28 protein-coding genes and 1 pseudogene (1 of these 29 only partly in view) are annotated in these 40,626 nt (G+C 72.5%); 13 read left to right on the forward strand and 16 right to left on the reverse strand.

Annotated elements, in window-relative coordinates:
* On the reverse strand, positions 1-426 hold the 5' end (the start) of the coding sequence (locus E4U92_RS04335) for an SPFH domain-containing protein (RefSeq protein ID WP_137298893.1). Its footprint begins 540 nt before the window's first position; 426 of the gene's 966 nt are visible here — the first part of the coding sequence; it begins with the start codon at positions 424-426; its stop codon lies off the left edge, out of view.
* Between the two features lie 266 nt (positions 427-692).
* Here E4U92_RS04335 and E4U92_RS04340 point away from each other — a divergent pair, with 266 nt between their 5' ends.
* Positions 693-3,086 carry a transglycosylase domain-containing protein gene (locus tag E4U92_RS04340; RefSeq protein ID WP_137298894.1) on the forward strand — a complete coding sequence of 798 codons (2,394 nt, stop codon included), beginning with the start codon at positions 693-695 and terminating at the stop codon, positions 3,084-3,086.
* Between the two features lie 107 nt (positions 3,087-3,193).
* On the opposite strand, the gene E4U92_RS04345 is transcribed toward E4U92_RS04340, so the two are convergent.
* The 4 genes from E4U92_RS04345 to E4U92_RS04360 all read right to left on the reverse strand — a co-directional run bounded on the left by E4U92_RS04345 (position 3,194) and on the right by E4U92_RS04360 (position 9,588).
* On the reverse strand, positions 3,194-5,326 hold the full coding sequence (locus E4U92_RS04345; RefSeq protein ID WP_137298895.1) for an ATP-binding SpoIIE family protein phosphatase: 2,133 nt from the start codon (positions 5,324-5,326) through the stop codon (positions 3,194-3,196).
* Positions 5,327-5,600: 274 nt separating this feature from the next.
* Complete coding sequence (gene fomD / locus E4U92_RS04350) at positions 5,601-6,281, reverse strand: cytidylyl-2-hydroxypropylphosphonate hydrolase (RefSeq protein ID WP_137298935.1); 681 nt, start codon at positions 6,279-6,281, stop codon at positions 5,601-5,603.
* A gap of 119 nt (positions 6,282-6,400) precedes the next feature.
* Complete coding sequence (locus E4U92_RS04355; RefSeq protein ID WP_137298896.1) at positions 6,401-7,786, reverse strand: class II fumarate hydratase; 1,386 nt, start codon at positions 7,784-7,786, stop codon at positions 6,401-6,403.
* A gap of 131 nt (positions 7,787-7,917) precedes the next feature.
* Positions 7,918-9,588, reverse strand: a complete 1,671-nt coding sequence (locus E4U92_RS04360; RefSeq protein WP_137298897.1) for a fumarate hydratase — start codon at positions 9,586-9,588, stop codon at positions 7,918-7,920.
* Positions 9,589-9,733: 145 nt separating this feature from the next.
* Here E4U92_RS04360 and E4U92_RS04365 point away from each other — a divergent pair, with 145 nt between their 5' ends.
* The gene (locus E4U92_RS04365) at positions 9,734-10,414 is read left to right on the forward strand and encodes a DUF1707 SHOCT-like domain-containing protein (RefSeq protein WP_137298898.1); all 681 of its coding nucleotides are present in this window, start codon (positions 9,734-9,736) and stop codon (positions 10,412-10,414) included.
* A gap of 253 nt (positions 10,415-10,667) precedes the next feature.
* A complete protein-coding gene (locus tag E4U92_RS04370) occupies positions 10,668-11,045 on the forward strand; it encodes a WhiB family transcriptional regulator (RefSeq protein WP_137298899.1) in 378 nt (125 codons plus the stop codon).
* Between the two features lie 136 nt (positions 11,046-11,181).
* Here E4U92_RS04370 and glpX read toward each other — a convergent pair whose 3' ends face one another.
* Positions 11,182-12,216: a class II fructose-bisphosphatase gene (gene glpX, locus E4U92_RS04375; protein WP_137298900.1), complete on the reverse strand. Its 1,035-nt coding sequence runs from the start codon at positions 12,214-12,216 to the stop codon at positions 11,182-11,184.
* A gap of 128 nt (positions 12,217-12,344) precedes the next feature.
* Here glpX and E4U92_RS04380 point away from each other — a divergent pair, with 128 nt between their 5' ends.
* The gene (locus tag E4U92_RS04380) at positions 12,345-12,869 is read left to right on the forward strand and encodes a DUF4245 domain-containing protein (RefSeq protein WP_168725027.1); all 525 of its coding nucleotides are present in this window, start codon (positions 12,345-12,347) and stop codon (positions 12,867-12,869) included.
* An 86-nt stretch (positions 12,870-12,955) separates the two neighbouring features.
* On the opposite strand, the gene E4U92_RS04385 is transcribed toward E4U92_RS04380, so the two are convergent.
* Positions 12,956-13,546, reverse strand: a complete 591-nt coding sequence (locus E4U92_RS04385) for a malonic semialdehyde reductase (protein WP_137298902.1) — start codon at positions 13,544-13,546, stop codon at positions 12,956-12,958.
* Positions 13,547-13,730: 184 nt separating this feature from the next.
* Here E4U92_RS04385 and E4U92_RS37195 point away from each other — a divergent pair, with 184 nt between their 5' ends.
* The 3 genes from E4U92_RS37195 (at position 13,731) to E4U92_RS04400 (ending at position 18,109) form a co-directional block, all read left to right on the forward strand.
* Complete coding sequence (locus tag E4U92_RS37195; protein WP_373311653.1) at positions 13,731-14,351, forward strand: peptide-methionine (R)-S-oxide reductase; 621 nt, start codon at positions 13,731-13,733, stop codon at positions 14,349-14,351.
* Positions 14,269-14,946: a ScbR family autoregulator-binding transcription factor gene (locus tag E4U92_RS04395; RefSeq protein ID WP_137298903.1), complete on the forward strand. Its 678-nt coding sequence runs from the start codon at positions 14,269-14,271 to the stop codon at positions 14,944-14,946. The genes E4U92_RS37195 and E4U92_RS04395 overlap by 83 nt, the downstream gene beginning before the upstream one ends.
* 358 nt (positions 14,947-15,304) lie before the next feature.
* Positions 15,305-18,109, forward strand: a complete 2,805-nt coding sequence (locus tag E4U92_RS04400) for a helix-turn-helix transcriptional regulator (protein ID WP_168725028.1) — start codon at positions 15,305-15,307, stop codon at positions 18,107-18,109.
* 86 nt (positions 18,110-18,195) lie between these two features.
* Here E4U92_RS04400 and E4U92_RS04405 read toward each other — a convergent pair whose 3' ends face one another.
* From E4U92_RS04405 to E4U92_RS04415, 3 genes are all read right to left on the reverse strand, one after another.
* On the reverse strand, positions 18,196-18,945 hold the full coding sequence (locus E4U92_RS04405; protein ID WP_137298905.1) for a thioesterase II family protein: 750 nt from the start codon (positions 18,943-18,945) through the stop codon (positions 18,196-18,198).
* Positions 18,946-19,067: 122 nt separating this feature from the next.
* Complete coding sequence (locus E4U92_RS04410) at positions 19,068-20,543, reverse strand: MFS transporter (RefSeq protein ID WP_229863074.1); 1,476 nt, start codon at positions 20,541-20,543, stop codon at positions 19,068-19,070.
* 170 nt (positions 20,544-20,713) lie between these two features.
* Positions 20,714-22,225: a GMC family oxidoreductase gene (locus E4U92_RS04415; RefSeq protein WP_168725029.1), complete on the reverse strand. Its 1,512-nt coding sequence runs from the start codon at positions 22,223-22,225 to the stop codon at positions 20,714-20,716.
* A 278-nt stretch (positions 22,226-22,503) separates the two neighbouring features.
* On the opposite strand from E4U92_RS04415, the gene E4U92_RS04420 reads away from it, so the two are divergent.
* From E4U92_RS04420 to E4U92_RS04445, 6 genes are all read left to right on the forward strand, one after another.
* Positions 22,504-23,229 (forward strand): TetR/AcrR family transcriptional regulator, encoded by a 726-nt coding sequence (locus tag E4U92_RS04420; protein ID WP_137298907.1) that lies wholly within the window; start codon positions 22,504-22,506, stop codon positions 23,227-23,229.
* A 274-nt stretch (positions 23,230-23,503) separates the two neighbouring features.
* A complete protein-coding gene (locus E4U92_RS04425) occupies positions 23,504-23,848 on the forward strand; it encodes a nuclear transport factor 2 family protein (RefSeq protein ID WP_137298908.1) in 345 nt (114 codons plus the stop codon).
* A 177-nt stretch (positions 23,849-24,025) separates the two neighbouring features.
* Positions 24,026-25,726, forward strand: a complete 1,701-nt coding sequence (locus tag E4U92_RS04430) for an acyl-CoA dehydrogenase family protein (protein WP_137298909.1) — start codon at positions 24,026-24,028, stop codon at positions 25,724-25,726.
* 31 nt (positions 25,727-25,757) lie between these two features.
* Positions 25,758-27,032 carry a cytochrome P450 gene (locus E4U92_RS04435; RefSeq protein WP_137298910.1) on the forward strand — a complete coding sequence of 425 codons (1,275 nt, stop codon included), beginning with the start codon at positions 25,758-25,760 and terminating at the stop codon, positions 27,030-27,032.
* Positions 27,033-27,063: 31 nt separating this feature from the next.
* Positions 27,064-28,311 (forward strand): cytochrome P450, encoded by a 1,248-nt coding sequence (locus E4U92_RS04440; protein ID WP_137298911.1) that lies wholly within the window; start codon positions 27,064-27,066, stop codon positions 28,309-28,311.
* Between the two features lie 60 nt (positions 28,312-28,371).
* Positions 28,372-28,722 (forward strand): nuclear transport factor 2 family protein, encoded by a 351-nt coding sequence (locus tag E4U92_RS04445; protein ID WP_206666463.1) that lies wholly within the window; start codon positions 28,372-28,374, stop codon positions 28,720-28,722.
* Between the two features lie 102 nt (positions 28,723-28,824).
* Here the strand turns inward: E4U92_RS04445 and E4U92_RS36490 are convergent.
* From E4U92_RS36490 to E4U92_RS04475, 6 genes and pseudogenes are all read right to left on the reverse strand, one after another.
* Positions 28,825-29,034, reverse strand: a pseudogene (locus tag E4U92_RS36490) (acetyl-/propionyl-CoA carboxylase subunit alpha); the annotation flags it as partial.
* On the reverse strand, positions 29,030-29,224 hold the full coding sequence (locus E4U92_RS04455; RefSeq protein ID WP_137298912.1) for an acyl-CoA carboxylase subunit epsilon: 195 nt from the start codon (positions 29,222-29,224) through the stop codon (positions 29,030-29,032). The pseudogene E4U92_RS36490 and the gene E4U92_RS04455, both read right to left, overlap by 5 nt.
* 16 nt (positions 29,225-29,240) lie before the next feature.
* Complete coding sequence (locus E4U92_RS04460) at positions 29,241-30,791, reverse strand: acyl-CoA carboxylase subunit beta (protein WP_229863076.1); 1,551 nt, start codon at positions 30,789-30,791, stop codon at positions 29,241-29,243.
* Entirely contained in the window at positions 30,788-32,278 is a 1,491-nt protein-coding gene (locus E4U92_RS04465; RefSeq protein ID WP_206666464.1) for an FAD-dependent monooxygenase, read from the reverse strand. The genes E4U92_RS04460 and E4U92_RS04465 overlap by 4 nt, the downstream gene beginning before the upstream one ends.
* Positions 32,279-32,307: 29 nt before the next feature.
* The gene (locus tag E4U92_RS36995; RefSeq protein WP_137298915.1) at positions 32,308-37,833 is read right to left on the reverse strand and encodes a type I polyketide synthase; all 5,526 of its coding nucleotides are present in this window, start codon (positions 37,831-37,833) and stop codon (positions 32,308-32,310) included.
* A gap of 43 nt (positions 37,834-37,876) precedes the next feature.
* Positions 37,877-40,626, reverse strand: a 2,750-nt coding sequence (locus E4U92_RS04475; protein ID WP_137298916.1) for a type I polyketide synthase, incomplete at its 5' end; no start/stop codon positions are given.

A 40,626-nucleotide genomic window follows, 5' to 3' on the forward strand; every position in this document is an offset into this window, starting at 1 on the left:
CTTCAGCACGGCGGTCTCGTGGTTGCGGACCCGGGTCGAGATCTTGGTGCGGGAGGTGAAGGGGTTCACCCAGCGCAGCCCGTCCTCGCGGATCGTCCCGCGGTAGCGCCCGAAGAGCTGCACCACCCGCGCCTCGCCCGGCGCGACCATGTTCAGCCCGCACATGGCGAGGAACGCGGCGAGGCCGACCAGGATGCCGACCGTGATCAGCGCGGCCTTGACGGCGGTGGCCGTGGCGACCGCGCCGGCGGCGATCAGCGCGGCACCCGCCAGCAGCCCGAGCAGACCGAGCAGCAGCGCGAGACCGCCGCCGATGCTGTGCGCGGTGAACTCGTGCACCCGGGGAGCGGGCATCTCGGGCAGGTCGGCGGGTTCCGTCGTGCCGGCGGCGGGCGGGGCGGTGCGTGAGGGGTCGTGCGCGGACATGGGTGGGTCCCCCGTTTCCTGGACAAGCGCCATCGTTCTTCTAGCTAAGTGATATCACTTTTTCCGGCGATGGCAACCCTCGGTGTCTCCCGGACGTCGGTTCTGGCGGGGGAGTCCGGGTTCCCCGGGCGTGCGTGCTGATTGTCACGCCCGGAAAAGCCCGGATCGAGGGCCCTTTGTCATAGAGAGCGGTGTTAGCTTTCTGAGCTGGCCTGCCCCCCGGGCACGGCGGTGACGAACGAGCAGGAAGCGGAGCGAGCGGACTCATGGGACGAGCGGACGACAGACGAGCGCGGCAGCGTGGTGGCCGTCGCGCGGCGCCCCGCGACCGCTCGGCGCCGACGGGCGCGGCCACCTCGCCCGGGACCGGGTCCGCCGCCCCCGCGACGGGCGGCCGCGCGGCGGCCCGGCGCGCCGCCAAGCAGCGCGGCCGGGGCGGCACCAAGGACAAGGGCCTCATACGCAGGCTGTTCACCTGGAAGAAGATCCTCGGGACCTTCCTCGGTGTCTGCCTGCTGGGCATCGGCGCCTTCGTCGTGATGTACCTGCTGATCGACATCCCGAAGGGCAACGCCGACGCGCTCAAGCAGAGCAACGTCTACAAGTACAGCGACGGCAGCATCCTCACCCGCGACGGCGACCTCAACCGCGAGAACGTCGACCTCGCCCAGATACCCAAGCCCGTCCAGCACACCTTCGTCGCCGCCGAGAACAAGACCTTCTACCAGGACGCCGGCGTCGACCTGAAGGGCACCGCGCGCGGCATCCTCAACACCGTGGCCGGCAGGGGCGCGCAGGGCGGTTCGACGATCACCCAGCAGTACGTCAAGAACTACTACCTGACCCAGGAACAGACCGTCACGCGCAAGCTGAAGGAACTGGTCATCTCGCTGAAGCTGGACCGGGAGAAGTCCAAGGACTACATCCTGGCCGGCTACATCAACACCAGCTACTACGGCCGCGGCGCCTACGGCATCCAGGCCGCCGCCCAGGCCTACTACCGCGTCGACGCCGGCAAGCTCACCGTGGAGCAGGGCGCCTACCTGGCCGCGCTGCTCCAGGCGCCGAGCCAGTACGACTGGACCGCGGCCTCCGACACCGGCAAGCGGCTGGTGCGGGCCCGCTGGAACTACGTCCTCGACAACATGGTCGAGGAGGGCTGGCTGGACAAGACCAAGCGCGACGCGATGACGTTCCCGGTGCCCCAGGAGCCCAGGGAGGCGCCCGGCAAGGCCGGCCAGGTCGGCTACCTGGTGAACGCGGCCAAGGCCGAACTGGAGCGCCAGCTCGTCAAGCAGGGCAGGGCGGACTCCCTGGAGGACGCCGAGGACCTGGTCGGCCGCGGCGGCTGGACCATCACCCTCAACATCGACAAGAAGAAGCAGAAGGCGCTGGAGGCGTCCGTCAAGGAGCAGCTCACCAGCAAGCTGGACCCGAAGAAGCGCTCGGTGGACGCCGACGTCCAGGCCGGCGCCGCCTCGGTCGACCCGAAGACCGGCGCGGTCGTGGCCATGTACGGCGGGGTCGACTACCTCAAGCACTTCACGAACAACGCCACCCGCACCGACTACCAGCCCGCGTCCACCTTCAAGCCGGTGATCCTCGCCGCCGCCCTGGACAAGGGCGCCCACACCCAGGGCGGCAAGCCGATCTCCGCCGACACGGTCTACGACGGCACCAGCAAGCGCCCGGTCGTCGGCAGCGACATCGGTTTCGCCCCGGAGAACGAGGACGACGCCGACTACGGCGACATCACCGTCCAGACGGCGATGAACAAGTCGGTCAACTCCGTCTTCGCGCAGATGGGCGTCGACGTCGGCATGGACAACGTGCTGAAGGTCGCGAGCGACCTCGGCATGGACACCGCGGGCCTGAAGGCCGTGCCCGCGCAGACCCTGGGCACCATGGGCGCCAGCCCGCTGCAGATGGCCGGCGTCTACGCCACCCTCGACCACCACGGCCGCAAGGTCACCCCGGCCCTGATCAAGTCCGCGCAGAACAGCGCCCAGACGCTCCAGCTCACGGACCCGATCGGCGGCCAGGTCATCAGCCGCAAGGCCGCCGACACCGTGACCTCCGTGCTCACCGGCGTGATCGACGACGGCACGGCGCGCACCTCGGTGCAGGACAACCCCGGGCGCAAGGGCCAGAAGGTCGCGGGCAAGACCGGTACCTCCGACGACAACAAGTCGGCCTGGTTCACCGGCTACACGCCCGACCTGGTCACCTCGGTCGGCCTGTTCGGCGAGTCCGCCAAGCCGCCGCACCCCCAGGTCACCCTGACCGGCGCGACCGGCCGCATCCCGGGCAAGGGCCGGATCAACGGTGGCGGCTACCCCGCGCAGATCTGGGCGACGTACACCTTCGGCGTCTCCGCCGAGGTCAGCAGGTTCGACCTGGAGACCGACCAGGGCGCGGCGGTGCGGCCGACGGTCACGGCCGCTCCGAGCCCGACGCCGTCGCGGACGCCGGCCCAGGAGCCGACCACCCAGGCCCCGACCACGAAGGCGCCGTCGCAGACCCCGACGACCCAGGCCCCGCCGTCCCGGACGCCGTCGCAGACGCCGCCGACGACGCAGGCGCCCACGACCGAGCCGCCGACGAACGAAGTCAGCACCCCACCGCCGAACCCGCTCGACCCGCAGTTCGGGGAGCAGTAGGGACGCGTCAGGGGCGCCCGGTGACCACCACCGGGCGCCCCTGACGCGTCCGCGCCTCCCGGCCGGGAAGGCCCGCGGCGCCTTCCACGGCCGCCGCGCCCGGGCCGCTACGGCCGGACGAGTTCGAACCAGACGACCTTGCCGGCGCTCAGCCGCGTGGCGCCCCAGCGCCGGGTGAGCCGGTTGACGAGGTACAGCCCGCGGCCGCCCTCGTCCGTCGCCCGCGCCTGCCGCAGCCGCGGCAACTGGGGCACGTCGTCGCCCACCTCACAGCGCAGCACGTCGGTCCGCAGCAGCCGCAGCGTCACCGGCCGCGAGGCGTAGCGCACCGCGTTGGTCACCACCTCGCTGACCAGCAGCTCCACCGAGTCCGTCAGGTCCTCGAGACCCCACCGGGACAGCGCCCGCCGGGCCAGCCGCCGGGCCTCGCGGGGCGCGGAGTCCTCCGGCTCCAGCAGCCAGTACGCCACGTCGCTCGGCGCGATCCCGTCGAACCGGGCCGCGAGCAGCGCGATGTCGTCGTCCCGGTCGCCCGGTCCGAGCATGTCGAGCACCTCGTCGCACAGGGCCTCCAGCGGCGGCGGGTGGTCCGGACCGGTGAGCTGCGCGGTCGCGGCCAGCTTCTCGCGGAGCTGCTCTATGCCGCTGGCCACGTCCCGCAGCCGGGACTCCACCAGCCCGTCGGTGTACAGCAGCAGGGTCGCCCCGGCCGGCGCGTCCAGCTCGACGGCCTCGAAGTCGACGCCGCCCACACCGATGGGCGCGCCCGGCGGCACCCGCAGCACCTCGGCCCGCCCGCCCAGGTGCAGCAGGACGGGCGGCGGGTGGCCGGCGTTGGCGATGGTGATGCGGTGCGACACCGGGTCGTAGACGGCGTACAGGCAGGTCGCCATGCGGTCCGTGCCGAGCCGCTGCGCCTGCTCGTCGAGGTGGTGCAGCACCTCCTGCGGCGGCAGGTCCAGCCCGGCGAGCGTCTGGGCCGTCGTGCGGAGCTGGCCCATGATCGCGGCGGAGGTCATGGAGTGGCCCATGACGTCGCCCACCACGAGCGCCACCCGGCTGCCCGGCAGCGGGATCGCGTCGTACCAGTCGCCGCCCACCCGCGCGGTCTCGGCGGCGGGCAGGTACCGCGAGGCCAGCCGCACGCCCGTGGGGCGGGGCAGGGTCTCGGGCAGCATGGTGCGCTGCAGCTCGTCGGCGATGTACGCCTCGCGGTCGTACAGCACGGCCTTGTCGATGCCGAGGGCGCTGTGCGTGGCCAGTTGGGCGGCCACCAGCAGGTCGTCGCCCTCGAAGGTGATCCGCTCGGGCCCGCGGATGAACACCGCCGCGCCGATCACCCGGCGGCGGCCGCGCAGCGGCGCGAGGATCGCCCGCTGTCCGCACGGGACGACCGACTGGCCCTCGTCGCCGAGGAGTTCGGGCAGGGCCGCGCGGGCGGCGGGGGCGTCGGCGAACACCGGACGCACCCCGCGCAGCACCTCCGCGAGCGCCCCGCCGGGCCGCACCTCGCACAACTCGGCTATGACCGCCGACAGTTCGGACAGCTCGGGGGTCTCCGGCGGCGGCACGGCCTGGACGAAGCCGGGCTCGGAGTCGCGCTCCAGCGGGATGCGGTCGGTGCGGCGCAGCCGCAGCACCACGGGTCCCACGGGCCGTTCGTCGCCGACCGGCAGCGGGTCGCGCAGGTAGACGAGGATCGCGTCGGAGAAGGTCGGCACGGTCGCCCGGCACAGCCCCATGACAATCTCGTCGAGGTCCATGCCGCGGGCGATCCGCCGAGTGGCGGCGCCCACGAAGCGCAGCCGGTCGCCGTCCCGCCGCATCGGCGTGGGCCGGCCACCGGGTGGCGGGTTCTGGCCGCTGCGGCGGTCCCGGGCGGACACCGGACCGCGCTCCTCGGCCCCCGGCTGCACCGGGATGGACTCCGGCACGGGACGCGGCCGGTGGGTGCCGGGCTCGGCGGCGGCGGGCTGGGAGTGCTCGGGGTCCGACCCGGCCGCTCCCGGCCCGTGGCCGCCCGGCTGGCCGCCCGCGCCGTTGCCGGCGGGGCCGGGCGCGCCCGACGGTGTCGCGGTGCCCGGGGTCCCCTCGGCGCGGGCCTGGGCGGCGGCCGGCAGGGCGGCGGCACCCGCTCCCGGCACCGGGGTACGCAGGAGCGCCCCGCGGGGGTCCGTGGGGTCGACGCCCTGAGGGCGTTCGTAGGACGTGGGGTGCTCCGTCACGCGTGTCGAATCCATCCGTCCGGGGCTGCGCAGACGTGCGGTCGCGCCCGCCGAAGTGCCGATACCCGCAATACGTGCCCCAGGAACGGATTCGCGGCGTGCTCGGTGGTCGTTATCGGGCCACGGCTGCGGGCGCGGCCCGTACCGGTGGTGCCCTCGTACCCCTCGCTCACGTCCTGCCGCCCCTCGGTGACGTTCGGTCAGACTCGGCGCCGGTCCCCGCAGTTGGTGTCATGCGCCCTTGCGGAGGACGATCCTACGTTTCATGCCCGGGGGCGCATCAAGGGTCTCATGTGGACACGTGCGCGGGGGTGCGGTCCCAGTCGTCCGGCAGGACCGGGACGCTCCAGGACGGGTCCGGGCGCCAGTCCGGCCAGCCGTCCGAGAACGGCGGCCCCCAGGCGCGGATCACCTCGACCGCTCGCCGGCCCGCCCGGCGCACCTGTGCGGCGCCCTGGGCGTCCATCAGCCCGTCCCGCTGGGCCTGCGCGAACTCGTCCTCGTCGCGCCAGTGCCAACTGCGGTCAGGGTGGACGGAGATGTCCAGGAAGTGGTCCTCGGAGTCCACGCCGCCGTCCCAACGGGCCAACGGCTCCTCGAGGTTGACATACCAGTTCTTGAAGCGCCAGCCCGGTTCCCAGAACAGCCAGACCGACCAGGGTTCACCGGGCCGGGCGAGCTTGAGCACCCCGGTGCCGAACCAGCGGTCGGGCTGGACGGTCCGCGGCTTGGTGTAGCGGGTGGCCAGCGGCTCCTGGTGCAGGGGCGCGCCGTCCGCCAGCACCGGCCTGATGCACGCGGTGCCCGGCGCCAGCCACACGGCCAGCAGCTCCTCGTCGTCCCGGACGACCGTGACGGGCCGGGCGATGTGGATGCGCGCACCGCCGTTCTCCCGGTACCGCCACAGGATGTGGCTCCCGGGCTCCCAGAAGGCCGTCCCGTCCGTCCCGCCCGTTCCCGAGCGCTCCATCCGTCCCACCGCTCCACCGTCCGCCATGAACAGATACTAGGTGTCTGCGGCGTACGACGCGGTGGGATCGGGCACGGTTCCGGCCGCCCGGCACCGGAACCGGCCCGTCACGCCCCGGTTCAGGGGCGGGTCATCCGCAGCACGTCCAGCGCCTCGTCGAGCTGCTCCTCGGTGAGGTCGCCGCGCTCCACGTACCCGCCCTCCAGCACGACCTGACGGATCGTCTTCCGCTCGGCCAGCGCCTTCTTGGCCACCTTCGCGGCCTCCTCGTAGCCGATGTAGCGGTTGAGCGGGGTGACCACCGACGGCGACGACTCGGCGTACTCGCGGGCCCGTTCGCGGTGGGCGACGATGCCGTCCACGGTGCGGTCGGCCAGCAGGCGGGAGACGTTGGCGAGCAGCCGGACCGACTCCAGCACGTTCTTGGCGATGACCGGCAGCATCACGTTCAGCTCGAAGTTGCCGGCCGCGCCCGCCGTGGCCACGGTCGCGTCGTTGCCGACGACCTGCGCGGCGACCATCAGCACGGCCTCGGGGATCACCGGGTTGACCTTGCCGGGCATGATCGACGAACCCGGCTGCAGGTCGGGCAGCGCGATCTCGGCGAGGCCGGTGCGCGGCCCGGAGGCCATCCAGCGCAGGTCGTTGGAGATCTTGGTGAGGCCGACCGCGATCGTCCGCAGCTGCCCGCTGGTCTCGACGATGCCGTCCCGGGCCCCCTGGGCCTCGAAGTGGTCGCGCGCCTCGGTCAGCGGCAGCCCGGTGACGCGGGCCACCTCCTCGATGACGGCGGCCGAGAAGCCGCGCGGGGTGTTGATGCCGGTGCCCACGGCGGTGCCGCCCAGCGGCAGCTCGGCCAGCCGGGGCAGGGAGGCGTGCAGCCGCTCCACGCCGTAGCGGACCTGGGCCGCGTACCCGCCGAACTCCTGGCCCAGGGTCACGGGCGTGGCGTCCATCAGGTGCGTGCGCCCGGACTTGACGACGTCGGCGAACTCCCCGGCCTTGCGCTCCAGCGCGGCCGCGAGGTGCTCCAGGGCCGGGACCAGGTCGCGGGTGACGGCGGCGGTGGCGGCGATGTGGATCGACGACGGGAAGACGTCGTTGGACGACTGGGAGGCGTTGACGTGGTCGTTGGGGTGCACCGGGCGCCCGAGCCGCTCGGTGGCCAGGGTGGCGATCACCTCGTTGGTGTTCATGTTCGACGAGGTGCCCGAGCCGGTCTGGAAGACGTCCACCGGGAAGTGCTCGTCCCAGCGCCCCTCGGCGACCTCGGCGGCGGCCTCCTGGATCGCCCGCGCGACGTCCTCGTCGAGCACCCCGAGTTCGGCGTTCACCTTCGCGGCCGCGCCCTTGATCCGCGCGAGCGCCTCGATGTGGGCGCGCTCGATGCGCTGCCCGGAGATCGGGAAGTTCTCGACGGCCCGCTGGGTCTGGGCCCGCCACTTGGCCTCGGCGGGGACGCGCACCTCGCCCATGGAGTCGTGTTCGATCCGGTATTCGCTCATGACCGGTACAGCGATCGACGGGACCGGGATGTTCCGCCGGGGGCCCACCCGGGTGACGAGACGCTCACCGGCGGGCGTGCGGGCGGGCGCGGCCGGGGCCGCCCCCGCCCCGCGCCCGCCGCACGCGCGCGTCACGCCAGTCCGGGACCCCGGACCGGGATCGACGTGAACGTCGGCTGCGGGGCCGGGTCCTTGAAGAAGTCGTTGCCCTTGTCGTCGACGACGACGAACGCCGGGAAGTCCTCGACCTCGATCTTCCAGACCGCCTCCATGCCCAGCTCCTCGTACTCGAGGACCTCGACCTTCTTGATGCAGTCCTGCGCCAGGCGCGCGGCCGGCCCGCCGATGGAGCCGAGGTAGAACCCGCCGTGCGCCGCGCACGCGTCCGTGACCTGCTGCGAGCGGTTGCCCTTGGCCAGCATCACCTTGGAGCCGCCGGCCGCCTGGAACTGCTCGACGTAGGAGTCCATCCGGCCCGCCGTGGTCGGCCCGAAGGAACCGGACGCGTACCCCTCGGGGGTCTTGGCGGGACCGGCGTAGTACACCGGGTGGTCCTTGAGGTACTGCGGCATCCCCTCGCCCGCGTCCAGCCGCTCCTTGATCTTGGCGTGCGCGATGTCGCGTGCCACGACCAGCGGGCCGGTCAGCGACAGCCGCGTCTTGACCGGGTACTTGGTCAGCTCGGCCAGGATCCGGTCCATCGGCTGGTTCAGGTCGATCCTCACGACGTCGGACGAGTCGTCCAGGTGCTCGTCGGTGGTGTCCGGCAGGAAGCGCGCCGGGTCCGTCTCGAGCTGCTCCAGGAAGACGCCCTCCGCCGTGATCTTCGCGACGGCCTGGCGGTCGGCGGAGCAGGACACCGCGATGGCGACCGGGCAGGACGCGCCGTGCCGGGGCAGGCGCACCACGCGCACGTCGTGGCAGAAGTACTTGCCGCCGAACTGCGCGCCGATCCCGATCCTCTGGGTCAGCTCGAAGACCTTCTCCTCCAGCTCCTTGTCCCGGAAGCCGTGGCCGAGCGGCGAGCCCTCGGCCGGCAGGCCGTCCAGGTAGTGCGCGGAGGCGTACTTGGCGGTCTTCAGCGCGTACTCGGCGGACGTGCCGCCCACCACGATCGCCAGGTGGTACGGCGGGCAGGCGGCCGTGCCCAGCGAACGGATCTTCTCCTCCAGGAACTTCATCATGGAGGTCTCGTTCAGGACGGCCTTGGTCTCCTGGTACAGGAACGACTTGTTGGCCGAGCCGCCGCCCTTCGCCATGAACAGGAACTTGTAGGCGCCGCCGTCGGTGGCGTACAGCTCGATCTGCGCGGGGAGGTTGGAGCCGGTGTTCTTCTCCTCCCACATGGTGAGCGGGGCCATCTGCGAGTAGCGCAGGTTCAGCCGGGTGTAGGCGTCGTAGATGCCGCGGCTGAGGGCCTCCTCGTCGCGGCCCTCGGTCAGCACGTTCTGGCCTCGCTTGCCCATGACGATCGCCGTGCCGGTGTCCTGGCACATGGGCAGCACGCCCGCGGCCGCGATGTTGGCGTTCTTCAGCAGGTCCAGCGCGACGAACTTGTCGTTGGCGGAGGCCTCCGGGTCGTCGATGATGCGGCGGAGCTGGGCGAGGTGCGCGGGACGCAGGTAGTGCTGGATGTCGTGGATCGCCTCCTCGGCCAGCTTGCGCAGCGCCTCCGGCTCCACCTTGAGGAACGTCCGCCCGTCCGGCCCCTCGACGGTGGAGACACCCTCGGAGGTCACCAGCCGGTAGGGGGTGGTGTCCTCGCCCTGGGGGAGCAGATCGGTATAGGCGAACTCAGCCATCGCAGGCCATTCCTCACTAGACAGACGACGACCCGCCGACGTTGGCGGGCCTTCCCAGCCTAGAACCTGTCGAGGGCCCGGAACCTGTGAGGTAAGGCTCAGCCCGGGGGTGTCGCGATCTATCGTGTTTCGCTACGCTGCTGCCGTGGACCTTCAGAAGCAGACCGCTCCCGCTCCGGCTGCCGAACTGCGCGCCTCGGACGCCGACCGTGACCGTATCGCCGACATCCTGCGCGAGGCACTGGCCGAGGGCCGGCTCACCGCCGACGAGCACGCCGAGCGCGTCGAGGGCGTGCTCGGCGCCAAGACGGTCGGCGAGCTGGAGGCCTTCATCCGGGACCTCCCGGCCGCCCACGCGCGCCGGGTGACCGTCTCCGCCCCGAGCCGCCCCACCGCGGGCGCCCTCCCCGTCGACCCCGACGACAACGTCGTCGCCGTCTTCAGCAGCGCCGTCCGCAAGGGCCGTTGGCGCCCGGGCCGCCGCATCCACGCGTACGCGGTGTTCGGCAGCGTCGAGATCGACCTCAGCGAGGCCCTCTTCGAGTACCAGCAGGTCGTCATCAAGGCGGTCTCCGTCTTCGGCAGCGTCGAGGTCCGCGTCCCGGAGAACGTGTCGCTGCGCGGCACCGGCGGCGGCGTGCTCGGCTCCTTCGAGGTGGACACCCTCGACGCGGCCGAGCCCGACGCCCCGGTGGTCTACCTCGACGGCTGGGCGGTCCTCGGCAGCATCGAGGGCCGGCCGCGGCGTGGCCGGCTCGTCGCCGACATCCTCGACCGCGTGCACCGCAAGGTCGACCGCGCTGTGCACCGGCACCTGGAGCGTTGACGGGCGTGAACGGCGGCCCGGCGCGGCGGACTTGGCCGCGGGCGGGTGCCGGGTGGCGGGCGACGCGATCGAGCAGGACCGCGCGGGATCCAGCGGTTCACAACTCAGTGCATAGGCGCGCGCACAGCGGGTAGGGCTTGCTGCATCGTCTCTTGGAGGGTGCCGTGGGATCTCGCGGGCCCGGCACGCCGGCCGTCCCTGTGCACCCCCATCGGCACCTTCCAGCTCGCGAAGCCGTCGTCAGGAGTAGACCGTGCTGCAACCGCCGCATTCGTCCCTGCAGGTAGCTGCCGTTCCGGCCCAGCGGGTGCCAGCGCGGGACAGGGACCAGGACGCCCCCTGGCACACCGAGGCGGTGTGCCGGCGCGACGAGGCCGGCCTGTTCTTCGCCCCCTCCAAGGAGCCCACCGCCGCCCGGCTGTCCCGCGAGGAGGCGGCCAAGCGGGTCTGCGCGCGCTGTCCTGTGATGGTCGAGTGCCGTGAACACGCGCTGCTCCAGCCCGAGCCGTACGGCGTGTGGGGCGGCCTGACGGCGGCGGAGCGCCGCGTGGTGCTGGCCCGCCGCCGGCGCCGCGAGATGGAGCTGAAGAAGGCCGCGCGCGCGACGGGCCGCATAGCCGCGGCGGGCTGACCCGCCTGGCGCGGAGCACGCAGAAGGGGCGCCCCTCCGCACCGGGGCGCCCCTTCTCGAACGGCGTCAGCCGAACCGCGTCACGCGTACCGCGTCAGCCGACTCCCGTCAGCCGGCCCGCGTCACTTGGCCCGCGTCACTTGGCCCGGTCGAAGTCGATCGCGCTGTACGCCCGCAGCTTGCGCAGCCGGTGCTCGGAGTCGATCTTCCGTACCGTGCCCGACTTGGAGCGCATCACGATCGACTCGGTCAGCGCGGTCTCCGAGCGGTAGCGCACGCCCCGCAGCAGCTCGCCGTCGGTGATGCCGGTCGCGACGAAGAAGACGTTCTCCCCGGACACCAGGTCGTCGGTGGTGAGCACCCGGTCCAGGTCGTGCCCCGCGTCGATCGCCCGCTGCCGCTCCTCGTCGTCCTTGGGCCACAGCTTGCCCTGGATCGTGCCGCCCAGGCACTTCACGGCACAGGCCGAGATGATGCCCTCCGGGGTGCCGCCGATGCCGAGCAGCAGGTCGACGCCGGTGCCCTCGCGCAGCGCGTAGACCGACCCGGCGACGTCGCCGTCAGAGATCAGCTTGATGCGCGCGCCCGCGTCCCGGACCTCCTTGATCAGGCCCTCGTGCCGCGGCCGGTCCAGGATGACGACGGTGACGTCCTCGGGCGTGGAGCGCTTGGCCTTGGCGATGCGGCGGATGTTCACCGCGACCGGCGCGTCGATGTCGACGAAGTCGGCGGCCTCCGGGCCGGTGACCAGCTTGTCCATGTAGAAGACGGCGGACGGGTCGAACATCGCGCCGCGCTCGGCGGCGGCCAGCACCGCGATGGCGTTGGGCATGCCCTTCGCCGTCAGCGTGGTGCCGTCGATCGGGTCGACGGCGATGTCGACCTCGGGCCCGGTGCCGTCCCCGACGTGCTCGCCGTTGAACAGCATGGGCGCCTCGTCCTTCTCGCCCTCACCGATGACGACGACGCCGTTCATCGACACGGTGGAGACGAGGGTCCGCATGGCGCGCACCGCGGCACCGTCGGCGCCGTTCTTGTCGCCGCGCCCGACCCAGCGGCCGGCGGCCATGGCCGCGGCCTCGGTCACCCGGACGAGTTCCAGGGCGAGGTTGCGGTCCGGGGCCTCGGACGGAACGTCAAGCTCGGACGGCAGGTGATGATTCTCGGTCATCGGAGCGCACCTTTCTGATACGACGACGGCCGGATGAGGGTTTTCGCCCTTCGACTCTATCCCCAGTCCGACAAGATGAGCAGGGGACCCCACGGATGAGCGCGACCGGCACCTGCGACGATAGGGGCGTGGCAGGTTCGAAGGGCAAGCAGAAGACGGTCCGGGACATGGTCCTCTCCCTCGGGGTGATCATGATCGCGGCAGCGGTGATCTATGTGTTCCTCCCGCACGACGACAAGGAACCCGACATCAAGCGGGTCGACTACCGCGTCGAGCTGCTCACGGCGCGCCGCGCCGCCGCCTACCCGGTGGCCGCGCCGGAGGGGCTGCCGGCGAGCTGGAAGGCCACCTCGGTCCGCTTCGACGCCGCGGCGTCGGACGCCTGGCACCTCGGCTTCCGCGCCCCGGACGGGGAGTACGTGGCGGTCGAGCAGTCGACCCGCAAGCCCGGCGCGTTCATCCAGGAGGCGAGCCAGGGGGCGAAGGCGACCGAGGTCACCGAGGAGATCGCCGGGCGCACCTGGACCCGCTACACCGGCGGCCGCTACGACGCGCTCGTGCTCAAGGGCCCCGACGGCTCGACCACGGTGGTGGCGGGCACGGGGTCGTTCGCCCAGCTCAAGACGATGGTGGGCGCGCTCAGGATGGCGTGAGGCGTCCGGCCGGGCCTCCCGCCCGTGCCGTGCACGACGAAGGCCCCCGGCGTCTCGCCGGGGGCCTTCGCGGTGCCGGGTGGTGCTCAGACGGTCGTGACGACCTGCTCGTACGCCAGGCGCGGGGAGCGCGGGTAGGAGGCGTTCTCGCCGGGGCGGCCGATGTTGACCACCATCAGCGGGGTGTGGTCGTCGTCGAGGAACTCCTTGCGGACGCCCTCGAGGTCCACACCGGTCATCGGGCCGGCGGCGAGCCCGGCCGCCCGGACGCCGATGATGAAGTACGCGGCCTGCAGGGCGGCGTTCAGCGCGGCGGAGTTCTCGCGGACCACGCGCTCGCCGAAGAACGCGTCCTTGGCCTGCGGGAACGCCGGGAACAGGGTCGGCAGCTCCTCGTGGAACTCGTTGTCGGCCGAGAGGATCGCGACCAGCGGCGCGGTGGCCGTCTTGGCCCGGTTGCCCTCGGCCATGTGCGCGACCAGGCGCTCGCGGGCCTCGGCCGAGCGGACCAGGGTGATGCGCAGCGGGGTCTGGTTGAAGGCGGTGGGGCCGTACTTGACCAGGTCGTAGATCGCCTGCACCTGCTCGTCGGTCACCGGCTCGTCGGTGAAGGTGTTCGCGGTGCGGGCCTCGCGGAACAGCAGGTCCTGGGCGGCGGGGTCAAGAACGAGAGACATGCGTGCACTTTCCTCGGTGGCGCGTCCGGCCCGGGATCGCCGGACCGTTGGACGTCCGTGACGATACGCCGAAGGAAGTTCAAGGTTCAACTAAAACGGGGGTGTGGTGATCGGCTTCACAGCACCCGGAACGGCCACCCGCCCCGCCTGCGCACCCGCCGACAACGACGAGACGACCCGCACGATGCATTCCTCGGCCTCGCCCTCCGCCCGATCGCCCGCCGGTACGTCCGACGCCTTTGCCGGGAAGCCCGTGTTCACCGGCGGGTGCGCGGGCGCCAAGACCAGGGGCGTCTATTCCTGTCGGGTCCGTGGTGGGGAACTGCTCACTTACGAAAACAAGTTCGAGTGCCCCTGTGACTGGCCGTCCTTCTGCGCTCCGAAGGGCACCGGCACGGTGGAGCCTGGGACCGCTCCCACAGCATGGTCCGACGGGGGTCCACTGCGCCCGCTGCGGTTCCCGCCTCGGGCACGTCGTCGGCAGCGAGGGCTGTCCGACTCCCTGCTCACCTGCGCCGCCGCATCGACAGCATCTCCCTGCGCCTGGAGCCGGAAACGCACTGGCGACGGGAGGTTTTCCCGGACGCCTCGGAGTCCGGGGAGCGATTGCCGGGTATCTCCGTGCGGCGGATGGATTCCGGGTCCCCGCAGTGCCGGCTTCGGTTATTCTACTGCCGTTCCATGTATGCCGAAACTGCTCACCCGCCGGGAGAGATCGCATCATGTCGAGGAAGCTCCGCGCCGAGCGCACGCGCACCATAATCGTCAAGGCTGCTGCAGAGCTTTTCGACAAGTACGGTTATGAATCGTCGAGCCTGAATGACATCGTGGCGCGCGCGAACGTGACGAAGGGCGCCGTGTACTTCCACTTCGCGACGAAAGAAGACCTGGCCCAGGCGGTCCTCGACCTGAATCAAGGAATTTCCCGCCGATTGGTGGCCGAAAATGATCGGCCGGGCCGGTCCGCGCTGGAAGTCCTGGTCCGGGCCGCTTTCGAGATGGCGGAACGGGCCGCGCAGTGCTCCGTGGTGGGCGCCGGCATGCGTCTCGCCGTCGGCGGCGCGACGCCGGGCGGGCCGTCGAACGATCCCTTCGACGCGTGGGTACGGATCGCGGCCGACCGGCTCGCTGTGGCGGTCGCCGAAGGTGACGTCGCCGCCGAGGCCGACGTGGCCGCCGTTGCGCGCTCGCTCGTCTGGTTCCTCGTCGGCAGCCGGCTGGTCGGCTCCGTCCCGGGCGGCGCGACGGCGCGGGCCGGGGCAGTGGCCGACATGTGGCGCCTGCTGATCCCCGGGCTTGTGCCGGAAGCCCGGCGGCGGCATTACCGTGAACTGGTCGACATGCTCGCCCAGTCGGGCGGACGACCTCATTCCGATTGTGTCGTGCGACACGACTCGTGACACGTCGGGAATAGGTGATCTCCCACCGCTTCCCCGGTTCCGCCAATGACGCGGTGTGAATTTAATCCACACGTTAAAACCGCGCAATAAACGCGCTCGCCACCCCGATGTGTGACGCAGGTCACTTCAATTGAGGGAGTCGACGTCGGGGTCGGTTGCTGCAAAGGAAGATCAAATACCGTTGACAAGACCGATCGGCCGGTATTTCAATGGCAGGGTGATCTGGTAGGGCTGCTATGCCCCGAGATCGCCACTCGTCTCACAGGGGGAAGGAACGAGGATGGCCGTCGTCGGCATGTCCGAAAACAGTCCGGATGTTTTCGGACTGCGTGATCTCGCATACGAGCTTCCGGAGCGCGTGAGGCTGCTGGCCGCGCTCCGCACCATCTACGAGGAGAGCCGAAGAGGCGAGGGCAGGGTCGCCATCGTCCACGGCCCGGTCGGCTGCGGTAAGACGGAACTCCTGCACGACTTCGCCGATCATGTGGGCGCACAGGACGGCATCTACCTGAGCGCCACCGCCTCCCGGGACGAGCAGACGGTGCCTTTCGGCCTGCTGGCCCACCTGCTGCACGACGACCGGATCGCGCCGGAGCTGCGAGCCAAGGCCGCCTGGTGTGCGTCGGAGGGGCAGGCGGCCCCCCAGGAACCGGACCGCTCCGGCGAGTCCCCCGGCGACGTGGCACCGCAGATCTTCCACGAGATGTGCCTGGCCCTGCTCGACGTGGTCGAGCACGCGCCCGGCCCCGTCGTCCTCGGCATCGACGACATGCACTACGCGGACACGGCCTCCCTTCGCTGCCTGTCCTACGTCGTGCGCAGGCTGCGTTCCTCGCCCCTGCTCATCGTGCTGAACGAGGCGCCGCACTCCCGGCGGCTGGCCACACTGTCCGAGGCGGAATGGCCGGCCGAGCCGCTCGTGCGCCGTCTGAAGCTGCCCCTGTTGTCCCCGCAGGGACTGGAGGAGGTCATAGCCGGCCGGCTCGGACGGGCGGCGGCAGAAGCACTGGCCGCCGACGCCTATCGGGTCACCGGAGGCAACCCCGCCCTGCTGCGCGGGCTGATCGAGGACAACCGGGGCACCGTGGTGTCGTCCGCACCGGTCTTTCGCGTGGCCGACGGCTACGGCCAGGCCCTGACCAGCTGTCTCTTCCGGTGCGAACCCGAAGTACTGCACGTCGCCCGCCAGCTGGCCGTACTCGACGAGGCGCCCTCGGTCCCGGTGCTGGCCCAGCTGACCGGCATGGATCCGGACAGCGCCGCGCGCGCCCTCGAACTGCTGCGCGAGACCGGTCTGCTCTCCGGCGGGCTGCTGCGGCACGCCGGCGCCAACAGCGCGGTGCTCAGCGGCATGACTCCTGAACAGCGCGCCGACCTCCAGGTCAACACGGCCAACGTCCTGTTCAAGAACGGCTTCCCGACCGACACGGTGGCGCGTCACCTGCTCGCGGCCAGCCGCGTCGACAGCGACTGCGCGATCCCCGTCCTGCAGGAGGCCGCCCAGCAGGCGGTGGCGGACGGTGACCTGGACTTCGCGCTGGACTGCCTGCGCATGGCCCTCCAGTACGACACCGACGAGCAGCGCCGGGCGGCCACCACCGCGATGATCATGCAGGCGACGTGGCGCCGCGAGCCGTATGCGGCGTACCGGCGGGTCGAGGGGCTGGTGGAGGACTCCCGCGCGGGGCGCCTGACGGGCCAGCACGCGACCTCGGTCATCGACGCCCTGATGTGGTTCGGCCGCCCCAGCGAGGCGATCGACCTGCTGATGCGCGGGGCGCGGGCGGATCCGGGCGCGCACGACCTGGTCGGCGCCTCCCACCTGGAGGCGTGCCACGCCTGGCTGGACACGCTCTACCCGGGCCGCGGCGGTGGGCACGCGGCGCGGATCCCGCACGCCCACGAGATCACCGGGGGCGGCGTCGCCCCGGACGCCTGGGCCAAGAGCCGGGCGGCGCAGCTGTTCCGGTGGAACCTGACTACGCCACCGGACAACGGGCGGGTCCGCGAGGCGCAGCAGTCGCTCAGCCACTACACGCTCACGGACGGCACCGCGCCCCTGCTGCTGGTCGCTCTCGGAACCCTGCTCCAGGCGGAGCGGTTACAGGAGGCCGGCGCACGGTCCGAAGAACTGGCCCGCCTGGCCGGACAGGCCTCGTTCACCGTGTGGGAGGCGCTGTTCCGTTCCATGCGGGCGGAGGTGTTCCTGCGGCAGGGCGAGCCGGTCGCCGCCGAACGGGAGGCCGACCAGGCCGTCGCCCTGTTGCCCGTACGCAACTGGGGCATCCTGCTGGGGCTTCCGCTCGCCACGGCACTACAGGCCAACGCGTTGACCGGGCACACCGCCGCCTGGGCGACCGAGGCGCAGACGGTGCTGCCCCAGGCGATCTTCGAAACGCCCTACGGTGTACGTCTGCTGCACGCTCGCGGCCACCGCCACCTGGCCGGTGGTCAGGTCTCCGCGGCACTCGGCGACTTCCAGGGTGCGGGTGAGCTGGCCGAGCGGCTGGGTCTGGACCACCCGGTGGTCCTGCCCTGGCGGACGAGCGCGGCTCAGGCTCTCATCCGCCTGGGCGACCGCAAGCAGGCCCGAACGCTGCTCGGCGAACAGCTGCGCGCGTGCGGGCCGGATCAGCCGCGGATCTACGCCGAGGCGCTGCGCGCGCTGGCCGCGGCGAGCCCGCTCCAGGAGCGGCACAAACTGCTCAACCAGGCCTCGGAGCACCTCCAGACGTGCGAGGCACCTCTGGAGCTGGCGTTCGCTCTGCACGACCTCGGGTGGGCCTGGCAGGAACAGGGGCAGTACACCAAGGGGCGGCAGATCGTGCGCCGGGCCGCGCTGATGGCCGAGCGGCGAGGCGTGCGCATTCCGGCGCCCGCCACCCACCGGCTGAACCACGACGAGCAGGACCGGCCGGCCACGCCGACGGCGCGACCGGTCCGCGCGGCGGAGGTGCTCAGCGACGCCGAGATGAGGGTCGCTCAGCTGGCGGTGGGCGGGTACAGCAACCGGCAGATCGCGAGCCGGCTGTTCGTGACAGTGAGTACGGTCGAGCAGCACCTCACGCGGATCTATCGCAAGCTCGACATCAGGCGGCGGACGGACCTCGTCGGCGCCTTGCAGAGGGCCGAGCCGGTGGAGCGGGACCAACTGGCCAGCTGAGCAGGCCGTGCCGTTCCTGTGTGACGGGGTCGGCGGCGCGGACGAGAGCCCTGGAGGTGCCTTCCTCTTCAGGGCCCCGCGTCGCGTCACATGACGTCGAGGAGGGCCCGGGCGACGGCACCGGGGTCGTCGTCCAGGTAGAAGTGGCCGCCCGGGAAGGCGCGGACATCGGTGTGGGAGACGGTGTGGGCGTCCCATGCGCGCACCTCGGGCAGGGGGGCGACCGGGTCGTCCTTCCCGGCGAAGACCGAGATGGGACAGGTCACCTGGGCCGATTCCGGGTGCGGACGGTAGGTCTCCACCGCTCGGTAGTCGGCCCGCACGACGGGGAGCACCAGGGCGCGCATATCGGCGTCGGCGAGCAGCGCGGACGCGGTGCCGCCCAGCCGGTCCAGCTCCCTGATCAGGCCGGCGTCATCGCGCTGGTGGACCCGCTCGTCGCGCACGATCGAGGGGGCGCGCCGGGCCGAGACGATCAGCCGGCCGGGCCCCTGAGCGGTCAACTGCTCGAAACGGCGCGCCACTTCGAAGGCGACGACGGCACCGAGGCTGTGGCCGAAGAAGGCGAACGGCCCGTCGAGTTCGTGCCGCAGGGCGGCGAAGGCGGCGTCCGCGAGCGCGGGGACGCTGTCGAGGAAGGGTTCGTGGCGCCGGTCCTGACGACCCGGATACTGCACGCACCACGCCTCCGCCTTCGGGGCGAGCGCCTGCGCGAGCGGTCGGAAGGAGGCCGCCGACCCGCCCGCGTGCGGGAAGCAGACCAGGCGGGGCACACCCTGCGGCACCTCGACGAAGCGGCGCGTCCAGGAGCGCAGGCTGTCCTTGCTGACCCTCATGTCGACCTCGCTGTCGGGCGGGGACGGCGGCGCCGGAGGGCGCCGGGACGGATGGCGGGTCCGTGGCCGGTCGGGGGATGCCCGGTCACGGACCCGCGTTCGGGGATGGTGCCGCGCTTCGCTCAGTGCGAGACGGCGCCGAGCTCGTCCACCTGCCCGGCGGGCTCCCCGGCCGCCGCCCCGGGGGCCGGGGCACCGGGCTTCTTGAGGGTGAAGGCGAGCAGACCGCCGATCACGGCGGCGGCGCCGCCGATCCAGGTGGCCGTGCGCAGACCGTCGGCCACGGCCGAGACGGCGGGGTGGGCGTCGGCGCTCACGTCGAGGCCGGCGTTGGCGATGGCGACCAGGGCGGCGAGGCCGGCCGCGCCGCCGATCTGCTGGGAGGCGTTGGCGAGCGCGGAGGCGATGCCGGCCTCGCTCGGGGCCACACCGGAGGCGGCGCACACGAACATCGCGGGGAAGGTGACGCCGCCGCCGACACCCCAGACGATCAGGCCGACGAGCAGCTGCCAGAAGGAGGCGTGGGTGGTCATCGCGAGCGCGAGGACGATCATGCCGATGCCGTTGATCAGCATGCCGAGGAACAGCGTGGTGCGCGGGCCCCACTTGCCGAGCAGGACGCCGGTGAGCCGCAGCGAGGCCAGCATCGAGACCACGGTGAGCGGCAGGAAGGCCAGGCCGGCTTCGAGGGCGTTGTAGCCGAGCACGACCTGCAGGTAGTTGGTGAACAGGTAGTAGGAGCCGGACAGCGCGCTCTGGAAGACCAGGATGATCAGGATCGCGGTCACCAGGCTGCGGTTGCGGAACAGCCGCATCGGTGCGAGCGGGGCGCGCGTCTTGGACTCCACCAGGGCGAACACGGCGAGGAGCACCACGCCGGCGGCGATGGAACCGGCGCCGCGCAGCGAGCCCCAGCCCGCCTCGGGGCCGCTCACCAGGCCGAGCACCAGCAGGGACGAGCCCGCGGTGGCCAGAAGCGCGCCGGGCAGGTCGAAGCTCGCGTCACTGGAGGAGCGCTCGTCGGGCGGCAGCACGGAGGGCGCGGCGACGGCGGCCAGCAGGGCCATCGGCACCAGGATGAACAGCACCCACTCCCAGCCCCAGGCGTTGGTGAGCAGACCGCCGAGCAGGGCACCGGCCGCGAGACCGCCGCTGCCGCAGGCGCCCCAGACGGCCAGCGCGCGGTTGCGCTCGGCACCTTCCTCGAAACGGGTGTTGACCAGCATCAGGGTGGCCGGCGAGAGCAGCGCGGCGCCGATGCCCTGCACGGCGCGGGCGGCGATCAGCACACCGGGGTCCGTGGCCAGACCGCCCGCGAGGCAGGCCAGGCCGAAGACGGTGGCGCCGAGCAGGAAGATGCGGCGGCCGCCGAGGCGGTCCACCAGACGGCCGCCGAAGAGCAGGAGTCCGCCGAATGCCACGGCGTAGGCGCTGACCACCCACTGCAGGGACTGGGCGGTGAATCCGAGCGCTTTTCCGATGTCCGGCAGCGCGACGTACACGATGTTGTAGTCGGCGGCAACGATGAACTGGGCAAAGGCGAGCAGCGCGAGCATGAGCCCGGGCCGGTGCCTGGTGTTGGGGACGGTGTCAACCACGACTGGGCTTCTTTCTGTCACATGGGCCGGTGCATGAGAGCGGAACCGGGGGAGCGACGAGCAATCAGTACACGGTGTTCAGTAACAACACGGCGAAGTCTGACTCAACGGCGCTCCCCTGTCAAACGGTGTTGTGGTCACGCGAGTCGGGGTGATCCCACGGGGTTCGGTCAGCCGTGCGAGGCCTTGATCCGGTCCGCCATCCGCTCGGCCAGCATCAGCACCGTGAGCAGCGGGTTTCCGCGGATGACCTCGGGCATCACGGACTGGTCGATCACGCGCAGGCCCTCGACGCCGAGGACACGGCAGTCCGGGTCGACCACGGTGGTGGCGTCGTCGGGCGAGCCCATGCGGGCCGTGGTCGCCACGTGGTGGCTGGCGAAGGTGACCCGCGGCAGTTCCTCGGCGGAGGGCAGCTCGGGCTTGCCCGCGAGGAGGGACCGGAAGGCCGGCTGATGGACCAGCTCCCCGACGCGTTCGAGCGCGTCCTTGGCACGCAGCGCGTCGCTCTGGTCGGTGAGCATGTGCATCTCCACGAACGGGCCGGCGAGCGGATCGCGCGAGGTGAACACCAGGCGGCCGCGGCTGACCGCGTGCATCTGCCAGATGCAGACACCGGGAGTGTTCAGCCAGCCGTTGTTCGGAATGATCATCATGTCGTTGAAGCCCGTGTCCCCGAGCCCGGAGGAGTACCGCCAGGTGACGTTCACGGTCCTGCCGAAGGGACTCGCGGCCCGGTCCGACGGGATGGGCAGGGCCAGCACGATGAAGGGGTGCTCGGTGAGCTCCTGTCCGACCGGAAGCTCCACCACCTGCTCGACGCCGAGTCGGCGCAGGTCGGGGGAGGTGCCGATGCCGGAGCGCACCAGCACGGCCGGGGACAGGGTGCCGCCCGCGGCGAGGATCACCTCGCCGCCCGGGGCGAGGGGGACCGTCTCGCCGTCGGCCAGCTGCACTCCCGTGACCGTGCTGCGGTCGGGCGCGAAGGTGACGCTGTCCACCAGGGCTTCGCCGCGGACGGTCAGATTGCCGCGCCCGCGTGCGGGCTCGAGGTACCCGTCGTTGGCCGCCACCCGCTTGCCGTCGCGCAGGTGCATGGGGAAGGGGGACAGCCCGGTCGAGTCCGGGGCATTGGCGTCGTCGTGCCAGGCGATGCCCATCCCGAGTGCGGCGTCCCGGAAGGCGAGGTCGACGCCGCCCCAGTCCTTCTGCGGCTCGCGGTAGACCGGCAGTGGTCCGCCCCGGCCGTGGTAGGGGGCGTCCGGGAAGTCGTGGTCGTCCTCCAGTTTCCGGTAGTACGGCAGGACCTCGTCGAAGGACCAGCCGGCGGCGCCGCGTGCCACCCACCGGTCGAAGTCGTCCCGCACCCCGCGAATGGAGAACAGTCCGTTCACCTGGGAAGTGCCGCCCACGCCGCGGCCCGCCTGGAAGGGGACCGGGTCCAGACCCGGGTGGATCCTGGTCTCCAGGCCGTGCCACCAGAAGTCGGGCTGCGCCGCCATGTCCAGGTCGAAGGTGCGGCCGGCGAAATTTTGTGGTCGGTCCGCCGGGCGGATGTCCTTTCCGGCCTCCAGGAGCAGGACCCGGGCCGCCGAATTCTCGGAGATTCTGGCCGCCAGCGCGGAACCGGCGGCGCCACCGCCGACGACGATGTAATCCCAATCGGTGGAGGGGGTGACCATTTTTCGACCTTTCACCGGACGGTATTCCATTGCTCGGTATTTCTCGTGTCCGCGAGCGACCGTAAAGGGACCGCCACCCCTATCGACAACCCCTAGATCGCATCGCGGGTGCCTCGGCGTGCGCGCATGTGCCCAGGGGTCGTCCCGGCGAACGCCGAGCGGCACAGGACTGCAGGGGACCGCACGCTCCGGGGGCGGCGCTGCACACCCCCGATGAACTACACACTGATCACAAACTGCCCCATAGGCACTGAACTCTACGCTGTTACGATGGCGTCATGGCAGACCCGAAACCGAGCAGGCGAGAACGCCTCCGCGCTGAGGCCGCGCAGGAGATCAAGACGATTGCGCTGAAGCACATGGCGGAGAACGGCACGGCGGCCGTGTCCCTGCGCGCGATCGCTCGTGAGATGGGGATGACCGCCGGCGCCATCTACAGCTACTACGACACGCGCGACGATCTGATCACCGCACTGGTCGCCGATGTCTACAACTCGCTGGCCCAGGCGCTCGAGGAAGCCGTCGCCGCCGCGCCCGAAGGCCCCGTCGCCCAGGTGGTGGCGTACGGCCAGGCCTACCGGAACTGGGCGGTGGCCAACCCGCAGGAGTTCCGGCTCGTCTACGGCGACCCCGCGCCGGGGTACCGGGTGCCCCCGTGCAGCGCCGCCGCCGAGGCCGAGCATCGTGCCTGCACGGCGCTGACGGGAGTGGTGGTCGCGGCCTGGCCCTGGGCGCAGCGGCTGCACGCCGACAGCGGCTACGACTGGGACGACTACGACCCGGAGTTCGTCAAGACCGTGCGGTCCGCCTTTCCCGACCTGCACCCGGCTGCCGTGGCGGTCGCCCTGCGGCTGTGGGGTCGCCTGCACGGACTCGTGTCACTGGAGATCTACGGCCATCTGCGCCCCCAGGTGCAGGACCCGGCCAAGTTGTACCACGCCGAGCTGGTCGACCTCACCCACCTGCTGGGACTCACCGCCCCGGTGTCCGCCGGCCGGGACTGATCCGAGCCGGGGCCCTCTCGAGAAGGCGCCGGGACCGCACCTGACGTGCGGTCCCGGCGCCTTTTGCGTACCGCCGCCCCCGTCGGCCTCCGTGCGAAGGGGTCGCTTGACAGTGAACGGCGTTGCGATAGCGTTAGCCGTAGCGCAGCTGAACGGCGTGTACTTCCTGGCCGGTGCCGGACCTGGTGCGGGCCGCGTCTGACGCCCAGCGCCCGCGTCGGCGGCCTGTCCCCGCGGATCTCTCACCTCTATGAATTCGGAAGGACCCTTCCTCATGAGCGACGTCAACCAGATCGTCGAGACCTACTTCAAGGCCTGGAACGACTTCGACGCCGACAGTCGCAAGGCCACCCTTGAGTCGATCTTCGGCAAGAAGGCCCGGATCATCGACCCCGACTGGGTCGCCGAGGGTGTGGACGCCATCGTCGAGGCCATCGGCGCCGCCCGGGGCAAGCTCGGTGACCTGCCGCTCGACCTGACCACGGTCATCAGCTCCCACAACGACGCCGTCCTGTACACCTGGCATCTCGGCCCCGCGGCCGAGCCGATCGCCAAGGGCTACGGCGTGCTGCAGCTGGAGAACGGCGTCATCGAGCTGGCGTACAACTTCTTCGGCTGATCCCGCCGGTTTCCGTGGTTCCAGTGTGGGCCGGACGCGTTCGCGCGTCCGGCCCTTTTCGCTTTCGACCCCGGAAATAGGGGTCGCGGGCGGCTCAGAACTGGGGTTGGCGATAGGGGGAGCGCGTCACTAGTTTTCCCAGTGCCGCGCGTCGACCGCCCGAAAGAGGAATCGCAGATGACCGCCGCACCACTCGCGCGGGAAACCGCCCCGCACTCCTTTCTCACGGATCTGCTCACCGGGCACCTCGACTGGCCCCGCTGGCGCGGATTCCCCCGGCCGGACCGGGCCGAACAGGAACGCGGCGACCGGCTGGTCGCCGACGCACGGGAGTACTTCGCGGCACGGGTCGACGCCGACGGGGCCGACGACACCCGCACCCTGCCCGACGGCCTGCTCGACGATCTCCGACGGCGCGGCTACTTCCGGCTCGTGGTCCCGGAGGAACTCGGCGGCCTCGGACTCACCCCCTACACCGCCTTCCGCGTCATCGCCCAGGCCTGCGCGCACTCCGTGGCCGTCGGACAGGTCGTGGCCATCCAGAACGGCGTCGGCGCGGCGGCCATGCTGCCCGCCCTGCCTCCCGGCCCGCTGCGCGACTTCGTCGGCGGACGGCTCGCCGCCGGCACCCTGTCCGGGTTCGGCGACACCGACCGCTCGGGCCAGAACAACGCCCGGCCGACCCTCACCGCCACCCCCGTGGACGGCGGTTACCGCCTCCGCGGCGAGAAACTGTTCACCGGCAACGGGCCCGTCGCCGACCTGATCGGGGTCTCCGCCACCGTGCCCGGCGAGAAGGGCCCCAAGGTCGGCGCCTTCTTCCTGGACACGGCCACTCCCGGCTTCTCGGTCGGCTCCCGGGTGGAGTTCATGGGCAGCCGGGGCCTGCCCAACGCCTCCCTCGTCTTCGACGACGTCTTCGTACCGGCCGGACAGGCCCTCCTCGACCCCGACGGCGACCAGCTCCCACCCGACGTGGGCCTCGTGGCGCTGCTCGGCCGGATCCACTTCACCGGCGCCCCCGCCATGGCCGTCGCCCGCAACTGCCTCGCCTGGTCTCGCGACTTCATCGCCCGCCGCACCATCGACGGCCGCCCGCTCGGCGCGTACGACGAGATCCAGCGGACCGCGACCGCCACCCTCGGCCAGGTGTACGCCATGGAGTCGGCAGTGCGCTGGAGCCTGCTCGCCGACGGACTCGCCGACCGCTGGTTCGAACGGTTCGCCACCAAGAACCTCCTGGTCCGCGGGGCTTGGCGGATCGTCGACCGGACGGTGTCCCTGCACGGCGGCGAAGGCTTCGAGACGGCAGCCAGCAAGCGCCGCCGCGGCGCCGTCCCGGTCCCGCTGGAGCGCGCCTTCCGGGACGCCCGCGGCCTGCGCATCGCCGGCAACGTCGACTTCCAGCTGGACAACCAGCTGGGCCGGATGCTGCTGGCCCACTTCCGCGCCGCCGCACGGCCGGACGCGCTGCCCCGGGCGGACATCCGGGCCACCGCGCTCGCACCGGCCAACCAGGAGCACCTGCGCGCGCTCGCCGAGCTGGTGCGCCTGCTGCACGAGCTCGTCGCCGGCCTCCTGCGCAGGCATCCCGACCCCGACCGGATGTACGCCGAGGAGCGCACCGTCGTCCTCCTCGGCCGCATCGCCGCGGAACTCTTCAACGCCGTCGCGGTCCTCGCCCGCGCCGGTGCCGCGGACCCCGCCGAAGCGCCCGACCCGTGGGAGGAGCAGGAACTGGCCGACCTGTACCTCGTCGAGGCCCGCCACCGGCTCGCCGGGTTCCTCGCCCGTCTGCGCGAGGAGTCCGGGCCCGACCACGCCAAGATCAGCCGCCGGTGGCTGGCCGGCTCGCACGACCGGCTCGTCCGTCACTGAACGGCCAGCACCGGCCGACCGAGAGGACCACATGACGACCGACCACGAACTGCCCGACGTGCTGGGCGGCTTCGACCTGTCGGACCAGACCCGCTTCGCCGACGGAGTCCCCTACGACCTGTTCGCCCGGCTGCGCGAGGAGGCGCCCGTCCTCTTCCACCCCGGCGCGCGCACCGCCGACGGTGACGGATTCTGGGTCCTCACCGGTCACGCCGACATCGTGGCCGCCGCCGCCTCCCCCGACTTCTCCGCGCAGGGCGGCGGTGGCCGCGCCGGCGGCGGCTCGCATCTGGACGACCTGCCGGTCGGCGTCCATGCCGGGGTGCTCTTCGCCATGATGGACAACCCGCGCCACGACCTGATCCGCCGGCTGCTGCGTCCCGCCGTCACCGGGGAGGTGGCACAGGGCCTGGCCGCCCCGCTCCGCGAGATCGCGGCGGACCTGCTCCATGACGCCCTCGCCGACGGCGGCCGCGTCGACTTCATGAAGGACCTCAGCGAACCCTACGCGTTGCGCGCGGTGTCCCTGCTGCTGGGCGCGCCCCGCGCGGACTGGGACCGGCTCGCCGACTGGGGGCGCCGCAACCTGGGGTTCACCAACCGGCTCACCGGCACGCCCGACGCCGGCTCGGCCGAGACCTTCCAGGCCATGTCCGCGTACTTCAAGGAGCTGCTGGACCACAAACGGGACACCCCCGCACAGGACCTGGCCTCCGTCCTCGCCCTCGGCGCCCTCGAGGAAGGGCACGGTGAGGCACCGATGACCGATCAGGAACGCGACGCCAACGCCACTCTCATCCTGATCACCGGCTTCGAACAGCCCCGCAACACCATCGCAGGCGGTGTGCTCGCGCTCGCCCAGCACCCCGACCAGTGGCAGGCGCTGCGCAAGGACCGCTCCCTGCTGCCCCGGGCGATCGAGGAGATCCTGCGCTGGGTGCCGCCCAACCCCTACAACCGGCGCACGGCCACCCGCGACGTCGAACTGCACGGCCACCACATCAAGGCCGGCGACAAGGTGACCTTCTGGTGGCCGTCCGCCAACCGGGACGAGGAGGCTTTCGACCACGCCTCGGTCTTCGACATCAGCCGCAGCCACAATCCGCACCTCTCCTTCGGCACGGGCACCCACTTCTGCCTGGGCGAGCAGGTGGCACGGCTGGAGATCCAGCTCTTCCTGGAGGCCCTGCTCGACACGGTCGCCGAGGTCCGGCTGACCGGGCCGGTCGTTCACGCCCCCAACAACAAGCACACCGTGATCCTCGACATGCCGGTGGAACTGGTGCCCACCTCGCCCACCGGCTGACACCCACCCCACTGCAGACGGGATACCCGACATGACCGAGACCGTCGAGACACGCGCGACCGACGACCTCCCCGAAGTCCTGCCCTACGACCCGTTCGACCCCGCCTTCCACTCCGACCCCTATGCCACCTACACCCGGCTGCGCGCCACCGGTGGCTCGGTCATCCCCACCGGCGCCGGCGTGGCGGTCCTCGGCTACCAGGACGTCCACGCCGTCCTGCGCAACCCCCACCTCGGGCGCGGCGAGGGCGCCGGCTACCAGGACACCCTGATACCGACGCCGGACGGTCTGCGGCCGGCGGTGATGTTCATGGACCCGCCGGACCACACCCGTATCCGGGCCCTGGTCAACAAGGCGTTCACCCCGCGCGCCATCGAACGGCTGCGGCAGCCCGCCGAGGAGCTCGCCGCCAGGCTGGTCGCCGAGGCCGCCGAGGAGACCGCCGCGCACGGCTCGGTCGACCTGACCTCCACCCTGTTCCGCCCGCTGGGCGCGGGGGTGCTGAACATCCTGGTGGGTGTGCCGGAGAAGTACCTCGCCCAGTGCATCGAGTACGCCAACGACGCCGGCCGCGGTCTCGACCCCGCCTACACTCTCTCGGCCGACGCGCTCGCCGACCGGCTCAAGGCCCGCGACGGCTATGTGGAGATCGCCCAGGAACTGATCGCCGAGCGCCGCGCGCAGCCGGTCGACGACCTGATGAGCGAACTGGTGCTGGCGGAGCAGGACGGCGAACGGCTCAACGAGATCGAGCTGCTCACCACGGTGGCCAACATCTTCCTCGCCGGCTTCAGCGCCCCGCAGGCCGCGATGGGCCTCGCGGCGCTCTCCCTGCTGAGCCACCCCGACCAGCTCGCGTGGTACCGCGCCCACCCCGAGGAGGCGGCCGGCTCCGTCGAGGAACTGATGCGCTACGACTCGGCCGTCCAGCTGATCAACCGCACCGCCCTGGCGGACACCGAGGTCGGCGGCGTACCGGTGCGGGCGGGTGACGAGGTCTTCATGCTGCTCGGCGCCGCCAACCGGGACCCCGAGGCCTACGAGGACGCCGACCGCCTGGACCTGACCCGGCGCGGCACCAGGAACCTCGGCTTCGGACACGGTATCCACTACTGCGTGGCGGCGCCGATCGCCAAGCTCGTCATCGAGGTCGTCCTCGACGCCCTCGTGCGGTACGACGTCGAGCTGGTGACGCAGAACCCGCCGACCAACGGCGCCCTCGCCATCCGCAGCCTCGCCGAGCTGCCCGTCAGGGTCCGGCCGCGCACCGGCGCCTGAGCCCGCCCCGGCATCCCGACCCCGCACCGCACCCCTGGAAGAACAAGGAGAACCCAGCACGTGAGCAGTGACATCAACACCGTGGTGAAGAAGTACATCGAGACCTGGAACATCCTCGACGGGGCCGAACGCCGCGCCGCCATCGACGCGTTGTTCACCGAGAACGTCGAGTACGCCGACCCCAACGTGCACATCACCGGACGGGACGCCCTGGACGCGTACATCGCGCAGACGCAGGCGCAGATCCCCGGCGGGGTCTTCGCGCTGGCGAGCGAGGTGAGCAGCCACCACGATCTCGGCCGTTTCACCTGGCAGGTCGGCCCGGCCGGCGGAGCCCCGTTCGCCGTGGGGTACGACTTCATCGCGGTGGAGGACGGACGGGTGCGGCGGCTGTACGGCTTCTTCTCGTGACGCGTGAGACATAGGGCGGCGCCGATCGGCACGGGCGAAGGACCGCCGGACCCTCTGGTCCGGCGGTCCTTCGCCCTTGTCCCGGGGCGGCTGCCTCAGTCGGTCGGCCGGGGCGGTGCAGGGCTTGATGTCGTTGACGAACTCGGTCCCGATCGACCGGGTGTGCACTGTGAACGGGTCCTAGGTGCCGGTCAGTTCCGGCGCGGACGCCGGGTCGCGCACCACCGTGCGGTGGAACGGTGTGGCGGTGGTCATGCCCTCGACCGGTAGGCGACGAGCACCTTGGACAGCCCGCCGGAGGACGCGCTCACGAGGGGAATCTCCAGGAGCCCGCCGGGGCGGGGTAGGCGCGGCCGCCCCGGCTCCAGCTCGCCTCCCGCAGAGCCGGGCGCGAGTCGTGCGCGCCCGGTGCGGGGAGCTGCCCGACCGACAGCAGCACCGTGAGCACCGCGGCCAGCTCCTCCTGACTGGGGTTGCCGTGCAGGACCTTCACAGGGTTCATCGTCTCGCCTCCGCTCTCACGCCGGGGCGTTGCCGTGCTTGCGCGACGGCAGGTCGGCGTGCTTGGTCCGGAGCATGGCCAGGGACCGGATCAGCACCTGCCGGGTCTCGCGCGGGTCGATCACGTCGTCGACGAGACCGCGCTCCGCCGCGTAATAGGGGTGCATGAGCTCGGTCCGGTACTCGTCGATCTTCCGCCGGCGCACCGCGTCGGGGTCGCCGGCCCCGGTGATCTCCCGGCGGAAGATCACGTTGGCCGCCCCCTCGGCACCCATCACGGCGATCTCGTTGGACGGCCAGGCCAGCGCCACGTCGGTGCCGATGGACCGGGAGTCCATGACGATGTAGGCGCCGCCGTAGGCCTTGCGCACCACGAGGGAGACCCGGGGGACCGTGGCGTTGCAGTACGCGTACAGCAGTTTCGCGCCGTGCCGGATGATGCCGCCGTGCTCCTGGTCCACACCGGGCAGGAAGCCCGGTACGTCCACGAGCGAGACCAGGGGGATGTTGAAGGCGTCGCAGGTGGAGACGAACCGGGCCGCCTTCTCGCTGGCGTGGATGTCGAGCACCCCGGCCAGTGAGGCCGGCTGGTTGGCCACGATGCCGACGACGTGCCCGTCCAGACGTGCCAGGGCGCACAGGATGTTCGTCGCCCAGGCCGCGTGGACCTCGAAGAAGTCACCGTCGTCGACGATCTCCTCGATCACGGCCCGCATGTCGTACGCCTTGTTCGGGTCGGCCGGGACGAGGTCCAGCAGTGCGTCGTTGCGGCGGTCGGCGGGGTCCGACGCGGGTTGCGCCGGGGGCAGTTCACGGTTGTTCGCCGGAAGCAACGACAGCAGGTAGCGGACCTCCTCCAGGCAGCTCTCCTCGTCGTCGTAGGCGAACTGCGCGACGCCGGAGACCGCGGCGTGCACATCGGCACCGCCCAGGCCGTCCATGCTGACCGACTCACCGGTCACGGCCTGGACCACGTCGGGGCCGGTGATGAACATCTGCGCCGTGGCGCGGACCATGAAGACGAAGTCGGTGAGAGCAGGAGAGTAGGCGGCGCCCCCCGCGCACGGCCCCAGCATCACGCTGATCTGCGGGATCACGCCGGAGTTGCGGGTGTTGCGGCGGAAGATGCCGCCGTACCCGGCCAATGCGGTGACACCCTCCTGGATACGGGCGCCCGCCCCGTCGTTGAGGCTGACCAGCGGTGCGCCCGACGCCGCCGCGAGATCCATCAGCTTGTGGATCTTGGCGGCGTGCGCCTCGCCCAGGGCGCCGCCGAACACGCGGAAGTCATGGGCGTAGACGAACACGGTCCGGCCGTGCACGGTGCCCCAGCCGGTGACCACGCCGTCGGACGGGTAACGTCTGTCCTCGAGGCCGAAGCCGGAGGCGCGGTGCCGGCGCAGGGCCTCGACCTCCGTGAAGGAGCCCTTGTCCAGCAGGAGTTCCACGCGCTCGTGGGCGGTCAGTTTGCCGCGGGCGTGCTGTCGTTCGGTGGCCTTGGGGTCAGGTCCCCGCCGGGCCGCATGCTTCAGGGAGCGCAGTTCGTCGAGACGTTCCTCAGGTGTCACAGCGTGTTCCTCCACAGCAGGGGGGCCGTCGTGCCGGCACCGCGGGACGGGTCGGGGTCAGCCGCGCTCGCGGCGACGAGGCGTTCGGCGTGCGCCCAGTGCGCGGGGGTGGTCCCGCTGGCCGCCACATAGCCGTCGGGCCGCAGCAGCACGAAGCCGGGGCCGCCCCGGCCGACATGCGCGTGACGCACCAGAGCCGGCCGCAGCGCGGCGAAGGCCACACCGCGCAGCCGCAGCGACCGGCCGCCGAACGTCACCAGGCGGTAGCGGTCGTCGGGCAGCGGGGCCGCCGTCCAGTGCGGTGAGCGGGTGCCCGGCCGGGGCAGGCCGCGCCCGGCAGGCCCCTCGGTGGCGTAGCGCACCCGCCAGCCCGCGAGCAGCGGGGCGAACCAGCGGCGCAGCAGCCCCAGCGACTCCAGCGCGGACCAGGCCGTGTTGCGCACCTGCGCGGCCGCCGGCGGGAGCGTGAAGACCCGCAGGAATCGGTGCGTATTGTGCACGATCTGTCCGGCGGCCTGCCGACGCTCGGTGTCGTAACTGTCCAGCAGCCCCGGTGCGAACCGGCCGTCGATGACGCCGGCCAGTTTCCAGGCCAGGTTGTGCACGTCCTGGATGCCGAGGTTGAGGCCCTGGCCGCCGATCGGGGAGTGGGTGTGCGCGGCGTCGCCCGCCAGCAGGACACGCCCCTCGCGCAACCGTTCGGCGATCCGCTCCTGGCTGTGGAAGCCGTTCACCCTGTCAAGCGAGGCCACCCGCAGCCCGCCCGGACCCCGCTCGTCGAGGAGCCGCTGCACGCCCCCCTCGGTGAGCGGGTGGTCCGGGGACACGGCGCCGGAGACACGCACCCGGCCGGCCGGCAGCGACGCGAAGACCACCGAGCCCGCCAGACCGAGGAAGTAGTGCACCGCGTCGTCGGCCGGCCGGCCCTCGACGCGTCCCTCGGCGATCAGGAAGTCGACCGGGACAGGGGTGCCGGTGAAGCCGATGCCCAACTGCTCGCGAATCGGGCTGCGCACGCCGTCGGCCGCGATCACCCAGTCCGCCTCGATACGGGCCGCACCGGCCGGGCCCTCGGCGTCTACGGTGACCTGGTCGTCGTGGGTGCGGACCTCGGTGACCGTCACGCCGCGCTCCACCCGGCCGCCGAGCTGTTCCAGGCGTCGCTCCAGCAGGTCGCAGGTGTCCTCCTGGGGGAGCATCAACGGCTCGTTGTCCACACCCAGTTCGATCCGCAGGGTGCGCCCGCCCGCCAGGTGGTACTCGTTGGCGTGGATCCTCAGCCCGCGCTTCTCCGCCTCGGCGAGTATCCCGAGTTCCCGGAACACCCGCAGCGTCGGCGCGTGCAGCTGGACGGCGCGGGATCCGCGCTGCGGAGTCAGCTGGGCCTCCAGCAGACGGGCCCGTACACCCCGATGCCACAGCGCGCACGCCGCGGCCAGGCCCACCGGGCCCGCACCCACGACGACCACGTCCGTCCGGTCCGTCACGTTCGCCTCCTGTGCTCGTCCGGGGGACATCACGCCGGCTCCCGGCTGGTGAGAGCGGCGAGCCGGCCGGTGAGGGCCGCGGCCGTGGCCGGCGCGTGCTCCTCGATCATCGAGAAGTGGTCACCGGGCACCTCGGCCACGTCGTGCTGTGACGACCAGGACGGGCGCGGTCCGTCCACGACGGGAGCGCCGGGCAGGGGCCCGTCCGGCCGGACCAGCAGCGTCGGCGTCCTCACCGGCGTGGGCCGCCAGTCGTCCAGCAGCCGCAGGTACCCGCCCATCGCCACGAGCGCGTCGTCCTCCACCGCCCCGAGCTCGCCGAGCCGCCGGGCCATGCCGGCCAGCAGCGACGGGGTGGCGGCCCGCAGCGCCGGATCGTCGGGCGCGTAGGTGTCCAGCAGGACCAGCGCCTCCGGGAACAGTCCCGACGCCTCCAGCAGCCGTACCGCCTCGTGGGCGACGATGCCGCCGGAGGAGTAGCCGACCATCGCGAACGGCTCGCCGTCCGCCTCCCGGACCAGCGCCTGAGCCGTCGCCTCCGCCAGCGCCGCGAGCGTTGCGGGCAGCCTCTCCCCGGGCCGGAACCCGGGCAGCGACAGCGCGATCACGTCCCGTTCGCCGGCGAAGGGCGCCGCCAGCCGCGCGTACTGGTGCGGACCCGAGGTGGCCAGCACGGTCGGCACGCACAGCAGCCTCGGCGCCGCCGGACCGGTGGCGAGCCGGGTCGCGTGCGGCAGGTCGGTCGGCTCCGGCGTGCCGAAGACGGGCCGCTGACGCGCCGCGTCGGCCAGCCGGGCCAGGACCGCTGTGGCGTCACCGTCGGCGAGAGCGGCGACTGCCTCGGCCGCGAGCGTGCCGGTCGCCGGCGCGTTCGCCGGCCCACCGGACAACTCGTCCGCCAGATACCGGGCCAGAGCCTCGGGAGAGCGCCGGTCGAGGATCACGCGGGCCGACAGCTCCAGTCCGGTCGCCGCGTTCAGGCGTCCCCGCAGCGCGACCGCGGTGACCGAGTCCATGCCCAGCTCCAGGAACTCGCGCTGGGCCGGCACCGCGGCGGCGTCGGTGTGCCCGAGCACCGCGGCGACCTCGGCGCGGACCAGGTCCAGCAGCACCTCGCGGCGTCGCGCCGTCGCCAGCCCTGCCAGCCGTGCGGACAGGTCCGGGGCGCCGCCCGCAGCCGGTGCCGCTTCGCTGCGGGCCCGGCGTACCTGTGGGATCTCGGAGATCAGCGGGCTCGGGCGGGCGCCGTCGAAGACGCGGGTGAAGCGGCCCCAGTCCACGTCGGCGAGCACCACGCCCGGCGCGGAGAAGTCCAGCGCCCGTTCGAAGGCCGCGACCGCGGGCTGCGGACGCAGCAGCGGCAGTCCCCGGCGGCCCAACCGCTCCCGGCGGGACTCCTCCAGAGCCCGGGCCGCCTCGTCCGCGGGCTCCTCCCGCCACACACCCCAGGCCTGCGCCAGCGCGGGCAGACCGAGAGAGCGGCGGTGCGCCGCCAGCGCGTCCAGGTGGGCGTTGGCGGCCGCGTGCGCGGCGAGCCCCAGGCCGCCGCCGAGGACGCCGGTCACCGACGAGAACAGCACGAAGGAGGAGAGGTCATGACTGATCGTCAGCTCGTGCAGATGTCGCGCGCCGAGCACCTTGGCGCGCAGCAGCCGCTCCAGACCGGTCGCGGTCAGCGACTCCAGCGGGCTGTCCTCCAGCAGGCCCGCCGTGTGCACGACTCCGGTCAGCGGGGCGTCGTCGTCCACACCCGCGAGCACCGCGGCCAGGGCGTCCCGGTCGGCCACGTCGCACAGCGTGACCGTCGCAGTCACCCCGAGCGCGTGCAGTTCCGCCTCGGCAGCGGCGATCAGCCCCGCATCCGTCTCCGGCTGCGCCGTCAGCAACAGCCGGGCCACGCCCTTCTCCGCGAGCAGCCTGGCCACGTGCCGGCCCGGACCCGTGACGCCGTCGGTGATGAGCCAGGTCCCGTCCGTGCCGGGCAGCGGCCCACCCGTCGGTGACGGCGCGGGCACGAGCCGGCGCACGAACACCCCGGCGCCGCGCACGGCGGCCTGCCGCTCGCCGCCGGGCGCGGTCAGCAGGGCCGTCAGCCGCGCCAGCGCGCGGTCGTCCGCGTCCTCGGGCAGGTCCACCAGACCGCCCCACGACTGCGGCAGTTCCAGCGCCGCGACCTGACCGAGCCCCCACACCTGCGCCCGCTCCGGCGCCGTGACGGGCTCACCCGGCCCGGTCTGCACCGCGCCGCCGGTCACCGTCCACACCGGAGCGGCGAGAGCCACGTCCGACACCGCCTGCAGCAGGACGACCGTGCGCTCCAGCCCGGCGGAGACGCCGGTGAACGCGCCCTCGTCGGGCGCGAGCGGCAGCAGGGAGATCACCCCGCCGACGGCGTCGCCGTCCAGTGCCGCCACCGACGTCGCGAGCTTCTCGGCGACCTCCTCCCGGCTCTCGTGCGCACCGACCGCCACGGTGGCGGGGCGCGCACCGGCGGCGCGCAGCAGTGCGGTGAGCCGGGAGACCAGGTCGTCGGTCCCGGCGTGCGCGGGACGCACCACCAGCCAGGCCCCGCTCAGGGCGGCCGGAGCGGGCTCCGCCGCCTGCCGCCACACCACCTGGTAGCGCCAGGAGTCCACGGCGCCGAGTTCCTTGCTGTCGCGCCGCCACGAGGCCAGCGCGGGCAGCAGCTCCGCGAGCGCGGAGGTGTCGGTCAGCCGCAGCGACGCGGCCAGGCCCCGAAGGTCACCGCGCTCCACGGCACCCCAGAACGCCGTGTCCGCCGCTTCGTCGGCCACGGCCGGCTCGGCGGCCTCGACCCAGAAGCGGCGCCGTTGGAAGGCATAGGTGGGCAGCTCCACCGTGGCCCGTCCGGCGCCGAGCACCGCGTCCCAGTCGACGGCCAGCCCCCGCACGTACGCCTCCGCCAGGGAGGTCAGGAACCGGTGCGGGCCGCCGCTGCCGCGGCGCAGCGTGCCCACGACGAGCGCGTCGGCGCCGACCGCCTCGACGGTCTCGTCCACCCCGAGGACCAGCACCGGATGGGCGCTGGACTCGATGAACACGTCGTGGCCGTCCTCGAGCAGCCGCCGTACGACGGGCTCGAAGTCAACCGGTCGGCGGCAGTTCTCGAACCAGTAGTCCGCCGTCAGCTCGGGGCCGTGCAGCACTTCACCGGTGACGGTCGAGTACAGCGGCACGCTGCCCGTGCGGGGACGTACGAAGGACAGCAGCTCGGTGACACGGCCGCGCAGCCGGTCCACCTGCGGGGAGTGCGAGGCGACCGTCGCGGGAACGACCCGCGCCCGGATCCCCCGCTCGGTGAGCGCCGCGACCAGCCTCTGAAGCGGCTCGGGCGCCCCCGCCACGGTCACCAGCCGCGGGCTGTTGACGCCCGCGACGGCGAGCTGCCCCCCGTACGGGGCGATCCACTCCTCGGCCTCGCGCCGCGACAGCGCGAGCGAGGCCACCGCGCCGCGCCCCACCAGTTCGTCGGCGAACAGCTGGGAGCGCAGCACCACGATCCGCGCCGCGTCCTCCAACGTGAGCGCGCCGGCGACACAGGCCGCCGCGATCTCGCCCTGCGAGTGCCCCACCACCGCGTCCGGTTCCACGCCGTGCCGCCGCCACAGCTCGGCCAGGGACACCATCACCGAGAACAGCACCGGCTGCACGACCTCGATGCGCTCCAGTGACGGGGCGCCCGGGCGCTCGCGCAGCACGTCCTCCACCGACCAGTACACCTGGGCCCGGACCGCGGCGTCGCACTCGCGCAGCCGCTCGGCGAACGCCGGGGCGGAGTCCAGCAGTTCCACCGCCATCCCGGCCCACTGCGAGCCCTGGCCCGGGAAGACGAACACAGTCTTCCCGCGCTCCTTGGCCACCCCGGTGGTCAGCCGGGCACTCGTCTCACCCCGGGACAACCCCTCGAGACCGGCGGACAGCTCCGCCGCGTCCGCACCCAGGACGACGGCACGGTGGTCGTGGGCCGTGCGGGTCGCCACCAGGGAGTGAGCCACGTCCGCGGGCGCCAGCTCCGGGCGGGCCGTCACATGGGCACGCAGCCGAGCGGCCTGCGCACGCAGCGCGGCATCGCCGCGCGCCGACAGCGCGTACGGCACGACCCGCGGCGCCGGCGCGGCGGGCTCCGCGGCCGTCTCGGGGACGGCCTGCCCCTGCTCCAGCACCACGTGCGCGTTCGTGCCGCTCATGCCGAACGCGGAGACTCCCGCCCGGCGCGGCCGTCCGGTCCGCGGCCACTCCCGCGCCTCGGTGAGCAGCTCCACCGCGCCGCGCTGCCAGTCCACGAACGGCGTCGGCTCGTCGGCGTGCAGGGTGCGCGGCAGCACACCGCGCTCCATCGCCTCGACCATCTTGATGACGCCGACCACACCGGCCGCGGCCAGGGTGTGCCCCACGTTCGACTTCACCGAGCCGAGCAGCAGCGGCCCCTGGGCCTCCCGGCCCTGCCCGTACGTCGCGATGAGCGCCTGAGCCTCGATCGGGTCACCGAGCCGGGTGCCCGTGCCGTGCGCCTCGACGGCGTCCACGTCGGCGACGGTGAGGCCCGCCGAGTCCAGCGCGGCGCGGATCACCCGTTCCTGGGACGGTCCGCTGGGCGCGGTCAGCCCATTGCTGGCACCGTCCTGGTTGACCGCGCTGCCCCGCACCACCGCCAGCACACGGTGCCCGTTGCGGCGCGCGTCCGACAGCCGCTCCACCACCAGCACACCGACGCCCTCGGCGAAACCGGTGCCGTCCGCACCGGCGCCGAAGGCCTTGCACCGGCCGTCCGGGGAGAACCCGCGCTGCCGGCTGAAGTCCACGAACCCGGTCGGCGTGGCCATCACCGTCACTCCGCCGACCAGGGCCAGCGAGCACTCCTCCCGCCGCAGCGCCTGCGCCGCCAGGTGCAGCGCCACCAGCGAGGAGGAGCACGCGGAGTCGACGGTGACCGCCGGCCCCTCCAGCCCGAACAGGTACGCCACCCGGCCCGACAGCACACTGGGCGCCGATCCCGTCATGCGGTACGCCTCGATCTCCTGCGGCGCGGAGGTCAGCAGCACCTGGTAGTCGGAGGTCACACAGCCCGCGTAGACGCCGGTGGAGCTGCCGCGCAGCGAGACCGGGTCGATGCCGGCGCGCTCCAGCGCCTCCCAGGAGCTCTCCAGGAACAGCCGCTGCTGCGGGTCCATGGCGAGCGCCTCCCGCGGGGAGATGCCGAAGAACTCGGCGTCGAACTCGGCCGCGTCGTACAGGAACCCGCCCTGCCGGGTGTACGACTTGCCCGGCCGGTCCGGTTCCGGGTCGTACAGGCCGTCGACGTCCCAGCCGCGGTCGGCGGGGAACTCGGAGATGGCGTCGCCACCTTCCGCCACGAGGCGCCACAGGTCCTCGGGCGAGCGCACCCCGCCCGGGAGCCGGCAGCTCATGCCGACGATCGCGATCGGCTCCTGCCACGACTCCTCGGCCCGCTTCAGCCGCTGCCGGGACTCGCGCAGCTCGACCGTCACCCGCTTCAGATACTCCCGCAGTTTCTTCTCGTCGGACTCAGACATCGCGTTCCTCGCTGGGTTCAGGGGTCGGTGGGTGTCGGCGGGGTCAGGACGCGTCGAGTTCGGAGTCGATGAGGTCGAAAAGGTCGTCACCGTCCGCGTCGTCGAGCCGCTCCGCGAGATCTCCGGCGGCGTCCGCGGCCGGCGCCGGCAGCTCGGTCAGCAGCTGTCGCAGCCGCGCCGCGGCCCGCTCCCGTTCGCCGTCGTCGGCACCGGCCAGGGCCGCGCCGATGCGGTCGAGTGCGCCGTGCAGGTCGGCCACCGGCTCCGGCGGGGCCAGTTCGGCCGTGATCCGGCCCGCCAGGGCCACCGGTGTCGGGTGGTCGAACGCCAGCGTCGCGGGCAGCGTCAGACCCGTCGCCGCCACCAGTCGGTTGCGCAGGTTCACCGCGGCCAGGGAGTCGAACCCCAGCTCCTTCAGCGGGCGCCGCGGCTGCACCTCGTCGCCACCGGGCAACTGCAGCACCTCGGCGATCTCGGTACGCACCAGCTCCAGGACCCGGCGCTCCCGGTCGGCGGGGGCGAGGGCGGCGAGGGCCGCCAAGAGACCGCCGGCCGCCTCCTGAGCGCCGTGCGCATCCTGCGTCTGCTGGGGGTCCCGCGGGGCCGGAGCCGACGCCCCCGGCTCGGGCGTCGCCGCGGCGTGCCGGCGCCGCCAGGCCGACAGGGCCGGCAGCACCTCGCCGAGCGCCTCCCGCTCCGCGCCCAGGGCCGTCGCGAGCGAGGACAGGTCCTCCTGCTCGACGGCCTCCCAGAACCGGGCCTCGGCCGAACCGGCCGGGGCCGCGTGCGCCTCTTCGGCCTGCAGCCAGTAGCGCCGGCGCTGGAAGGGGTAGGTGGGCAGCGCCACCGTGCGACTCCCGGAACCGGCGTACAGCGCACGCCAGTCGACGTCCGCGCCGCGCACATGGGCCGTGGCCACGGCGACGGTGAACGTCTCGGTCTGCGGACGCCCGCGGCGCAGCGCCGGCACCACGGCGGCCGCCTCCGAGCGGTCCGTGAGCGCCTCCTGGGCCAGCGCGGTGAGCACCGCGTCCGGGCCGAGTTCGACGAAGGTCGACACACCCGCCTCGACCAGCGTGGTGATCCCGTCGTGGAAGCGGACGGCCTCCCGGACGTGGCGCACCCAGTACTCCGGCGAGCGCAGCTCGTCACCGGTGGCCACCCGGCCGTACAGGTTCGACACCACCGGGATCTGCGGTTCGCGCAGCGACAGCCCGGCCACCACCGCCCGGAACTCCTCCAGCATCGGTTCCATGAGGGGGGAGTGGAAGGCGTGGCTGACCCGCAGCCGCCGGGCTTTCACCCCGCGGGCGGCCAGCTCGTCGGCCAGGGCGTCGACGGCGTCCTCGGTACCGGAGACCACGGTGGAGGCGGGGCCGTTGACGGCGGCCACGCCCACCTCGTGCGCACGGCCGGACAGCAGCGGCGCGACCTCCTCCTCGGCGGCGAGGACGGAGAGCATGGCCCCCCCGGGCGGCAGGGCTTGCATCAGCCGGCCGCGGGCGGCCACCAGGGTGCAGGCGTCGGCCAGGGACAGCACTCCCGCGACATGAGCGGCCACCAGCTCGCCGACCGAGTGCCCCAGCAGATGCCCGGGGCGCAGCCCCCACGACTCGGCGAGCCGGTACAGCGCGACCTCGAGGGCGAACAGCGCGGTCTGGGTGTAGCGCGTCTCGTCGAGCAGCGCGGCCTCGGGCGAGCCCTCCGCGGCGAAGATCAGCTCCCGCAGCGGCCGGTCCAGGTGCCGGTCGAGGACCGCGCACACGGTGTCCAGCGTCTCGGCGAACACCGGGAACGCCTCGTACAGTTCGCGGCCCATGCCGGGGCGCTGGCTGCCCTGCCCGGTGAACAGGAACGCCGGAGCACCGCCCGGCCGGGTCTCCCCGGCGGGGGCGCGCACCAGGGTGGGGGCCGATCCGCCGTCCGTCAGGGCCAGGAGCCCCTGACGCAGCCCTTCCTCGTCCGCCGCCGCGACCACCGCGCGCACATCGAGGTGGGCCCGCGTGGTCGCCAGCGAGAACCCGAGGTCGCGGGCCGGCTCCTGGCCGAGCAGACCGGACACCCGCGCGGCCTGTGCGGCCAGCGCCGCCGGCGTCCGCGCCGACAGCGGCAGCACCGTCACCGGCAGCGGCTTCACCGCTCCGGGGGTCTCGGTGTGGGTCTCTTCTGGGGTGGTGGGGGTGGGGGGTGCTTGTTCGAGGATGATGTGGGCGTTGGTGCCGCTGATGCCGAAGGAGGAGACGGCGGCGCGGCGGGGGTGTGTGGTGGGGGGCCAGGGGCGGGTGTGGGTGAGGAGTTGGACGGTGCCGGTGTTCCAGTCGATGAGGGGGGAGGGGGTGTCGGCGTGGAGGGTGGCAGGGAGTGTGTTGTGTTGTATGGCCTGGATCATTTTGATGATGCCGCCGACGCCGGCTGCGGCTTGGGTGTGGCCGATGTTGGATTTGAGGGAGCCGAGGTAGAGGGGGTGGTCGGGGGTGTGGGCTTGTCCGTAGGTGTTGATGAGGGCTTGGGCTTCGATGGGGTCGCCGAGGCGGGTTCCGGTGCCGTGGGCTTCGACGGCGTCGATGTCGGCGGGGGTGAGGCCGGCGTTGGTGAGGGCGGTGTGGATGACGCGTTGTTGTGAGGGGCCGTTGGGGGCGGTGAGGCCGTTGCTGGCGCCGTCCTGGTTGACGGCGCTGCCGCGGATGACGGCGAGGACGGTGTGGTTGTTGCGGTGGGCGTCGGAGAGTTTTTCCAGGACGAGGATGCCGACGCCTTCGGACCAGCCGGTGCCGTCGGCGTCGGCGCTGAAGG

This window comes from Streptomyces galbus (genome assembly GCF_005280195.1).
GTDB lineage: Bacteria > Actinomycetota > Actinomycetes > Streptomycetales > Streptomycetaceae > Streptomyces > Streptomyces galbus.

Bases quoted from the DNA above. Each gene is read 5' to 3' on its own strand.
- E4U92_RS04340 (WP_137298894.1), top strand. From the start codon at position 693: ATGGGACGAGCGGACGACAGACGAGCGCGGCAGCGTGGTGGCCGTCGC.
- E4U92_RS04345 (WP_137298895.1), bottom strand. From the start codon at position 5,326: ATGGATTCGACACGCGTGACGGAGCACCCCACGTCCTACGAACGCCCT.
- fomD (WP_137298935.1), bottom strand. From the start codon at position 6,281: ATGGAGCGCTCGGGAACGGGCGGGACGGACGGGACGGCCTTCTGGGAG.
- E4U92_RS04355 (WP_137298896.1), bottom strand. From the start codon at position 7,786: ATGAGCGAATACCGGATCGAACACGACTCCATGGGCGAGGTGCGCGTC.
- E4U92_RS04360 (WP_137298897.1), bottom strand. From the start codon at position 9,588: ATGGCTGAGTTCGCCTATACCGATCTGCTCCCCCAGGGCGAGGACACC.
- glpX (WP_137298900.1), bottom strand. From the start codon at position 12,216: ATGACCGAGAATCATCACCTGCCGTCCGAGCTTGACGTTCCGTCCGAG.
- E4U92_RS04385 (WP_137298902.1), bottom strand. From the start codon at position 13,546: ATGTCTCTCGTTCTTGACCCCGCCGCCCAGGACCTGCTGTTCCGCGAG.
- E4U92_RS37195 (WP_373311653.1), top strand. From the start codon at position 13,731: ATGCATTCCTCGGCCTCGCCCTCCGCCCGATCGCCCGCCGGTACGTCC.
- E4U92_RS04395 (WP_137298903.1), top strand. From the start codon at position 14,269: ATGTCGAGGAAGCTCCGCGCCGAGCGCACGCGCACCATAATCGTCAAG.
- E4U92_RS04405 (WP_137298905.1), bottom strand. From the start codon at position 18,945: ATGAGGGTCAGCAAGGACAGCCTGCGCTCCTGGACGCGCCGCTTCGTC.
- E4U92_RS04415 (WP_168725029.1), bottom strand. From the start codon at position 22,225: ATGGTCACCCCCTCCACCGATTGGGATTACATCGTCGTCGGCGGTGGC.
- E4U92_RS04420 (WP_137298907.1), top strand. From the start codon at position 22,504: ATGGCAGACCCGAAACCGAGCAGGCGAGAACGCCTCCGCGCTGAGGCC.
- E4U92_RS04425 (WP_137298908.1), top strand. From the start codon at position 23,504: ATGAGCGACGTCAACCAGATCGTCGAGACCTACTTCAAGGCCTGGAAC.
- E4U92_RS04430 (WP_137298909.1), top strand. From the start codon at position 24,026: ATGACCGCCGCACCACTCGCGCGGGAAACCGCCCCGCACTCCTTTCTC.
- E4U92_RS04435 (WP_137298910.1), top strand. From the start codon at position 25,758: ATGACGACCGACCACGAACTGCCCGACGTGCTGGGCGGCTTCGACCTG.
- E4U92_RS04440 (WP_137298911.1), top strand. From the start codon at position 27,064: ATGACCGAGACCGTCGAGACACGCGCGACCGACGACCTCCCCGAAGTC.
- E4U92_RS04455 (WP_137298912.1), bottom strand. From the start codon at position 29,224: ATGAACCCTGTGAAGGTCCTGCACGGCAACCCCAGTCAGGAGGAGCTG.
- E4U92_RS36995 (WP_137298915.1), bottom strand. From the start codon at position 37,833: ATGTCTGAGTCCGACGAGAAGAAACTGCGGGAGTATCTGAAGCGGGTG.